Origin of the sequence: Microbacterium sp. NPDC007973 (genome assembly GCF_042958465.1) — a bacterium.
GTDB lineage: Bacteria > Actinomycetota > Actinomycetes > Actinomycetales > Microbacteriaceae > Microbacterium > Microbacterium galbum.
Map to the genome: position 1 here is coordinate 113,650 of NZ_JBIBJJ010000004.1, position 54,650 is coordinate 168,299.

Here is a 54,650-nt window from a genome sequence, read left to right on the forward strand (position 1 = left end):
AGCGCTCGAGGTAGCGCTTTCCGTCGAAGGTCTTGAGCGTGTAGCTCGTGTAGTACTTGAACGCGCCGAGGAAGGTCTCGAAGCGGAACTTCGCACCGTAGGCGCGGTCGTTCAGCTCCTGGATGAACTCCATCGAGTACTTCGCGAGCACGGTCGGCTCGTAGTACTCCTTCTCGACGAGGTAGTCGAGACGTTCCTTGAGGGAGTGGAAGAACACCGTGTTCTGGTTGACGTGCTGCAGGAAGTACTCCCGCGCCGCGCGCTTGTCGGCGTCGAACTGGATCTTGCCGTCGGCGTCGTACAGGTTCAGCATCGCGTTGAGGGCGTGGTAATCCAGTCCCTCGAATCGCGCTTCGGTCTTGAAGTCCACGTCGGTCAGCTCAACTTCCACCATCGTTCCAATCCCTCGGTGACCCGCTCGACATCGTCGGGGGTGCCGAAAACTTCCAGCCGGTATAGGTGCGGCACCGCGCATTTGCGCGCGATGATGTCTCCGGCGAGGCAGAAGGCGTCGCCGAAGTTCGTGTTCCCCGCGGAGATGACCCCGCGGATGTTTCGTCGGTTCCGCTCCTCGTTGAGGAACCGGATGACTTGCTTGGGGACCGCGCCCTTCTCGACGCCCCGACCGGCACCCCCGCCATAGGTGGGGGTGACCAGCACGAAGGGTTCGTCGATGTGGAGGGGCGGGTCGGTCGGCCGGAGCGGAATGCGCACGGCCCGCTTGCCGAGCTTCTCGATGAAACGTGCGGTGTTGCCGGACACGCTCGAGAAGTAGACGAGCAGCGGGGCCTCGGTCGCCGACACGACAGCGCTCATGACGGGGGTCTGAGAGCCTGTCGCCGGATCAGGCGAGGCGCGACGCGAGCTCGTCGATCTTGTCGGGGCGGAAGCCCGACCAGTGGTCCTCGTCGGTGATGACGACGGGTGCCTGCAGGTACCCGAGCGACTTGACCTGCTCGAGCGCCGACGGGTCTTCGGACAGGTCGAGCACGTTGTACTCGATGCCCTTCGAGTCGAGTGCGCGGTAGGTCGCGGTGCACTGGACGCAGGACGGCTTGGTGTAGACCGTGATCGCCATGTCGTTCTCTCTCTCCCCTGGAAAATCGTCGTCCGGGCGGGCAGGGCTCGCCGGGACCTCAATACTACATATGGGGACGGACATCGGAAGGCACCACAAGGGGTAGTAGTTACATCCGTGTGATTTTCCACCGTCTCTCCCCATGTACAACACAGGTTGTCCACGATTTCATCCACAGATGACCCTCCCTCCCGAGCGCTGTTAACAGGCGCGATTCCGCGGTTGTCGCCGAGTCCGACGCCGTCTGTCCACAGATCGGACGCTAGACGGGGGTTCCGACATCGCACAGGCCGTGGAATTCGCCCACCGGCGTGTCGCGGCGTGTCGCCGGACCGGCCCCACCGGCCGCCGATCGAGATCCCACGGTCCGTGCAAGAGCACGGCATCCGGTCCCCGAGGACGACGTGATCTCGACACGATCGCGTGCGTCCGTGGCGCGGGGCCGGCGCTCCCCCTGCGCACGACACCCGCCGTCGACACGGATGTCCGAACCGCGCTGTAGCGTTGTGCGGTGGCCGGCTACCGCGAACTGCTTCGAACCCCTGGCGTGGGGCGCATCATCGCCGCGCAGCTGACCGCGCGGTTCCCCAACGGCATGACGAGCCTCGCCGTCCTGCTGCACATCGAGCACGTCACGGGGTCGTACGGCGCCGCGGGCCTGGTGCTGGCCGCCACGAGCATCGGGCAGGCCGTCGCGGGCCCGGTCACGAGCCGGTGGATGGGGCGCTGGGGCATGCGCCGCGTCCTCACCGTCACGCTGCTCGTGTGCGCCGCCGCCATCGCCACTCTCGCGCTCATCGAGATGCCGCTGCCCCTGTACATGACGCTCGGCCTCGTCGCGGGCCTCTCGACACCGCCGATCCAGTCGGCCGTGCGCACCATCTACCCCAAGATGGTCAATTCGAAGCAGCTCACCCCGCTGTACTCGCTCGACGCCTCGCTGCAGGAGATCATCTGGGTGCTCGCACCGGTGCTCATCACCCTCGTCGCGACCCAGGTCGGCACCGTCCCCGGGCTGTTGCTCGTCGTCGTCATCCTGCTCGGCGGCGGCGCCTGGTTCATCCTCAGCCCCGAGGTCGGCCGCGTCCGCATCCCGCGCAGCCGTCGGGGTCTGGGGCGCGTCCTGGCCAAGCCGCCCGTGATCCTCGCCACCGCGACCGGGTTCCTCCTCATCGGCGCGTGCGCCGCGGTCGAGGCGGGCGTGGTCGCGACCTTCGACCACGGCGGCCTCGAGGCCGGGCTCATCCTCGCCGTCTTCGCCGTCGGCAGCCTCGCGGGCGGACTCTCGTTCGGCCACATCCCGATCGGCCCCTGGGCCATGGCGCGCCGCTTCGCGATCGTCGCCTTGGGCCTGTCACTCACGATCGTCTCGCTCAACGCATGGTGGCTGGGAGCGACCCTGCTGGTCGCCGGCGCCGGCATCGCCCCCGCCCTCGCGGTGATGTTCGCGATGACCTCCGCGAGCGTCCGCTTCAGCGAGACCGCGGAGGCGTACGGCTGGATCAGCACCGGGCAGCTCATCGGCGCCGCCGCCGGCTCCGCCGTCGCCGGGCTCCTCATCGACGGCATCGGCCCCACCGGGGCCTACGTCGCGGCGGCGGCTTTCGCGATCGCCGGTTTCGTCGTCGCCGCGGTCTGCGTGCGCGGCTTCCCCGACCTGCGCCACCGCGACGCCAGCCCCATCCCCGACACCGAGCCGGTCGAGACCATCACCTGACCGGATGCCGGGCGCCCCGGCATCCACGGCCCTGCCGGAACGCACGGGAGCCGCTCGGGCACAGGCCTGGGTGCGGTTCGGGGTGCATCCCGCACGTCGGGGCGCGATTCCCGCGCGCGGAACGCAGGATCACGCCCCGAACCCGCTACCCGCGGCCCCGGCGGGGCCACCGCGAGCGAACGGCAGAGGGACGATCAGTGCGTGCGGCGCAGCAGCTCCAGCACGGCGAGCGCGTAGGCGTCCTCGGGAGCGGGGTGGTCGAACACGAGGGTGGAGCCGCCGATCGAGATCTCGACCTCGTAGGTGTCGGACAGCCGCCGCAGCGAGCGGAATGTCGAGCGCAGCAGCTCGCGCAGCTGCAGCTCCGACGGCAGCCACAGCGCCTCCTCGGTCGCCACGGAGTCCAGCGCCCACTCGGTCGTGCCGTTGAAGGCCAGGATGCGCCCCGTGGGGTACTCGCGCGGCTCGACCGTCATCTCGCTCACGGTGAACACGTCGGCCTCGAACTCGGGCTCGTCGAGTTGGAAACGGTCGCCGGATCGCGGATGCCACACCAGACCCGCCTCGCGCAGAGCCAGGGCCATCTCGGTCGAGATCATGGCATCCATTCTGGGGGGCGATCGGCGCACGGCGGCCGAACGGGCGCGCGCGCACGGAGCCTCGAGGCCTACGGTGCCTCGACCCCCCCCTGTCACCCCCGGCCGCGATGTCGGCGGTCACGAGCAGAATGGATGCCATGACCTCGTTCGATCCGGCTCGGTATCTGCCCGACGATCTGCTGGCGCGGGTGCGCGAGCGGGCGGTCGTCCACGACCGCGAGAACACGTTCCCCCACGACGACCTCGACGAGCTGCGCGCGGCGGGGTATCTCGGCATCCTGGTCTCCGAGGAGCGGGGCGGCGGGGGCCTCGGCCTCGCCGAGGCGGCGGTGCTGCAACAGCGGCTCGCCGGGGCGGCGCCCGCCACGGCGCTCGCGGTGAACATGCATCTCGTGTGGACCGGGGTGGCCAAGGTGCTGCGCGACCGCGGGATCGATGATCTGTCCTTCGTCGAGGAGGGCGCCGCGGCGGGCGAGGTCTTCGCGTTCGGCATCAGCGAGGCCGGCAACGACCTCGTGCTGTTCGGCAGCGACACGACAGCCGAGCCCGACGGCGAGGGCGGTTACCGGTTCACCGGCACGAAGATCTTCACTTCCCTCTCCCCCGCGTGGGACCACCTCGGCGTCCACGGGCTCGACAGCACGTCGCCCGACGGCCCGAAGGTGGTGTTCGCCTTCCTCGATCGCGATGACTCCGTCGTCAGCCGCGACGACTGGGACACCCTCGGCATGCGCGGTACCCAGAGCCGCACCACCGAGTTGCGCGGCGCGCACGCGCCCGCGCACCGGGTGGTGCGGCGGCTCGACCCGGGCCCGCAGCCCGATCCGCTGGTGTTCGGGATCTTCTCCGTGTTCGAGATCCTCCTCGCCTCGGTCTACACGGGCATCGCCCGCCGCGCCCTGGAACTCGCGGTCGAGGCGGCGACCTCGCGCCGCTCGAAGAAGACGGGCACCACCTACGCCAACGACCCCGATATCCGCTGGCGCGTGGCCGACATGGCCCTCGCGTACGAGGCGCTCCCCCCGCAGCTCGCCGCCCTCGCCCACGACGTCGACACCCTCGCCGACCACGGCGGGCACTGGTTCTCGCTGCTCGCAGGGGTCAAGCATCGGGCCGTGACGATGGCGAAGTCCGTCGTCGACGACGCGATCCTCGTCGGCGGCGGCTCCGCCTACTCGTCCCGCAACGAGCTCAGCCGGCTCTACCGCGACGTGCTCGCCGGGATGTTCCACCCCTCCGACCCGGAGTCCGCGCACTCGACCGCAGCGGCCGCGTGGCTCGGACCGGTGACCGCCTGATGGCCCGCACACCCACGGCCGCCCTCAGCCCGGCGGACCGGGAGCGTCGGCGCGCGCTGCGCGTGATGAAGGGAGTGGCCCTCGGGGCGCTGCTGGCGATGGCCCTCGTCTTCGCCGTCTCGTTCTCGCTGCAGCGCGAGGTCGAGTGGTTGCAGTACGTGCGCGCGGCGGCGGAGGGCGGCATGGTCGGCGCCCTCGCCGACTGGTTCGCCGTCACCGCTCTCTTCCGGCATCCGCTGGGCCTGCCCATCCCCCACACCGCGATCATCCCGCGCCGGAAGGACGAGATCGGTCGGCAGCTCGGCGAGTTCGTCGAGACGAACTTCCTCGAGGGCGACGTCGTGCGCACGAAGCTCGAGTCGACCCCGCTGTCGGCGCGGGCCGGAGCATGGCTGGCCGATCCTGCCCACGCCGACCGCGTCGCCGCGGAGGGGGCCACGCTCGCCACCAGCGTGCTCACGGCCCTCGACGACGACGACGTGCAGGGCCTGATCGAAGACCTCGCGCGCGAGCACCTGCTCTCGCCCGACTGGGGCCCCTCGATCGGTGGGTGGTTGCAGCGCGTGGTCGGCTCCGGCGCGCACCACGGCGCCGTCGACCTGGCCCTCGACAACATCGCGGTGTGGCTCGCCAACAACCGCGACACGTTCCAGGGGCTCGTGTCGCGGCGTCTGCCCTCGTGGGTCCCGAGCATGGCCGCGCGCCTCGTCGACGACACCGTCTACCGCGAGGCCGTGCAGTTCATCGACGCCGTGCGCGCCGACCCCCGCCACCAGGCGCGCGGCGCGATCGACGGCTACCTCGCGCGCCTCGCCGACAATCTGCAGCACGACCCCGCCACCATGGTGCGCCTCGAGGAGGCCAAGGCCGCCGTGTTCGACAGCCCCCGGGTGCGCCAGCTCGCCGCCGACGCGTGGAACACCGCCAAGGCCGGACTGCTGCGCTCCCTCGCCGACCCCGAGAGCGCCCTGCGCCGACGGGCCTCCGCCGCGTTGGCCGAGGTGGGCGAGCGACTGCAGCACGACGAGACCCTGCAACGGCGGGTCGACGGCTGGGTCACCGATGCGGCGGTCTTCGTCGTGGGTCGGTACCGGCACGACATCGCCTCGATCATCACCGACACCGTCGAGCGATGGGACGCCGAGGAGACCACCGAGAAGATCGAGCTCATGGTGGGCCGCGACCTGCAGTACATCCGCCTGAACGGCACGATCGTGGGGGCCCTGGCCGGGGTCGTCATCTTCACCGTGGCCCACTTCATCTGGGGCTCGTGATGATCCGCGGCCGTGTCGGGACATTGGTGTCGCGTCGCACCGCCCGCCGACGCGCCGCGCTGTATAGCCTGAGCCTCGTGAGCGACGGTTCGGGGCCGGCGGAGTGCCTCTTCACCTACGGGACGCTGCAGCTGCCCGACGTGCAGCTCGACACGTTCGGCCGTCTGCTCGAGGGAGAGGACGACGCGCTGCCGGGCTACCGTCTCGAATGGACCGACGTGGGTGACGAACGAGTCGCCCAGCTGTCGGGGCTCGACAAGCATCCGATCCTGCGCCGCACCGACGATCCGCGCGACCGCGTCTTCGGACGCGTCCTCCGCCTCACGCCCGACGAACTCGACGCGGCCGACGAGTACGAGGTCTCGCTCTACCGTCGCGCCTCGGTCTCGCTGGCGAGCGGCCTGCGCGCCTGGGTCTACGTGGCCGCATGAGCGCGCTGTCGGTCGATCCCCTGTGGCCCCGGGCCGGTGACTGGCCGTCACCGACGGAGGGGATGGATGCCGTCCTCCTCGGCGTGCCTGCCTGGCGCACGTCTCTGTCGCCCACCGGCGCCGGCGAGACCCCGGCGGCGATCCGCGCCGCCCTGCGCCGCTATTCTCCGACGCTGATCGGCCCGCCCGCGATCGATCTGACCGCGCGCCTGCGCATCGCCGACGCGGGCGACGTCGACGAGCCCGACGGCCGCGACGGCGAAGCTCGGGTGCGCTCAGCCGTCGCCGCGCTGGCGTCGTCGCGACTCGTCATCGCCCTCGGCGGAGACAACTCCGCGACGTACGCGGTGGCGCAGGGCCGCGGTTCACAGGGCCTCATCACCCTCGACGCGCACTTCGACCTGCGCGACGGCGAATCCAACGGCTCGCCCGTGCGCCGTCTCATCGCTGACGGTCTCGACCCGCGCCGCATCGTGCAGATCGGGATCGCCGACTTCGCCAACTCGGCCGCGTACGCGCGCCGCGCCGCCGACGCCGGTATCACCGTCATCACCCTCGACGAGGTGCGCCGCCGCGGCATCGACGAGGTCGTGTCGCACGCCCTGCGCGTGGCCGGCGCGGCAGAGGCGCGCTCCACGGCCGCGGACGCGGACGCCGCGGCCGCCGCCGGCGGCGTCCACCTCGACATCGACGTCGACGTGTGCGACCGCGCCGTGGCGCCCGGATGCCCCGCGAGCGTGCCCGGCGGGCTGGCCGCGTGGGAGTTGCGCGCTCTCGTGCGCGGGCTCGCCCGAGACCCCGGCGTGACCAGCGCCGACATCGTCGAGGTGGATGCCACGGCAGACACCGACGACGCCCGCACGGTGCGACTCGCCGCCCTGTGCGTTCTGGAGCTCCTGGCAGGAATGGCGGAAAGACGATGATCCAACTCGTGCTCGCGCGTCACGCGAAATCCGACTGGGCCGATGAAGGCCTCGACGATCACGACCGGCCCCTCAACGACCGCGGCCGGCGCGACGTCCCGACGGTCGCGCGCGCAGTGCTGCGGGCGGGAGTGCGTCCCGAGATCCTGCTGTCGAGCACGGCCCTGCGGGCGCGCGAGACGGCCGCGGTGTTCGCGCGCACCTTCGACGCCGAGGTGACCGAGCAGGCCGGGCTCTACCTCGCCGAGCCGGATGGACTGCTGGCGGCGGCGCGCGACGCGGGTGGCGACGAGGTCATGGTCGTCGCGCACGACCCCGGCATGAGCGCCCTCGTCTCCCGTCTCGCCGATCGCGACGTGCGCATGGTCACGTGCGCGGTCGCCGTCTTCACGTGGCACGACGGAACCTGGGACGACGTGGATGCCGTCGCCCCCGACGAGTTCGAACTCTTCACGCCATAGGCCGCGGGTCCACGCCGTCCTTCCAGACACGGCGCACGAGCGGCACACCCGGCCGATAGGCGAGATGCACGCGGCTCGGCGCGTCGAGCAGCACGAGGTCGGCCCGCATCCCGGGCGCGATCGCACCGACGTCGGCGCGACGAAGCGCCCGCGCTCCCCCGGCTGTCGCCGCCCAGACCGCTTCGGCCGGCGTCATCCCCATCTCCCGCACCGCGAGGGCGATCATCAGGGGCATCGAGCTGGTGAAGCTCGACCCGGGGTTGCAATCGCTCGCGAGCGCCACGGTGACGCCGGCGTCGAGCAACCGCCGGGCGTCGGGATACGGCTGCCGCGTCGAGAACTCCACCCCGGGCAGCAAGGTCGCCACCGTGTCCGAGGCGGCGAGCGCCTCCACGTCGGCGTCGCTCAGGTAGGTGCAGTGGTCGACGGCGGCCGCACCGCACTCGACGGCGAGCCTCACCCCGTCGCCGTGACCGAGCTGGTTGCCATGCACCCGGATGCCGAGACCCGCCGCTCGACCCGCCTCGAGCACCCGCCGCGCCTGGCCTGCCGTGAACGCGCCGTCCTCGCAGAACACGTCGATCCATCGCGCGACGGGTGAGACCGCAGCGAGCATCGGACCGGCGACGAGATCGACGTAGGCGTCGGCCCGGCCGGCGAACTCCGCGGGCACCACGTGTGCGCCGAGGAAGGTGACCTCCTCGGTCACCTCGGCGGCGAGGCGGGCGAGGCGCGTCTCGGTCTCGACGTCGAGGCCGTAGCCGGTCTTGACCTCGATCGTGGTCGTCCCTTGTCCACGGCACTCGTCGACGAGGCTCCGCAGGCGCACGCGCAGATCGTCGTCGGACGCGGCACGGGTCGCGGCGACGGTGGTGCGGATGCCTCCCGCGGCATACGTCTCGCCCGCCATGCGGGCCGCGAACTCCTCCGCGCGATCTCCCGCGAAGACGAGGTGCGTGTGACTGTCGACGAAGCCCGGTATCACCGCACGGCCCCCTGCATCGATGACGGGGAGACCATCGGAGCCCGGGAACGCCGAGCCGTCGGCCCCACCCGGCCCGACCCACGCGACGCGCCCGTCGCGGACGAGCACCCCCGCATCGCGGATCGTGCCGCAGGGATCACCGCCGACGGCGACGTTGGTCGTCAGCTCGCCGATGCCGGTGAGCCAGAACGACCCTCCGGCGTCGACGGCCCCGGTCGACTCCGTCGCCGCCGACGCACCATCGACCGGTTCGACCGTGCCCCGCGCGGACGCGTTCACCACATCGGCACCGTCAGGCCGCGTTCGGCGGCGACCTCGCGAGCGCGGTCGTACCCGGCATCCACGTGGCGCATGACGCCGGTGCCGGGGTCGTTGACGAGCACGCGCGCGAGCTTCTCGGCGGCCAGCGGCGTGCCGTCGGCGACGCACACCTGTCCGGCGTGGATGCTGCGGCCGATACCGACGCCTCCGCCGTGGTGGATCGACACCCACGCCGCTCCGCTGGCGGTGTTGAGCAGCGCGTTCAGCAGCGGCCAGTCGGCGATCGCGTCGGATCCGTCGGCCATCGCCTCGGTCTCGCGATAGGGCGAGGCGACCGAGCCCGCGTCGAGGTGATCACGGCCGATCACGATCGGCCCCGACAGCTCGCCCGACGCGACCATCTCGTTGAACTTCAGCCCCGCCAGATGCCGCTCCTGGTAGCCGAGCCAGCAGATGCGCGCGGGCAGCCCCTCGACCTGCACCTGCTCTCCGGCCTTCTCGAGCCAGCGGTGCAGGGCGGTGTCGTGCGGGAACAGTTCCGCGACAGCGCGGTCGGTCTTGGCGATGTCGTCGGGGTCGCCCGACAGCGCCACCCAGCGGAACGGCCCCTTGCCCTCGGCGAACAGCGGGCGGATGTAGGCGGGCACGAAGCCCGGGAAGGCGAAAGCGCGGTCGTAGCCGCCGAGCTCCGCCTCGCGACGGATCGAGTTCCCGTAATCGAACACCGCGGCTCCGGCATCCTGGAAGCCGACCATCGCCTTCACGTGCGCGGCCATGCTTTCGCGCGCCCGGCGGGTGAAGTCCTCGGGGTCGCGGGCCGCTTCGGCCTGCCACTGGTCGACCGAGACGCCGGTGGGGAGGTACGACAGGGGGTCGTGCGCGCTCGTCTGGTCGGTGACGATGTCGATCCGGATGCCACGGGCCAGCAGCTCCGGGAAGACCTCCGCCGCGTTGCCCGCGACGCCGACCGACCGGGCCTCGCCCGCCTCGCGAGCGGCGCTCACGCGCGCGATCGCCGTGTCGAGATCGTCGGCGACCTCGTCGAGATAGCCGTGGGCGACGCGGCGGTCGAGGCGCGCGCGTTCGACGTCGACGATGAGCACGGCACCGCCGTTCATGGTGACCGCGAGGGGCTGCGCGCCGCCCATCCCCCCGCACCCGGCAGTGAGCGTGAGGGTGCCCGCGAGCGACTCCCGGCCGAGCGAGCGGGCGACGGCCGCGAAGGTCTCGTACGTGCCCTGCAGAATGCCCTGCGTGCCGATGTAGATCCACGACCCGGCCGTCATCTGGCCGTACATCGTCAGTCCGAGCTCCTCGAGCCGGCGGAACTCCGGCCACGTGGCCCAGTCGCCGACGAGGTTCGAGTTGGCGATGAGCACGCGCGGCGCCCACTCGTGCGTGCGGAAGACGCCCACGGGCTTGCCCGACTGCACGAGCAGCGTCTCGTCGGGCTCGAGCTCGTCGAGCGTGCGCACGATCGCGTCGAACGCGGCCCACGAACGCGCGGCGCGTCCCGTCCCGCCGTACACGACGAGGTCGTCGGGGCGCTCGGCCACCTCGGGGTCGAGGTTGTTCATGAGCATGCGCTTGGCGGCCTCGGCGCCCCAGCTCTTCGCGGTGCGGGTCGCGCCGCGGGCGGCCCGGATCCCGGATGCCCTGCGGCCGGCGTCCGCATCGGACGGGGTCGCGAGAGCGTCGGTCGTGGTGGTGTCGGTCATACGTGATCTCCTTCGATCAGGGCGAGGGCGGTCCGGGCGACTGCTCCGGAGGCGACGAGCTCGGTGACGGCCTCGATCTCGGGCGAGACGAAGCGGTCGGGTCCCGGTCCCTGCACGCGCGAGCGCACGAGGTCGCGCACGGCTCCCGTGGCCGCCGCGGGCCGCAGAGGCGCGCGCAGGTCGAGGGCGCGGCATCCCGTGAGCACCTCGATGGCGAGCACTCGCGCGAGGCCGTCGACGGCGCGACGGAGCTTTCGGGCCCCGGCCCATCCCATCGAGACGTGGTCCTCCTGCATCGCGCTCGAGGGGATCGAGTCGACCGACGCGGGCGCCGCGAGCCGCTTGAGCTCCGACACGATGCCCGCCGCCGCGTACTGCGCGATCATCAGGCCCGAGTCGACGCCGACCTCGTCGGCCAGGAACGGCGGCAGACCATTGCTGCGCGCCACGTCGAGGGCCCGGTCCGTGCGTCGCTCCGACATGGATGCCACGTCGGCCACCGCGATCGCGAGGAAGTCGAGCACGTACGCCACCGGAGCGCCGTGGAAGTTGCCGTTCGACTCGACGCGTCCGTCGACGGTCACGACGGGATTGTCGACGGCGGATGCCAGCTCGCACTCGGCGATCTGCGCGGCGTGGGTCAGGGTGTCGCGGGCGGCGCCGTGCACCTGCGGCGCGCAGCGCAGCGAATAGGCGTCCTGCACGCGCGTGCACTCGGGGCCGCGGTGGCTCGCGACCAACGGTGAGCCGGCCAGCAGCGCACGGAGGTTCGCGGCGGAGGCGGCCTGGCCCCGCTGCGGCCGCAACGCCATGAGGTCGGCCGCGAAGACGGCATCCGTCCCCAGCTGGGACTCGACCGAGATCGCCGCGGCGACGTCGGCCGTGGTCAGCAGCGTCTCGAGGTCGTGCACGGCGAGCAGCAGCATGCCGAGCATGCCGTCGGTGCCGTTGATGAGCGCCAGCCCTTCCTTCTCGCGCAGCACGAGCGGCTCGATCCCGGCGGCGGCGAGGGCATCGGCGGCGGGGCGGACCTGCCCCGCGGCGTCCCGGACCTCCCCTTCGCCCATCACGGCGAGGGCGACGTGCGAGAGCGGAGCGAGATCGCCCGAGCAGCCCAGCGAGCCGTACTCGCGCACGACGGGGGTGATGCCCGCGTTCAGCAGCGCCGCGTAGGTCTCGACGACGACGGGGCGCACGCCCGTGCGTCCGGTCGCGAGGGTCTGCAGGCGCAGCAGCATGAGGGCGCGGACGACCTCGCCCTCGACCTCCGCGCCGGTGCCCGCCGCGTGCGAGCGGACGAGGCTCGCCTGCAGCTGCGCGCGGCGGTCGTCGGCGATGAAGGTGGTCGCGAGCGCTCCGAACCCGGTCGAGATGCCGTAGTGCGGCTGAGGGTCGTCGGCGAGTCCTTCGATGAGGGCGCGCGTGTCGGCCACGCGCCGCAGAGCGTCTTCGTCCACGACCACCCCGGCGCCGTGGCGGGCGACGTCAACGACGTCGTGGGGGCGGAGGGTGGTCGATCCGACGGTGACGGATCCGACGGTGAGGCTCGTGTGCATACGCCGATTCCATCGCGTCCGCTGTCGCGGAACGACGGGGTTCTGGCATCCTGTGTCTGTCATGCCAGACAATGCCCGCCCGCAGGTGCCCGCCGCCGATCAGACGCTGCGGATCCTCTCGCTGCTCGCGCGGCAGCCCGGCCCGATGGCCGCCCAGACGATCGCGACGACTCTCGGCCTCCCCCGTTCCAGCGTCTACCACCTGCTCGCGACCCTCGAGCAGCACGGCTACGTCGTGCACCTGCCCGGAGAGCGTCGCTGGGGGCTGGGCACCGCCGCGTTCGAGCTGGGCGGCGGCTACGCCCGCCAGCAGCCGCTCGCGCGCCTCGGGCGTCCCCTGCTCGCCGCCCTGTCGGACCGCGTCGGCGAGAGCGCGCACCTCGCCGTGCTCGCCGGTCGCGACGTGCTCTACATCGTCGAGGAGCGCGCTCCGCGGCGCCCGGCGCTCGTGACCGACGTGGGCGTGCGGCTTCCCGCCCACCTCACGGCCACGGGTCGGGCGATGCTCGCCGCCCTCCCCCGCGAGCAGGTGCGGGCCCTGTTCCCGGATGCCACCGCCCTCACGCAGCGGCACGGCGTGGGCCCCGCGACCCCGCGCTCCCTGCGCGAGCTCCTGCGCGAGGTGCGCGCGGCCGGTCACGCGAGCGAGAACGGCGAGGTCACCCCCGGATTCCGCTCCGTCGCCGCCCCGGTGCTCGACCACGCCGGCTGGCCGGCCGCCGCGGTCGCGATCACGTGGCCGGCCGAGGGTCCGCTTCGTGACGCCGACGCGCTGGCCGAGGCCGCGATCGCCTGCGCCGCCGAGCTCGCCCGCCGCATCGGCCGCCCCGCCTGACGTGGCCGCACACTCCGCCGAGTGTCCACAACACCCCGCGGGCGCCCGCGCCGGTACGGCGTTTCTCGGACACTCGAGCGGGCTTCAGGCGTTCCGCGCGCCGACGCCCCCGGCAGCCCCACGCCCCGCACGGCGCGTCGATCGTCCACAACACCCGGACGGATCGCGGAGACGTCCGGGTGTTCCGGACACTCGACAGCGGACTGCGGCCGCGACACGGAAAACGCCCCGCGCGTCAGCGCACGATGAGCCGCGGCTCCACGAGCACGTGCGCGGCTCCCGCCGTCGCGGGGCGGGGCGCCACCACCGTGCCGTTCTCGCCCATCAGCAGGTCGAGGGCTCCGGATGCCACCCGCTCGGGCAGCTGTTCGACGCTCGAGAGCCCCAGAGCCTCGGCCGCGGGGGTGTTGTCGAAGCCGATGACGCGGATGTCGGGGCGGCCGGTGAGGGCGGTCGCGAGGTGCGCGCCGATGGCGAGAGAGTCGCTCGCGCACACGATGGCGGTGACGTCGTCATCGACGCGCAGGCCCGCCTCGACCGCGTCACGGGCGAGGGCGACGCTGTCTTCGACGACCCAGCGCGGTCCGCGCGCTGCTCCGACGCTCTCGCTCCATCCGCGCTCTCGCTCGTCGCCCGTCCCCGACCCCTCGGGCCACCCGAGGAACGCGACGCGTCCGGTCGCACGCTCGAGCGCGTGCACGGTCGCCGCCCGCGTCCCCGCCGCGCCGTCGACATCGACCCACAGGTGGGCGGGCGCCTCGACGTCGTCCTCGCCCCACGGCCGACCGAACGACACGAACGGCAGACCCCGGGCGTTCAGCCACCCGGTGCGAGGGTCGCCGTGGAAGGTGCCGGTGATGACGACGGCATCCACCTCTCCCCCCTCCAGCAGATCGGCGAGCCGGTCGATCTCCTCCTCCGCGGTGCGCGCGGCGTACAGCAGCACGCGCATGTCGCGCTCGCCGGCGCTCTCGGTGAGGGCGTGGACGAATCGGTCGAGCACGACCCCGGCGATGCCGCCGGCGTAGGGATCGAGATGGATGCCGATGGTCGAGCTGCGCCGCGTCCGCAGGCGCCGCGCGGCGGCGTGGGGGCGGTAGCCGAGCTCGGCGATGGCGGCCTCGACGCGCAGTCGCGTGGCCTCGCGGACGATGTCGGGAGTGTTCACGACGTTCGATACGGTCTGCCGCGAGACGCCCGCGATGCGCGCGACGTCATCGATGGTGGGCGCCTTGGTCATGTGTTCCTCCCCCCGCGGTGTCAGCCGTCGTTCACGTCGGGCGGCCGGGTCGGATGCCGTGCCGGCCCCCGTGGATGTGGCGGACGCCCGTCAGCCTAGGCCGCGTGTCGACGGCTTGACATCGCGCCCCGCCGTTCCTTACCGTAGTCGAACCGTCATTTGAACGTTCAAAAGACGGCCCTCCGCGCACTCGGAGGGGTCGCATGCCTCATCGAAGGAGAGAGACACATGACACGGCACCCTGTCCGCCTCTGGCTCACCGCCGGCGCCCTGCTCGCCACCGGAGCCCTCACGCTCACCGCGTGCGGGTCGGGCTTCACCGACACCCCCGGCGAAGGTCAGGCCTCGGGCGGCGGCAAACTCACGCTGCTCATCGGCTCCTCGGGCGACGCCGAGACCACGGCCGTCACCGACGCCGTCGCCGCGTGGAGCGAGCAGTCCGGCGTCGAGGCCGAGGTCCAGACCGCCAACGACCTCCCCCAGCAGCTCTCCCAGGGCTTCGCGGCCGGCTCGCCGCCGGACCTGTTCTACCTCGCTCCCGAGGCCCTCGCCGGCTACGCCGCGAACGGCTCGATCCAGGCGTACGGCGACGACCTGTCGAACAAGAGCGACTTCTACCCCTCGCTCGTGGACAACTTCACCGTCGACGGTCAGTTCTTCTGCGCGCCCAAGGACTTCTCCACGCTCGCGCTGATCATCAACACCGACCTGTGGGCGGCAGCGGGACTCACGGATGCCGACATCCCCACGACGTGGGACCAGTTGGCATCCGTCGCCCAGAAGCTCACCACCGACGGTCGCGTGGGTCTGGCCTTCGGCGCCGAGTACCAGCGCGTGGGCGCTTTCATGGCCCAGGCCGGCGGCGGTCTGGTCACCGACGGAAAGGCAACCGCCGACAGCGCCGCCAACGTCGAGGCGTTGACGTACGTCAAGACGCACCTCAACGACGGCACCTTCGCCTTCGCGTCCGACGTGGGCGCGGGCTGGGGCGGCGAGGCGTTCGGCACCCAGAAGGCCGCGATGGTCATCGAGGGCAACTGGATCTCGGGCGCGATGTCCGCCGACTACCCCACCGTGAAGTACCAGGTCGCCGAGCTTCCCGCGGGCCCCGGCGGAAAGGGAACGCTGCAGTTCACCAACTGCTGGGGCATGGCCGCCGACAGCGCGAACCAGGAGCAGGCCCGTTCTCTCGTGGAGTACCTGACCGGCACCGACCAGCAGCTGGCCTTCTCGAAGGCGTTCGGCCCGATGCCCTCGATCCAGTCGGCCGCCGATGCATGGTCGACCGCCAACCCCGACAAGACCGCGTTCCTCGCCGGTGCCGACTACGCGCAGTTCCCGCCGAACATGGCCGGGGCGGCCGACGTCATCACCGACTTCAACGCCCAGCTGGAGTCGCTGAAGACCGGTGACCCGCAGGCGCTGCTGTCGACGGCGCAGTCCAACCTCGAGGCCATCGTCAAGTAATCATGAGCGCTCTCACCGCAGCGCCTCGTCGGGCCGGAACCCCCTCCGCGGGGATCCGGCGCGGCGAGGCCGCCGCCGGCTGGCTGTTCACCGCCCCGGTGCTGATCATCCTCGGCGTGTTCCTCCTCGTCCCCGTGCTCATGGCGCTGTGGGTGAGCTTCTCCGACTGGACCGGGCGCGGCAGTCCGTTCTCCTCGAACGTCGGCTTCGTCGGCCTCGACAACTACGCCGCCGTCACCACCGGCGGCGGGCTCGCCGAGCGCGACTTCGGCACGGCCCTGCGCAACAACGCCTGGTACGTGCTGCTGGTCGTCCCGCTGCAGACCGCCCTCTCGCTCTTCCTCGCGGTGCTCGTCAACCGCGCCGTGCTGCGCGGTCGCGGCCTCTTCCGCACCGCGTTCTACTTCCCCTCGGTGACCAGCTCGGTCGCGATCACCGTGCTGTGGCTGTTCCTCTTCTCGGCATCCGGGGCGGTCAACGAGGTGCTCTCGTGGCTCGGCATCAACGGGCCGAACTGGTTCAGCGACCCCTCGGGCGTCGTGCACAACCTTCTCGGCGCGCTGGGCGTGACGAGCGGCCCGGCCTTCCTCACCGGCAACACGATGCTCGGCGTGTCGTGGTGGGACTGGCTCGCCGGTCCGTCGGTGGCGATGTCGGCGTTCATCCTCATGGCCGTCTTCACGACCTCGGGCACCTTCATGCTCCTGTTCATCGCGGGGCTGCAGAACATCGGCGCCGACGTGCAGGAAGCCGCGATGATGGACGGCGCGAACGGCTGGCAGCGCTTCTGGCGGGTGACCCTCCCGCAGCTCAAGCCCGTGCTGTTCACCGTGCTGACCCTCGGCCTCATCGGCACCTGGCAGGTGTTCGACCAGATCTACACCGGCACCCAGGGCGGCCCCGGCAAGACGACCCTGACCCCGGCCTACCTCAGCTACTCGTCCGCGTTCCTCTCGCAGCAGTGGGGACAGGGTGCGGCGATCGCCTTCGTGCTGTTCGTCATCATCGTGGCCCTCACGATCCTTCAGCGCTTCGTGCTGCGCGACCGCCCGGTCTCGCGCCGGCGCCTCCGTCAGTACGAACTGCCCCGCGAGGGCGCGAAGGGAGCGAAGCGATGACCGCCACGGCATCCCCGCAGACGACGGTGCTCGCCGAGCAGCGCGTCGACGGCCCCACGCGCCCCGCGAAGCACCGCATGTCGGCGAAGACCCTGCGCTGGCAGATCGGCCTGTACGTGCTGCTGCTCCTGCTCGCCCTCGTGTACATCTATCCGTTCCTGGTGCAAGTGGCGACCTCGTTCAAGACGGATGCCGCCGCCGCGGCCGACCCGATCTCGCTCGTCCCGCAGCCCTTCACGTGGGCCGCGTACGAGCGCCTGTTCCTGAACTCCGACTTCCCCGTGTGGTTCGGCAACTCCGTCGTCGTGACGGTGTTCGTCACCGCGGGCCGGGTGTTCTTCAACTCCCTCGCCGGTTACGCCCTCGCGCGCCTGCAGTTCCGCGGTCGCGGCATCGTGTTCGCCGGCCTCGTCGCGGTCATGGCCGTTCCGGCGGTGGTGCTGCTGATCCCCAAGTTCCTCGTGATCAATCAGCTGGGCATGTACGACTCGTACGCGGGCATGATCCTGCCCCTCCTCGTGGATGCCGCGGGCGTGTTCATCATGAAGAACTTCTTCGAGTCGATCCCGCCGTCCGTCGAGGAGCAGGCCCGCATCGACGGAGCGGGGACCTTCCGCGTCTTCTGGTCGGTCGTGCTGCCGATGGCGCGCCCCGCGCTCATCACGATCGTGATCCTGTCGTTCCAGGGGTCGTGGAACGAGCTCAGCCACTTCGTCATCTCCACCCAGTCGCCCGAGCTGACCACGCTGACCAAGGGCGTGGCATCCCTCGCCAGCGGGCAGCTCAGCCAGGGCAGCCAATTCCCCCTCAAACTCGCGGCCGCGGCCCTGATGACGATCCCGGTCGCCGTGGTGTTCTTCATCTTCCAGCGCCGCATCATGAACGCCAGCGAAGGAGCCGTCAAAGAATGACCACCGCCCCCACCACCTCGCCGAACGGGACGACCACCGAGACCATGCCCCTGCAACCGCTCCTCAACGACGCCCTCATCGTGCTGCGCGCCCCCACCCAGGTGTGGTCGGACGCGACGGGCGCCATCGGCACGGCCGCCGTTCACGGGGTCTACCACGGCGATGTGCGTCACGTAAGCGCGCTCACGGCCTCGTGCGACGACTCGCCGATCGAGTGGATCTCGACCGCCCCCGACGGCGCCTCGCGCGTGGTCTTCGGCGGGCTCCTCCGCGGAGTCGACGACACCACCCCCGACCCGAAGGTGCGGCTGGTGCGCGACCGCCGGGTCGACGACGGTCTCGTCAGCGAGTCGTGGATCATCCGCTCGCGCGTCGACCGGCCCCTCCGCACCACCCTGCGTCTGCGCCTGACGCCGGAGTTCGCCCAGTTGCACGAGGTGAAGTCGGGCCACGCACATCCCCGAGCCGCCGAGACGGTGCCCGAGCGAGAGGGCGTGCGCGTCGACGCCGGGGCCCAGGGACTCTCCCTCCACGCCCCCGGGGCCGGGATCTCCATCGGCGACGCGGGCGTCGAGGCCGCGTGGGACGTCGACGTTCCCGCCTTCGGCGAGGTTCAGCTGGGCTTCACCCTGAGCCTTCGCGACGACACGCTCGTCGTCGACTCGCCCGCCGTCCCGGCCCGCTGGGACGCCGCCGCCGTGTCATCCGCCGCCGCCGACCCGCGCCTCGCCCGATGGCTGCGGACGGCGCTCGACGATCTCGACGCACTGCGCCTCGTGCTCCCCGACCACCCCGACGACGCGTTTTTCGCGGCCGGTGCGCCCTGGTTCTTCACGCTCTTCGGACGCGACTCGATCTGGGCCGCCCGCCTGGCCCTCCCCCTCGACCGCGAGATCGCGGCATCCACTCTCCGCGTGCTCGCGCGCCTGCAGGGGACCGACGACGACGCCCGGACGGCGCAGGAGCCGGGCAAGATCCTGCACGAGCTGCGGGCATCGTCGCTGGAGATCCCGGGCGAGGGCATCGTGCTGCCGCCGAAGTACTACGGCAGCGTCGATTCCACCCCCCTGTGGATCTGCCTGCTCGCCGATGCGTGGCGCGCGGGCATGCCCGAGGCCGAGGTGCGGGAACTCCTGCCGGCGCTGCGCGCGGCGCTCGGCTGGATCCGCGACAGCGGCGACAGCGACGGCGACGGCTTCCTCGACTACATCGACCGCCTCGGCACCGGCCTGTCGAACCAGGGCTGGAAGGACTCCGGCGACTCGATCCAGTGGCGCGACGGGAGCCTCGCCGAGGGTCCGATCGCCCTGTGCGAGGTGCAGGCGTACGCCTACGAGGCCGCCCTCGCCGGCGCCGAGCTGCTCGAGGCCTTCGGAGCGGACACGGATGCCGACGACATCGCCTTCTGGCACACCTGGGCGCTCGACCTCAAGGCGCGCTTCGCCGACACGTACTGGGTGCAGACGCCGGAGGGCCGGTACCCCGCCGTCGCCCTCGACAACGCCAAGCGGCCGGTCGACACCCTCACCAGCAACATCGGCCACCTGATCGGCACCGGCATCCTCTCCCCCGACGAGGAACAGCACGTCGCGTCGCTCCTGCTGGGCGAGAGCATGTCGAGCGGGTACGGCATCCGTACGATGTCGACCGGCGCCGACGGGTACTGGCCCCTGTCGTACCACGGCGGCAGCGTCTGGGTGCACGACACCGCGATCGCCGCCCACGGCATGCTGCGGGCGGGCCTGACCGCCGAGGCCCGGGCCGTCGTCGACGGACTCCTGGATGCCGCCGAGGGATTCGCCTACCGCGTGCCCGAGCTGCACAGCGGCGACCCGCGCACCGACTCCTCCGTGCCCACGCCGTACCCCGCGGCGTGCCGCCCGCAGGCGTGGTCGGCCGCGGCCGCCGTCGTCTGCCTCACCGCCCTCACGCCGTCCCCCCTGGCGTGAGTCCGCCGGGCGGCGCGGACCCCCCGCCGCGCCGCCCGGCCCTTCCCTCACCGGTCGGGGCGCTCGAGGTAGCCCCGGGGCGCCGGAAATGACCCCGGGGCCACCCCGCGCCGCGTCGCGCCACCCTGACGCCGCTGATCTCCGGCGTGACCTCAGGCGACCCGCGCCACCGTGCCGTCCGTCAGCCGCACGAGCTCGTCGAAGGTCAGCGGGAACACCGTGTGCGGCGTCCCGCCCGCGGCCCAGATCTGCGGGAACGCGGCGAGGTCCTCGTCGACCACGGTCGTCAGCGCAGCGGGGTGCCCGGTCGGCGCGACGCCCCCGATCGGCTGACCGGTCGCGGCGAGGACCTGTTCCGGCGTCGCCCGCCGGATCGCGCCGCGCCCGAGCCTCTCGGCCAGCGCCGTCGTGTCGACGCGGTGCGCGCCGCTGGTCATCACGAGCAGCGGCTCGTCGTCGCTCCAGAACACGAGGCTGTTCGCGATCGCGCCCACCGCGATGCCGAGGGCTGCGGCCGCCAGGGCGGCCGTCGACGCGGCATCCGGCAGGACGACGATCTTCCCGGGGATGCCGGCCGCCTCCAGCGACGCGGCGACGAGGCGGCTCCGGGCGGGCAGGGCGTCGGTCATGCCCGTCAGCCTAGGCCCGTCATCGCGCCGCTCCGCCGCCCGAGGCCGGGCCGAGATCGCACGTTCGGCGCGAAACGACACCTCCCCGACCGTTCGGACGGTGCGATCTCGCACCGAACGGGTGATCTCGGCGGTCACCCGCGCGCGGCGGCGTCGCGCTCGGCGTCGGCGCGCGCCAGAATGGAGGGTGGATGCCGCAACGCCGCGGCGTTCGAAACGTGCCGCCCACAAGGCGACCGACGACAAGGAACGCGATGACCAACGCCCTGCCCCTGCCCGATTTCGCCCACGAGCGCGTGGAGGTGATGACGGGGCGCCGCAGCGGCCTGTTCATCGCCGTCGCGCTGCACTCCTCGGTCCTCGGCTCCGCCCTCGGCGGAGCGCGACTGTGGACCTACCCCTCCTGGACCGACGCCCTGGGCGACGCCCTCCGCCTGTCGGCGGCGATGACACTGAAGAACGCGGCCGCCGGACTCGACGCCGGCGGCGGAAAGAGCGTCATCGGCCTCACCGAGGGCACGGTCCTCGACGCCGAGCGCCGCCGTGCCGCCTTCCTCGACCTGGGCGACGCCGTCGAGAGCCTGGGCGGCCTCTACCGCACGGCGGAGGACGTGGGCTCCACCACCGACGACATGCTCGTGGTGAGCGAGCGCACGGCGCACGTCGTGGGCCTGCCCGACACCGTGGGCGGGTCGGGCGAGCCGGCCGGGCCCACGAGCCTCGGCGTCTACGCCTCCCTCGTCGCGACGCTGGAGCGCGCGGTCGGCACGAGTGACGTGTCCGGTCGCCGCATCACGATCGCCGGTCTCGGCCAGGTCGGCAGCCGACTCGCCGAGCGCCTCGCGACCGAGGGCGCGACGCTGACCGTCACCGACGTCAACCCCGCCAAGCGCGCGCTGGCCGCCGAGTTGGGCGCCGCGTGGGTCGAGCCGAGCGAGGCGCACCTCGTGCCGGCCGATGTCTTCGTTCCCGCCGGGATCGGCGGTGTACTCACCGACGCGGTGATCGACGCCCTCGACGCGCGCGCGGTCTGCGGCCCCGCCAACAACCCGCTCGCCGAGCGTTCGGGCGCCGAGCGGCTCGCACGGCGCGGCATCCTGTACGCCCCCGACTTCGTGGTGAACGCGGGCGGCGTGATCTACCTCGACCTCGTGGCCAAGCAGCGCGGGACGCTGGAGCAGATCATGGGGCGCGTGGCCGACATCGGCGACACCGTGCGCCGCGTGTTCGACGAGGCGCAGTCGCGCGGGGTCACCCCGCTCGCCGCCGCCGAGGGCCTCGCCGCCGAGCGTCTCGCGGTCGGAGCGGGCGACGGCGCCTTCGTCTGACACGCCCGGGACGAAGAAAGCCGGATGCCGTTTCCCACGGCATCCGGCTTTCCTTCGACTACTCAGTGTGCAGCGTCGTACGCCGCGAGGACGACCTCCGAAATACGTCCGCGTGTATTGATGGAATAGCCGTTCTTCTCGGCCCACGTGCGGACGTCGACCAGGTCGCGGGTGGGCGCGGGGCGGCGCCGCGATTCCTTTCGGGCGGACGGCGAAGAAAAGCCGACGGCGCGACCGGCGGAGATGAAAGGCGAAAGAGCCTCGCGAAGCTTGTCGGCATTCTCCCTCGAGAGATCAATCTCGTACGAACGCCCTTCGAGAGAGAAGTGGACGGTGGTTCCGTCGTCGATGACCGAACCGTCGAGATCGTCGATCACCTGCGTGATGTGCTTTTTCGCCATGCGCCGATCGTAAGACGGCAATTCGCGCCTCCCCGGGGCGCGATATTGCGAATTCACCCGCTTCTTCGTCAGCTTTCACCGGTTTCCGGAACGGCCGGCCGACTCTCGACCGCGACGATCCGATGATCCTCGTCGTGCGTGAGTTCCGTGCGCCGGAATTGTTCGTCGTCCGGCAACCGGAGCGCGAAACGCGCATATGCCGTCATGCGCAGGCGGCCCTCGCCCACGCGCACGTCGAGAACGTGGCCGCCGACGGTGCGATCGTCGGCGAGGAAATGCAGGTGGAGCCCGGCGACCGTGATGCCCTGATAGATCCGGGGCATCCAGAACCCGACGAGAGAACCCGCGCAGTCGGACGCCACCGTTTCGATCTGCTCCGCGGCGACCTCCGCGAGCGGGCGAAACGGCGGCTCCTGCCGTCGCGTGACGCGCGTGCGCACCCGCGCCATCACGCCGTCGAGGCGCACGGCGTGGAAGAGGTTGCGGCTGGCCAGCCGGGCCCCGACGTGGCTCTCGAGGTCGGCGAAGTCGGCGTCGCGCACCACGGTGGCGACCCCCTCGCCCATCGCGCACACGTCGACGAAGGGCAGCGTCTCTCTCGGCTCCATCCGGCGCGGCGGGGCGTCCGGCGTGCACTCGAACGGCGTGCCGTCGAGGATGACGACTTCGCCACCGAGACCTTCGCAGCAGCCGATCCCGGTGTCTCCGAGCTCCACCGCATCGGAAACCGGAATACCCGCGGAATACACGCCCGCCATCAGCGCGTCGAGCACGGCGAATTGCGTCACCGCGCTCGACGCGATGGCGGCCGGCGACGGGCCGACCGATGAAATCGGAGCGACCTCAGGAATTCGCGTCGGCGTACGCGTCGAGAATGGTCGAGGGAACACGGCCGCGGTCGCTCACCGTGTGTCCGTTCGCCCGCGCCCATTCGCGGACGGCACCGAGGTCGACGTCGCTGGAGCGGCGGGGGGCGCGTGATCGACGCGTCGTGGCGGCACCGCGCGAGACCGAGCGAGCGGCATCCACGAAAGGCGCGATCGCCGAATAGAACTTGTCCGCATTCCGGTCGGAGAGGTCGATCTCATAAGCGCGGCCTTCGACCGAGAAAGTGATCTGCTTTCCTTGTCCGTCTTCGAGGACCGTTCCGTCGAGATCGTCGACGAGGTGCGTGATGTGCTTCATAGCCATAATACGAAAAACCTTACACCGGCATTCGATGAATTACCCGCACGACTATCCGTGTGATAGCACCGGGACGGCGGGCCGCGTCACCGATAGGCGCGGGGGCGGCGAGGGACTATTCTCCGGGGGTGGTGTTCGCTCCGGGGACACCACCTGAGACAGAGATCCGTCGAGACAGGGAAGCGTCGCGTGAGCCTTTTCCGTACCAAGTCGGTGGAGCAGTCCATCGCCGACACCGATGAACCGGAGTTCCGGCTCAAGAAGTCCCTGAGCGCGGTCGACCTGACCGTCTTCGGCGTGGGCGTCGTGATCGGCGCCGGAATCTTCACCCTCACCGGGCGCGCCGCGCACGACGTGGCGGGTCCCGCCGTGGTGATCAGTTTCGTGATCGCCGCGATCGCGTGCGGCCTCGCTGCCATGTGCTACGCCGAGTTCGCCTCGACCGTCCCCGTGTCGGGATCGGCGTACACCTTCTCCTACGCGTCGCTCGGCGAGCTGTTCGCCTGGATCATCGGGTGGGATCTGATCCTGGAGATGTTCCTCGGCGCGAGCGTGGTCGCCCAGGGCTGGAGCGCGTACCTCGGGACGTTCCTCGAACAGATCGGCATCGTGCTCCCGCCGGCCATCTCGTACGGCGGTGTCGTCGATCTCCCCGCCATCCTGCTCGTGCTGGTGCTCGGCGGCCTGATGACCCTGGGCATCAAGGAGTCGCTCCGCGTCAACCTCGTCCTCGTGGCGGTGAAGCTGTTCATCGTGCTATTCGTCATCATCGCCGGCATCCTGTTCATCAACCCGGCGAACTACAGCCCCTTCGTGCCCGACTCCGTGCCGACCGAATCCACGTCGGGACTGACGCAGCCGCTGCTGCAGTTCCTCTCGGGTCTGGAGCCCGCGACCTTCGGTGTCGGCGGCATCCTCGCGGGAGCCGCCCTGGTGTTCTTCGCCTACATCGGCTTCGACGTCGTGGCGACCACCGCCGAGGAGACCAAGCGCCCCCAGCGCGACCTGCCGATCGGCATCATCGCGTCGCTCGTGATCTGCACGATCCTGTACTGCGCGGTCGCCGTCGTGGTCACGGGAATGGTCCCCTACTCCGACCTCAATCCCTCCGCGGCCCTCGCGAACGCGTTCGCCTTCCACGGCCAGACGTGGATGGCCACCGTCATCGCGGCCGGTGCCGTCGCGGGCCTCACCACGGTCGTGCTGACCCTGATGATCGGCGCCACGCGCATCATCTTCGCGATGTCGCGCGACCGCCTGCTCCCCGGAGCGCTCGCGAAGGTGCACCCGCGCTTCCGCACGCCGTGGGTCATCTCGATCATCGTCACGATCATCGTCGCGGTCGTCGCCGGTCTCACCCCCATCGGCGTCCTCGAAGAAATGGTGAACATCGGCACGCTCTCCGCCTTCGTGCTGGTCTCGATCGGCGTCATCGTGCTGCGGCGCAAGCGCCCCGACCTGAAGCGCGGGTTCCGCGTGCCCTTCAGCCCGGTGCTGCCGATCCTGTCGGCGCTCATCTGCACCTATCTGATGCTCAACCTCTCGGTCGAGACCTGGCTGCGCTTCCTCATCTGGCTCGCCCTCGGGTTCGCGATCTACTTCGCCTACTCGCGCAGCCACGCGCGCCTCGCCACCGGCGCCCCGCTCGATCCCACGAAGCCGCACGTCGTGGCGCCGCCGAAGGACTGAGCCTCGCCCACCGGATGCCGCGGCCCCACCGTCTCGAACGGTCGGGGTCGCGGCATCCGACGTCTGCCGTCATCCGAGGGGATGACATCGCCGATCGACGTCATCCCATCGGATGATCTCCGGCTCCCACGACGCCGGGCGATACGTGGGCGATACACGCAGCCCCCTAGGGTGGAGACGTTCGATGACGACGATTTCCGTTCCGGGGGGTTTCATGGGGATCGCACGCACGTGGGTCTTTCCGATTCTGCGTATCCTTCTCGTCGCCCTGGTGGCGGCGGCACTCATCAAGCTCGCGTTCTTCCCTGATCGCCCCGCCGACGCGTCCCCCGCGATCCCGACGGGAACCATCGTCGAACCGACGACCGTCGCGGCGCTGGGCACGATCACGAACGACGTGGTCGTCTCGGCCACCGTGTCGGCGGATCCCGCCCTGCCGATGAAGGCCACGGCCGCCGGCACGGTGAACAAGATCTTCATCGCCCAGGGCGCGAACGTGAACCAGGGCGACGTCGTCTTCGACGTCAAGGTCCCCATCGAGCGCGATCCCGCCGACAGCGTGGATGCCGAGGGCAAGCCCAAGCCGGCGATCTTCCGCTACGAGGACGTCACGGCGCCGGCGACCGGCATCCTGAGCTCGCTCTCGGTCATCTCGGGGCAGGACATCACGATCGGGATGACGGCGGGCACCGTGGCCCCGCCGACCTTCTCGGTCAGCGGCTCGCTCGAGCCCGCGCAGCAGTACCGTTTGCTGGACCGCCCGACCGAGGCCACGGTGACGATCACCGGCGGGCCCGCCGCCTTCGCGTGCGGGAACCTCCGCATCACCACTCCCCTGGCCGGGAGCACCGGCGGGAGCACGAGCGACGACACGTCCACCACGGGCGGAGCGAGCACCGGTGGTGCGGGCGGATCATCGACGACGGCCACGTGCACCGTGCCGGGCGAGGTGACCGTCTTCTCGGGGCTCGCCGCCGAGATGACGATCGCCGGAGGTCGCGCCGAGAACGTGCTCGTCGTGCCGACCACCGCGGTGCGCGGGGCGGCTCAGAGCGGCACGGTGTGGGTGATGAGCGCGGACGGTGCCACCGAGGAGCGCCCGGTGGCGCTGGGCCTCACCGACGGCACGCAGGTGCAGATCACGCAGGGGCTGGCCGAGGGCGACGAGATCCTGGAGTTCGCCCCCGGCGCGATGGCCCCGGCGAACGACGGGTGCACGACCTATCCCGACGGGTCGATGTACTGCGAAGCGGCCCTCGGCGGATGAGCCTGCTCGCGCTGCGGGCGGTCACCCGCACGGTGATCCCGCAGGATCAGCCCGCGCTGACGATCCTGAACGGCGTCGACCTGCAGATCGAACCGGGCGACCACGTGTCGATCGTCGGGCGGTCGGGCTCGGGCAAGTCGACGCTGCTGAACATGCTGGGGCTTCTCGACCTGCCCACCAGCGGCGAGATCCTCTTCGACGACCGCCCGGTGCGGTCGTACTCGTCGGCGCAGCGCGATCGTCTGCGCGGAGCGGCGATCGGCTTCGTCTTCCAGCAGTTCAACCTGCTGCCCGGACGCACCGCCCTCGAGAACGTCACGATGCCGCTCCTGTACGCGCCGGGGAGGACGTTCTGGCGACGCAAGAGGATCGCCGCCGACATGCTCGCCCTCGTCGGTCTCGAGCATCGACTGAACAGCATGCCCGATCGCCTGTCGGGCGGTGAGCAGCAGCGGGTGGCGATCGCGCGCTCGCTCGTCCGCGGGCCGCGCCTGATCCTCGCCGACGAGCCCACGGGCGCCCTGGACCTCGACACCGGGCAGAGCGTGATGGAGCTGATCGACGAGGTCGCCGTGCAGACGGGCGCCGCACAGGTCATCATCACCCACGACCCGACCATCGCCCGGCGCGCGCGTCGGCACTTCCGGCTCGACCGGGGCGTGCTGACCCCGGTCGACGATCCGTCGCTGGAGCCGCTGACGAGACGCGACCGGCGCGAGATGGCTCCGGCGCCGGAGGAGGCGGCGTCGACCGGCACGGACGAGCTCGCCGTCCTCGGGCTCGGCACCGCGACGGCGACCGCCACCCTCACCGACCCCGCCGACAGCGGACCCACCGACGACGCGCGCCTCGACGCGCCGGAGGGCGAGGACTGATGCGCGGCGTCAGCGCCGTGGTCGGTGCGCTGCTCGAGGCCTGGCAGGAAGTGCGGGTGCATCGCACGCGCGTCCTGCTCTCGCTCGTGGGCGTGGCCGTCGCCGTGTGTTCGCTCACGACCGTCGTCGCCCTCGGCGCGATCGTGCAGCAGGCGAACCAGGAACTCAGCGAGCGGCAGTCCGGGCGCCCGGCGAGCCTGTCCGTCTCGGCCTACCGCACCGACGGCGGCACCCTCGCCCCCGAGGCGATGGATGCCGCGTGGAGCGACGTCGTCGAGCGCTACGACATCTCCTACGCCACCCGCGTCGTGCAGACCACGCAGTCGGTGCCGTTCCGCGACGGCATCGTGCAGGTGCCGACGCAGGCCGTCGACCAGCCGTTCGGCGAGATGCACCGGGTGCGCATGGCCGAGGGCGCGTGGTTCACCGAGCGGGACGTGCAGCAGCTGGCTCCTCGCCTCATCGTGAACGAGATCTTCTACGACCGCATGGGCCGCCCGCCCCTCGAGACCCACCCCATGGTGGCGCTCGGGGGACAGGGCCTGCCGAACGCGGCATCCGGCATCCCCTCCGGCGGCGTGCGCGCCGTCGTCGTCGGCGTGACGCCCTCTGCCACGTGGGAGATCGAACCGTCGATGTACATGCTCGGCTCTCAGCTGCAGGCGATGCAGGCCGCGGCCGCCGGCGAGCGCGGAGACGCCGCCGCCGCGCCGAGCGATCCGTACGGCGGCGGGGGTCCCGTCATCCCGTCGTACGAGATGTGGGTGCCGCCCGAGATCGCCGACCAGCTCACCGAGGTGGTGAAGCGCGATCTGCGCGCGGCCCTGGGCACCGGTGTCGAAGTGACCGCCGATCGACGCGATTGGGCGACGTACGGCGACGATCCGTTCCTCGTCACGAAGATGGTCGTCATCGGCATCGCCGTGCTCGTGCTGCTGCTCGGCGCCCTCGGACTGGTGAACATCGCGCTCGTCACGGTGAAGCAGCGTGTTCGCGAGATCGGCATCCGCCGCAGTTTCGGTGCGACCGCGAGCCGGGTGTTCTTCGCGGTCATGCTCGAGAGCGTCGTGGCGACGGTGGTCGCAGGGGCCGCGGGAGTGACCGTCTCGATCCTCGTGGTGCAGTCGCCGGCCGTGCGGAGCTCATCGGACAGGGGATGGTCACCGACTTCCCCCCGTTCCCGGTGGACGCCGCGGTTACCGGCCTCGTCGCCGCCACGGTCGTGGGCGCGATCGCCGGGCTGCTCCCGGCCCTCGTCGCGGTGCGCGTGAAGGTCATCGACGCCATCCGATATTGACCCCCATTCCCCGCGGAGCCTGGAAACGGTCCGCACCACGCAGATAGGTTCGAGATCGTGACCGACCCCTCCCGCGAGACCTCGCAGACCGTGCCCCCGCACCCCGTCACGCCGCCGACCGTCCTCCCGGATGCCGTCGTGCCTCCGGTCGCGACCGATCAGCAGCCCGCGATGCAGCTGAGCGGACTCGCCAAGCGCTTCGGCGAGAAGACGGCCGTCGCAGGTCTCGACCTGACCGTGCCGACCGGGTCGTTCTACGGCCTGGTCGGGCCCAACGGAGCGGGGAAGACCACGACGCTGTCGATGGCCACGGGCCTGCTGCGACCGGATGCCGGGACCGCGCGCATCCACGGCGTCGACGTCTGGGCGCACCCCGTCGAGGCCAAGAAGCTGATCGGCAACCTCGCCGACGGCGTGCGCTTGTTCGACCGGCTCACCGGGGAGCAGCTGGTCACCTACACCGGCATGATGTTCGGCCTCCCCCGCGACGAGGTCGCCTCGCGGACGGCCGACCTGCTGCGCATCATGGATCTCGGCGAGGCCGCCGGCACCCCCGTCGTCGACTACTCCGCGGGCATGACCAAGAAGGTCGCCCTCGCGTGCGCCCTGGTGCACGCCCCGCGGCTGCTCGTGCTCGATGAGCCCTTCGAGTCGGTCGATCCGGTGTCGGCGGCGAACATCGAGGACATCCTCCGCGGCTACACCGCCTCGGGCGGGACGGTCATCGTGTCGAGCCACTCGATGGACCTGGTGCAACGCATGTGCGACCACGTCGCCGTCATCGCGCAGGGCCGGCTGCTGGCATCCGGGACCGTCGACGAGGTGCGCGGCACCCAGACCCTGCAGGACCGCTTCGTCGACCTCGTGGGCGGTCGCCACCACTCGGAGGGGCCGCAGTGGTTGCGACAGTCCTGAAGATCCGGTTCCGCGTGCTGGGCAACACCCTCATGCGGAGCCCGATGCAGTTGGTCGGCTTCATCCTCGGCGTGCTCGGCGCGCTGTGGATGCTGCTGCTGGTGGGGGCGGGGCTGTTCTTCGTGGGCACCCTCGACTTCGACATCGCGCGGGCCGCCGTGACGGCCGCGGGTGCCCTGCTCACCCTCGGCTGGGTCATCGGACCGGTGTTCGCCGCGGGGATCGACACCACCCTGGATCCCGCCAAGCTCGCACCGTTCCCGATGACGACGCGCCAGATGATGCTCGCCATCACCGCCGGCGGCCTCACCGGCGTGCCCGGCATCGCGACGACCCTCGGCGCGCTCGCGACGTTCCTCGTGTGGGGGCGCGACCCGGTGTCGGCGATCGCCGCGGTCGTGTGCGTGCCGCTCGGCGTCCTCATCTGCGTCGTCGCGTCTCGTGCCGTGTCGGCTCTGGCGGCGGGCGTGGGCGGCGGCCGACGCACGCGCGAGATCATCGGTCTCGTCGGTTTCGCGGTGCTGATCTTCGCGAGCCCGCTCTTCATCGTGCTCACCAACGGCGTCGTCGCGGTCAGCGGACAGGGCACGCAGCTGCAGAGCATCGTGACCGCGGTGTCGTGGACGCCGATCGGAGCGGTGTGGGCCGTGCCCGGCGACCTCGCCGCCGGCTCCTGGCTGCCCGCGCTGGGCAAGTTCGCGATCGCCCTGGCGACCCTTGCCCTGCTGTGGTGGTTGTGGCGGCGGAGCCTGTCGGCCTCGGTCGTCGCGCCGCCCGCCCGTTCCGCCGCGCGTCGCAGCGCCGGCTCGCTCGGATGGTTCGGCGTCATGCCCTCCACCCCCGCGGGCGCCACCTGGGCGCGAGCGCTCACCTCGTGGACCCGCGACTTCCGCTACCTGCGGCAGCTGTTGCTGCTCCCCTTCGCCCCCGTCCTCGTGCTCATCTACGCGGGGGGCGACATCACGGGTCCGTTCTTCGTGCTCTCGGGCGTGCTCGTCGGGTTCTTCGCCGGCACGATCGTCTACGCCGACGTCTCGTACGACGGCACCGCGTTCGCCACCGTCATGCAGACCGGCATCCGGGGGCGCGCCGATCGTCTCGGCCGCATGCTCGGGGCGGCGAGCGTCGGCATCCCCCTCACCCTGCTGGCGGATGCCGTGATCCTGGCGATCGCGAACCGCTGGGACCTCCTCCCGGCCGTCGTCGGCGCCTCGGTCGGCGTCGCGCTCGTGGGCTACGGCGTCAGCGCCGTCACGTCGGCGCTGCTCGTGATCCCCACGCCCGCGCCCGGTGATTCGCCGTTCAAGCGCGTGCCGGGGACGACCTTCACGATGACGCTGCTGTTCTTCCTCTGCTGGATCGTCGCGGCGGTCATCGCCCTGCCGGCCGTGATCCCGGCGGGAATCGCGGCCTTCGGCGGCTCGACGCTCGCGGGGTGGCTCGCCCTCGGGATCGGGCCGGTCTGGGGTGTCGCCGTGTTCGTCGTCGGTGTCGTCGTGGGGGGTCGCACCTTCGATGCGAGCGCGCCCCGCCTGCTCGCGCAGCTGCGTCAGTACCAGGGCGCGTGACGCACCTTCCCTCTCCCCCGCCGCGGGACTAACGTGAGGGCCGATCCGCTCTCGAAGATGAAGGATGCCCCCATGTCGACCTCTCTCGTCGTCTACATCTCGTTCGCCGGCGCCGCCCGCGAGGCGATGACCTTCTACCAGTCGGTCTTCGGCGGCGAGTTGACGGTCAACACGTTCTCCGACTTCGGCATCCCGGACGCCCCCGCCGACGGGGTGATGCACGCGGAGTTGCGCGCCGAGGGGTTCACGGTGATGGGTGCCGACGGCTTCGACGAGCCCGCCCAGGGGTGGGGCGCCAGTCGCACGCACGCCGCGTTCATGAGCGACGAGTTCGACCGCGTCCGCGGCTTCTACGACCGCTTCGTCGAGCGCGGCGCCGAGGTGAAGCAGCCGCTCCAGAAGCAGGTGTGGGGCGACTTCTACGGCGAGGTCGTCGACCCGTGGGGCGTGGCATGGATGTTCAACGTCGCCGCTCCGGGCGGATGGGCCGAGGGCGCCGCGGCCGACTGACCCGGACGAGCGCACCCGGGCCCGACGGCCCGGTGGTCAGCACGCGAACGCCTCGATACGGGCGACGAAACGGGCCGGATCGATGAGGTGCGGGTCGTGCGTCGGCGGCCGCCACACCTCGTGGACGATGTGCGGGATGGTCTGCTGCAACCACGCGGCGTAATCCGGCCCCGCGTCGAGTCCGGTGATGACGAGATAGGGAACGTCGGCGGGCACCGCCGTGAGCCGGTGCACGAGCGCCGCCAGCTCTTCGGGCAAATGAGAACGGCGCCCCTCTGAGGAGGGACGCCGTTCGGGAAGTGGTGGACCTGAGGGGATTCGAACCCCTGACCTCCTCGATGCGAACGAGGCGCGCTACCAACTGCGCCACAGGCCCGGAAACCTCGACAACACTATCACGTCACGCGCCCGTCACCTGACGCGAGACGCAGCCCGGGCGCGCCGCGCGCCGTCGCCGCGGAAGGATATGCCGGCACGCGTATAAGGCCGCAACGAACGGCCCGGCGCCGAAACGCCGGTCTCACTCCCCCGACGCGCGGCGCGTCAGGAGGCGCTGGACGTGGCTCTCGATCTCGCTGTCGTCGACGTAGCCCATCGCCGCGTACGGCGAGGCGACAGGGGCAGCAGCGGCCGGGCGGGCCGTCTCGATGGGCGTGGGAGCCTGCTCGGCGGCGATGTGCCGGGCGGCCTCTTCACGGGCCGCGGCCCGCAGGGCCTCGCGGGCGAGCTGCTCGTCGACGGTCGCGGCGGCGCGAGAGCCGACCGACGCGACGAGGGGGCGGGGCAGCTCACGCGGCGTCCACGTCGGGCGCGGCTCGGGCACGAGGGCGACGTCCTGCACCTCGCCCATGACCCGGCGCGCCGACACCTCGGCCGGACGCGCCGCGGTGCGGGTGGCGACGACCGAGATCCGACGCAGGATGACGAGGGATGCCACGACCACGGCCGCTCCGGCGACGAGGACGATCGGGGACGCTCCCCCGACGATCTGCACGGCACCGAAGCCGGAGGCGATGAGCCCGGCCAGGAGTGCGACCGAGACGGTGAGGCGGAAGCGACGACGCACACGCGAGCGACGAGCCGCCGGGACGGCGACTGCGGCAGCCTGTTCGGCACGCGCGCGCTCCACGGCGGAGGCGCGTTCCGCACGCGTCTTCTCGAGAGCCGCGGCGCGCTCGGCGCGAGCGACCTCGACGGCGGCGGCCCGTTCGGCACGGGCCAGCTCGATCGCGGCCGCGCGCTGCTCCTTCACGACATCGCGGTCGCGCGCACTCTCGAGCTTCGCCACCTCGAGGCGCGCCTTGGCGGCGGCGAGCTCGGCCTGGGCCTTCTGCGCCTGCACCTGACGGGCGAGCTTCTGCTGCTGGTGCGCGGTGCGGGTGGTCAGCTCGAGGTGCACTTCCCGCGGCGTCTCGGCCGTCTCGGCGAGCACGCGAAGGGCCTGGTTGAGGCGCACGGCGTTGCGTTCGGCGGAGGTGAACCGATGCCGGCTCTGCCACGACGGCAGGAGATAGACCAACCACAGCGCGACCGCCACGAAGACGATCACCCCGCCGCTCAGCACCTGGCCACCCATGGGACAAAGGTAGGTCACCGAGAGATCACACCTCGGCATCCTCCCGCGTGTCGTCACGCCCGATCGACGGGTTTCTGTGCGCGAGACTGCATGTGGCTGACGAGGTGGCGACATTCTGCAACCGAGATGTCAGCAAGATGCAGTCTCGGCGCTTCGCGGCGAGCCCGGCGCGGCGCGGCGCGGCGCGGCGCGGCGGGCGCAGCGTTCCGACGCGCGGCCCGCGCCGCAACACGCTCAGAGGCGGTCGGCCGGCGGGATGCGCGCCGCATCGGGCGGCACCTGCCCCCGCGCCCAGCGGTCGAGCACGCCGTGCGGCACCTCTTCGCGCACGAGCGCGAAGGCGTAGTGGTCTCGCCAGTCGCCGTCGATGTGGATGTAGCGACGGCGGAGTCCCTCGTAGCGGAAGCCGAGCTTCTCGACCACGCGCAGACTCGCGTGGTTCTCGGGACGGATGCAGATCTCGATCCGGTGCAGGTTGAGCTCGGTGAAGCACACGTCGGTGGCCATCGCGACGCTGACCGTCGTGATGTTGCGACCGGCGAACTCCTCGGCCACCCAGTAGCCGATCGTGGCCGAGGCCAGCGAACCGCGCGAGACGCCCCACACGTTGAGCTGCCCCGCGACCTCGTCGTCCCACGCCATGACGAAGGGGACGCCGAGGCCGTCGCGGTACTGCTGGAGGAGGCGACGGATGCCGAGCCGCATGTCGAACGACACGGGGCCGTCGGGGCTCGTCGCCTCCCACGGACGCAGCCACGAGCGGTTGTCGATCAGCTGCTGCTGCAGCACGCGCGCGTCGCGGTTGCGGATGAGACGGATCGACACCTCGCCGTGCCGTCTCGGGATCGATAGATCCATAGTGCTCCGCCGGGTCAGAGACCCTGCGCGAACTCCTTGAACCACGGACGCAGCGCGGGACCCAGGTCGTCGCGGTCGGCCGCGAGCTGCACGATGGCCTTGATGTAGTCGACGCGGTCGCCGGTGTCGTAACGGCGTCCGCGGAACACGACGCCGTACACGCCGCCCCCGTCGCCGCCGCCGGTCGCGAGCTCCTCGAGCGCGTCGGTCAGCTGGATCTCGCCGCCCTTGCCGGGCTCCGTGCGCTCGAGGATGTCGAACACGTCGGGGCCGAGCACGTAGCGGCCGATGATCGCGAGGTTCGAGGGCGCGTCCTCCGCCTTCGGCTTCTCGACGAGCTGCGTGACCTTGACGACACCGTCGTCTTCGGTCGGCTCGACCGCGGCGACACCGTAGAGGTGGATCTGCGAGGGGTCGACCTCCATGAGGGCGATGACCGTCGCGCCGCGCTTGTCGTACTCGGACATCATCTTCTCGAGCAGCGGGTCGCGCTCGTCGATGAGGTCGTCGCCCAGGAGGACCGCGAAGGGGTGGTCGCCCACGTGGCTGCGCGCGCGGAGCACCGCGTGACCCAGACCCTTGGGCTCGCCCTGACGCACCATGTGCACGTCGGCCAGGTCGGAGGAGTGCTCCACCTTGGCGAGCTTGTCGTGGTCGCCCTTCTCGCGGAGCTTCGTCTCGAGCTCCGGCATCGAGTCGAAGTGGTTGGCGATGTTGTTCTTGTTGCGTCCGATGATGATCAGGACGTCCTGGATGCCGGCACCGGTCGCCTCTTCGACGACGTACTGGATGGCCGGCTTGTCGACCACCGGCAGCATCTCCTTGGGCATGGCCTTGGTGGCGGGGAGGAAGCGAGTACCGAGTCCTGCGGCCGGAATCACGGCTTTGAAGGGCTTATGAGGCATGGGCATACCCTAGCGGGAGCGCGAGTCGTCGTCGTCAACACGCGCGCACGTAGACTTACCCGCATGCCGGATCGCATCGAGCAGGCCAAGCGCGCACTGCGCGCCGATCTGCGCGAACGTCGTCAGACCGTGTCGTCCCACGCCCGCGATGTCGCGGAGGCCGGCGTCAAGGAGCAGCTCGACGCTCTCGTCGATCGACTGGGCGCCCGCAGCATCTCCTGCTTCCTCTCGACGCCGACCGAGCCGGGTACGCACGCCTTCGTGTCCGCGGCGGTGGAGCGCGGCATCCGCGTGCTCCTCCCCATCACTCGCGAAGACGGGCTGCTCGACTGGAGTGTGGCCACGGCCGACACCGAGATCGCGGAGGGACTGTTCGGCCTGCCCGAGCCCGTCGGCGACGTGCTCGGCCCGATCGCCGTCAACGACGTCGACCTGCTCGTCATCCCCGCCGCCGCCGTCGACCGGCACGGGATGCGCCTGGGCTGGGGACGCGGCTACTTCGACAAGACGCTGGGCTCGATGGAGAAGTGCCCGCCCGTGTATGCGGTGATCTTCGACTCCGAGTTCGTCGACGACGTGCCCCGCGACGTCCACGATCAGCCCGTCACGGGCGTGGTCACGCCGACGCGCACCATCGCGCTCGACTCTCACCACGCCTGAACACCCGAAGGAAGACCGATGCCCACCTACTCCTACGCCTGCAAGCAGTGCGGCCACCGCTTCGACGCCGTGCAGTCCTTCTCCGACGCGGCCCTCACCGAGTGCCCGGAGTGCGGCGGCGAGGTGCGCAAGCAGTACGGCTCGATCGGCGTCACCTTCAACGGGTCGGGGTTCTACCGCACCGATTCCCGTGGGTCGAGCGCGTCGTCCCCCGGTGGCGCGTCGTCGGGTTCTTCGACATCATCGAAGTCGGAAACGAAGACGTCCGCTCCCTCTTCGGCCTCCTGAGTCCGGGGCGGCGCGGCAGAAGGGGAGCCAGCGCATGATCAAAGGATTCAAGGAGTTCATCCTCCGCGGCAACGTCATCGACCTCGCGGTCGCCGTCGTCATCGGAGCGGCCTTCACGGCCATCGTCAACGCCCTCGTGCAGGGTCTGATCAATCCGTTGATCGGGTTCCTGTTCCAGGTCGGCGACCTGAGCGACCTGAACGTCACCGTTCCGACTCTGCTCGGCGGCACGTCCACGTTCGAGTTCGGCGCGATCCTCGTGGCGATCATCAACTTCGTCGCGGTCGCCGCGATCGTCTACTTCGTGTTCGTGTACCCCATGAATCGCTGGAAGGCCCGCGCCGCGGCTCGCGCCGGAGTGAACGAGGCGGCATCCGAAGAGCCGAAGCTGCCGACCGAGCAGGAGCTGCTCGTGCAGATCCGCGATCTGCTGGAGCGCCAGAACAAGATCTGAGCGGCCTCGAGCCGACGAGGCGGCGTCCGCGCCGGGACCACGGGTTCCGGCACGGGCGCCGTCGCCGTTCGTGGTCAGTAGTGCGGGGGGACCTCGCGCATCATGCGCTCGTCGTTGGGCCCGGATGCCATGGGTCGGGGGCCCGTGCCGCGCGCGGGGTCGTCGGCGGGCGCCGGCTCGGCCGTCGTCCCCGGCGCAGCGAGGAGCCGTGCGCGGCGGGCGCCACGGACGCGGACGACGGGCTGACGATCGGCCGGCGTGTCGGTAGGAGCCCCTGAGCCCATCGAAGGGACTGGGCTCACTGGCGGGGCACCGGCGGCTTCGACGGGCTCAGCCTCCGGAGAGGTCCCTGAGCCCGTCGACGGGACCGCACCCGACTCCGACTCGGAGGGTTCGACAGGCTCAGCCGGTGGCATCCGGATTCTCGGTCATCAGGGGATCAGCCGGGCAGGTCGAGGGGCTCGGTCGTCGAGTCGGGGGCGGGGGCGTCGTCGGGGGCGATGCCGAGCAGCTCCGCGATGCGCGCGGCGACGCCGGCGGGATCGCTGTACAGGTCGAACGCGTGCACCCGCACATAGTGCCAGCCGAGGCGCCGGAGGATCTGCGGCCGCAGACGCAGCGTCTCGCGCAGGGACTCCCCGATGGTCTCGGGGTCGCTCTCGGCGACGACCGCCTTGCCCTTGTAGCGGGCGACGAGCGGGAGCAGACCGCGGTAGTCGACGTCGACCTCGACCCCCAGGCGGCGCAGCTCCCGCGCCAGCGCGCGGGTGAGCGGATCGGCGAGGTCTTCGAGGCGGCTCTCGCGGCCGCGGGCGGCGACGTTGCCGAGGATGCCCATGAGGGTTGCGGCACCGTGCTCGAGGCGGCCGTCGTCGAACGCCGAGGGGCGGATCGACGACACGATCACCATCGAGCGGCGCGCGCGGGTCATCCCGACCGTGAGCAGGCGCTCCCCGTCGGGCGTCGACAGGTCGCCGAAGTCGCTGAGCACGCGCCCGTGACGCGTGAGACCGAAGCCGAGCGAGAACACCACGCGGTCGCGGCTCTCGGCCACCGACTCCTCGAGGGTGAGCACGGCGAAGGGCTCGGCGGCATCCCGTGAGACGAACTCGGCGACGTCGGAGCGGCCGGCCAGCGCCGCCACGACCGAGGCGCGCACGCGCTCGGCGTGCTTGCGGCTCGCGGTGACGACCATGAGCGATTCCGAGGCGCGATTCACGGCGTGCTCGACCACCAGGGTGACGACGCGGGCGACCTCGGCGTCGGGGCTCTCGACGGCACCGCTGACGGGGTCGGGGGCGCCGACACCGCCCTCGACGTAGTCGACGCTCAAGCTGCCGCGGCCGAGGTACGAGCCCGCCCAGGGCAGCGACACGATCTCTCCGCCGTAGAAGGCGTCGTTGACCAGCTGCGACAGATCTTCTCCGCCGGCGCGGTAGCTGCGGGTGAGCGTCTCGACGGGGAGCAGCTCGGCGATGCGTTCGAAGACCGAGGTCTCGTCGAACGGCACCTCGTCGGCGTCCGCGTCGGCCCCGGCGGACTCGGGCGCGGCGGCGATCGCCGCACTCACGCGGAAGGGCGTCGGCTTCTGCACGACCGGGTCGCCGAACAGCACGACCTGCCGCGCGCGGCGAAGCGCCGGGGTCGCCTCGGCGAGGCACAGGGCGGCGGCATCCGCGATGATCACGACATCGAACGCGAGATCGTGCGGCACGTCGGGCACCTCGTAGGGCGACGCGAGCCACACCGGCGCGAGCGTGCGCAGCAGCGTGGGAGCGGCATCCGAGATCTCCTGCGCCGTGTGCAGTCCGTCCTTCAGCGAACGCTTGAGGGCGGCGGCCTCGTCGGAGTGGTCGACGATGCCGATGCGCCACTGCGTCGCGAGCTGGGCGGCGAGCAGGGGCCCCGCGGCGGCCGCGTGCGCCTCGTCGACGAGCCGGAAGTCGCGCTCGAGGCGGTCGACGACGCTCGTGTTGGCTCCCAGCAGGGCCTTGTCGGTGCGCAGCAGGTGCTCGAGGGCGGACTGCCACCACGCGAACTCGAGTTCGGCGCCCACGCGCTCCTCGGGCACGTGCCGCACCGACAGTTCGACCAGCAGCTGCTCCAGCCCCAGGCGCGCGAGCTCGGAACGCAGTTGCGCGCGCTCGACGAGGTTGTCGAAGAAGGTCGATTCGGCGGCGAGTCCGGCGAGAGTGCGGACGAGACGCTGCACGGGCAGGGTCGCCAGGCGGTCGGAGCCTTGGCGGCCGAGGATCTGGTCGAGCTCGCCGAGCAGCGCGTCGGTGCGCTGCCACGAGACGTGCACGTCGGCCAGGCCGAGCGGCACCTCGGGGGTGACGCCGGCCTCGACGACGCGCTGCCACTCGGTGCGCTGCTGCTGGATGCGCACGAGCGCCTCGTACATGTCGGGCACGTGCACGCCCGGGCGCACGTACTCCTTCGAGAGGCGCTTGAGCCGACGGCGGTTCGGACCGCTCATCGCCGAGGCGTCGCGGCGCGGGGAATGCGCGTCGATCAGCTCACCGAGGGGGCGTTCGAACACGCTCGGGCTGAAGCGGTCGAGCGACTCGCGGATGCCCTGCAGGAGCTTGAGGTACGCGCCGAGCTCGGAGACCGTCTGGAACGGCCGCATGCGGGTCTGCGCGATGAGCTCGTAGCCGCGCTCGAGCAGGCGCGGAACCTCGTGGGCGTGCAGTTTGCCCGCGAGATCGTGGGCGGCGCGCGCGTCTTCGGTGCGGGTGAAGCTGACGCCGTACCACGGCGAGTCGTCGGGACCGAAGCGGAACTCGCCCAGGCGTGCCGCCATCGCCAGGGCGCGGGCCGCGGCGTCGCGGCGACCGGCGAGGCGTTCGAGCGTGGCGAGATCGAACCGCGCCTCGGTCGAGGGGGCGGGGGACGTGGATGCCAGAGACGTCAGCGCGCGAAGGACGTCGAGCGCGGAGACGCCCAGTGCCAGGTGCGGCTCGGTCACGGCCGAGCGGTAGTCGCGCAGCACGGTGCGCAGACGCACGAGAGCGTCGTCGATCTCGGCGACCTTGGGCTGCTCGGCCTTCTCGTTTCGGCCGATCGCGCGGATGAGGTCGCGGCGCACGTGGTGCGGCGAGACGGCGAGCCCGGTCAGTCCGACGCCGGCGAGACGGTGACGGATGCCGTCGAGCGTCGAGCGACGGGCGCTGACCACGAGCACGCGCTTGTTGTCGTGGACGAGCTGACCGATCGCATTGATGACGGTCTGCGTCCCTCCGGTGCCGGGCAGCGTGTGCACGGCGAGGGAGTGACCGGCGGCGATCCGGGCGAGCACCCGCTCCTGCTCGGCGTCGGCGTCGAGCAGCAGGGTGTCGGCGGCGGGCGCACGCTCGTCGGGGCCGACGATCACGGGGTCGGCACGGCGCACGCTGACGCGGGCACGGTCGTCGGGATGCCCTGCGAGGGCGTTCAGCAGCGGGTCGTCGAGGTCATGCGTGTCGCGAGCCATGCCCGAGCCCACGTCGGCGAACGACGAGATGACCAGACGCGGGTGCACGACGAAGGTCGGCACGTGCGAGGTCAAGCGGCGGATGTGGTCGATGACGGGCTGCGGCTTGAACACGCCCTGGTCGTACGCGAGACCCGCGAGGGCGGCGCTGTCGATCTGGATGCCGAGATGCGTGCGGAACGCGCGCGAGAGCTCGGGGTTCATCACGAAGGCGCCGTGCAGCTTGAGTTCGAAGTCGCCGTGGTGCCGGCGGATCGCGAGGGGACGCAGCAGCACGGGGGCCGACCACTCCACTCCCCCGATCTTCCACGCGGAGAGGCCGACGGCCAGATGCACGGGCTCGAGTCCGCGGGCGGTGCGCAGCTCGACGTTCTTGGAGGTGATGCGGTCGGCGGCCATGCGCGCCGTGCGCAGGGCGACCTCGTCACGGAAGAGGTTGGAGAGCATCGTCGCGCGCCCCGTGATGAACTGCGGGAGAGAGCCCGGGTGCGCCTTGGTGATGTCGATGCCCGCGTCGAGCGCGTCGTCGAACCGCAGCAGTGTCGACCGCCCGCCCAAGGCTGCCGCCTCGGCACGGATGCGATCGCGCTCGGGGTCGGCGACGTGGCGGACCACGATGCCGGGCTCCGACAATCGCAGCTCGCCCGGATCGACGGACGACATCGAATCGTCTCCGTCGGCACCGATCACGGTACCGTCCTCAGCTCGCCACACACCTGTCAGACTAAGCCGGTCGATCGGGTAACCCCCGTAGCGGCGGCGAGTTTCGCGACAATTGGCGACACGCCGCACCACCGGCGCTTCCTCCCCAGGCGGCGGATCAGCGGCATCCTCCCCACTCCCGGGCGGCGGCCCTGCGGGGCTCTCCGACGGTGAAGAGGATGAGGGCATGAGCACAGTCACGAGCACCGAATACCACGGCCCCCTCGGGCCGATCCTGCTGACGTTCATCGACGACGCCCTCGTGCGTCTCGACGTCGCGCACGACGGGATCGACCTCGCCCGCGCCGAGATCTCGCACCGCCTGGGCGTCGTGCCGGAGCCCGACCCGTCGGTCGGCGACGGCCTCGTCGCGCAGCTCGACGAGTATTTCGCCGGCGAACGGCGCGCGTTCGAGGTCGCCCTCGACTGGCGCCTCGTGCGCGGGTTCACGCGGACGGCGCTCGAGGCGACGCTCGGCATCCCCTACGGGGAGGTGGCGTCGTACGGGGAGGTGGCGCTGATGGCCGACGCTCCGCGCGCCGCGCGGGCGGTCGGCACGGCGTGCGCGTCGAGTCCGTTCTCGATCGTCGTCCCCGTGCATCGCGTCGTGCGCGCCGACGGGTCGATCGGCGAGTACGGCGGACACCCCGAGGTCAAGGAGCAGCTGCTCGATCTCGAGAGCAGGGTCGTGCTCGGCGAGAGGCTGCGGGCCGCGGGATAGGCGGGGACGCACCTCTGTGCGGCGCCGGTGCCGTGCGCGACGACGCCCGGCCCCGCCGGAGCGGGACCGGGCGCGGCCGGATCAGTGGTTCGACGCCTTCTCGGCGCCGTACCCGGTGAGGGATCGCACATCCATCTCGGCCGCCTTGCGGCGGTCCTCGGCGGTGCGCGAGGTGACCGAGCCCAGCCATCCCAGCAGGAAGCCGAGCGGGATCGACACGATGCCGGGGTTGTTCAGCGGCCAGACGGCCACCCCGGTGTTCACGAACACGCTCGTGGGCGTCCCCCAGAAGACCGGCGAGAGGAAGATGAGCACGAGCGCCGAGCCGAGCCCGCCGTACATGCTCCACACCGCGCCGCGGGTGGTGAACTTGCGCCAGAACAGCGAGAACAGGATCGTCGGCAGGTTGGCCGAGGCCGCGACCGCGAACGCGAGGGCGACGAGGAAGGCCACGTTCTGGCCCTGTACGCCGATCCCGCCGAGGATGGCCAGGATGCCGATGACGATGACCGTCCGCCGCGCGACCTTGACCTCGCCGTCGGGCGGCACGTCGCCCTTCTTCACCACGTTGGCGTAGATGTCGTGCGCGAACGACGCGGCCGCGGTGATCGTCAGCCCCGCCACGACCGCCAGAATCGTCGCGAACGCCACCGCCGAGATGAAGCCCAGCAGCAGGGGCCCGCCGAGGGCGAAGGCGAGCAGGGGTGCTGCGGCGTTGACCCCGCCGGGGGCCGCGAGGATCGTGTCCGCCCCGACGAGGGCGCCGGCACCGTACCCGAGCACGAGCGTGAGGATGTAGAACAGTCCGATCAGCCAGATGGCCCAGACCACCGAGCGCCGCGCCTCCTTCGCCGTGGGCACCGTGTAGAAGCGCATCAGCACGTGCGGGAGTCCCGCGGTGCCGAGGACGAGTGCGAGGGCGAGGGAGATGAAGTCCCACGGGTTCTTGCCGTACTGCAGTCCCGGGGCGAGGACCGCGTCGCCCTTGGGCGAGGCCGCCACCGCGCTCTCGAGAAGGGTGTTCAGGCTGAAGCCGTTGATCGCGAGCACCCAGACCGTCATCACGACGGCACCGCCGATGAGCAGGAAGGCCTTGACGATCTGCACCCAGGTCGTTCCCTTCATGCCGCCGATCAGCACGTAGACGATCATCAGGATGCCGACCACCGCGACCACGATCGATTGGCCGACCCGCTCGGTGATGCCGAGCAGCAGCGAGACCAGTCCGCCGGCACCCGCCATCTGCGCGAGGAGGTAGAAGAAGCACACCGCGAGCGTCGTGATCGCGGCGGCCATGCGCACGGGGCGCTCCTTGAGGCGGAACGAGAGCACGTCGGCCATCGTGAACTTGCCCGTGTTGCGCATGAGCTCCGCGACGAGCAGCAGGGCCACGAGCCACGCCACGAGGAAGCCGATCGAGTACAGGAACCCGTCGTAGCCGTTGATCGCGATGGCGCCGACGATGCCGAGGAACGACGCCGCCGAGAGGTAGTCGCCGGCGATCGCGAACCCGTTCTGCGGTCCCGTGAACGATCGCCCGGCGGCGTAGTAATCGGCCGCCGTCTTGCTGTTGCGACTGGCCCGGATGACGATGAACAGCGTCACGGCCACGAACGCGCCGAAGATCGAGATGTTCAGCACCGGGTTGTTCTCGACCGTCTGGACGGCCGCGTCGAGGGCGGCGAGCACGTCGTTCATGCGCGTCCCCCCTCAGCCTGCTCGAGCTCGTGACGCAACTGTTCGGCTCCGGGGTCGAGTCGCCGGTTGGCGTACGCGACGTAGCCCATGGTGATCGCGAACGTGGTCACGAACTGCCCGAGTCCCAGCAGCAGGCCGACGGTGATCGCTCCCGACACCGGCTGGGCCATGAACTCCGGGGCGAACGACGACAGCAGCACGTAGGCGAAGTACCAGACGAGGAATACCACCGCGAGCGGGAAGACGAAGCGGCGTTGGCGCCTCTTCAACTCCTGGAACGGGGCGGACTCCTCGACCGCGATGTAATCGACGCCGCCCGTGTGGGCGCCGTCGATGCGACGGTCCGTCATGTGGCCTCCTTGCCTCATGAGTACGGCGCAACGCTGCGCCGTTCGGGGGAAAAGTCCGGGTCGGCTGGCGCTTCCCCGGTGGTAGGGTCGACGCTACGAAACGCGGCGACGAAGCCGTCACCCCCGGAAGTAGGTAGTGCGTGGCTGCACCGTCCACACTTCGAGACGACACGCGACTGGTGTCGCACGCCGTGAGCGAGCTCGCCCGGCGCACGCACTTCCCCGTGGCCTTCGGCGGGCTCGAGCACGACGGGGCGGTGCACGTGTCGACCATCGTCGGCGCCCGCACGCGGAGCATCGAGGGCCTGGTGGTCCATGCGACCCGCGGTCTCGGCGGCCGAGCCCTCGTCGAGCGGCGCCCCCGCATGACCCTCGACTACCGCACGTCGCGGTCGATCACGCACGACTACGACCGCGCCATCCTCGGCGAGGGCATCGCCACGCTGTTCGCCGTGCCCGTGCTGGTCGGAGGTGCGGCCCGCGGCGTGCTGTACTGCGGCTCCTGGGCGCAGTCCCAGGTCGGCGAGGTCGAGGCTCGACCGGCGTTCGATGTGGCGGGCGAGCTCGGCACCGAGCTGCGCGTGCGGGCCGAGGTCGAACGCCGGATGGCGGCTGCGCCGACGCCGGAGGGCGGCCTCAGCGCGGGCGCGCGCGAGGAGATCCGCGAGAGCTACGCGCAGCTGCGGAGCCTGGCCGCGACCGTCGGAGACGACGCCGTGCGCCGACGACTCGAGGACATCGAGGCGCGACTCGCCGCGCTCACCGGCGACAGTCCCGCCACGGGCGCCGACACGGACGTCCACCTGTCGCGACGCGAGATCGACGTGCTCGCCTGCGCCGCGGTGGGCTCGACGAACGGGGAGATCGCGGCATCCCTCGGTCTGCGCGAGACCACCGTGAAGTCGTACCTGGCCTCGGCGATGTCGAAGCTCGACGCTTCCACCCGGCACGCGGCCGTGACACGCGCACGACGGGCCGGGCTCCTCCCCTGACGTCTGGACGGCCGGTGGGAAACCCCTGGCAATGGCCGCGAGGAGTTGAGAGCGGGCTCGATTCTCGGCATCGTGGCTGACTCCTGTCGTCGATCAGAGAAGGAGAGTCACCCATGCTGACACTCACCGAAGAGGCCACGACCGCCGTCAAGACCATCACCGCGCAGTTCCCCGACGCCCCGCAGGGCGGCGTGCGCATCGCCGGAGCGGGTTCGCCCGAGTCGCAGTTCGCGCTCTCGGTCGTCGACGCGCCCGAGCCCGCCGACACCGTCGTCGAGAACTCCGGAGCGCGGGTCTTCCTCGACACCGACGCCGCCGCGGTGCTCGACGACCGCGTCCTCGACGCGCAGATCGACCCGCAGCAGGGATCCGTGCAGTTCGCCGTGACCACCGCTGCGTGACGCATGTGACACGCTGACGCGTTTCGACGATGCCCCGGCCGGTGTGCCGGGGCATCGTCGTGTGCGGCCGGGGCTACCGTCCGATGCTGCTCTCGCGCGGCCGCGATCCCCGAGCAGCCTCGCCGTCAGCCGCGGAAGACCACGATCTCGTCTCGTCCCTGGTCGTAGACGAACTGCAAGGACGTGTCCGCGGGCAGATCCGTCGGCTCCCGCTCGGGGGTGTCCTCGGCGAGCAGGATCGTGAAGGTCGCCGGGAAGGGGCCCGCCGCACAGGAGGGCAAGAGGAACTGCCCCTCGTACGAGAAGGCATCGTCACCGGTGTCGAGCAGGTCGGGTTGATACACCGTCATGCACCGGGCCGCGCCTTCGCCCGCGCGGAACGAGGGATAGGAGATGACGCGGAAACCCTCGAACGCCGTATAGGCCTTCACGTTGCCGGTGATCCCGCGGTACAGCGAGCTGGGAATGTCGAACGAAGGGTCCTCCGTAAGCCGGGCGACCTGCGTGGCACCCACCTGGAGGGGATCGGTCTGCACGCGCTGCACCAGCACCAGAGCGGTCAGCAGTGTCGCCACGACGAGCCCGGCCCCGGCGAGCATCACCACCGTGGAACGCCGCAGACGCGGCATCCGGCGGCGGGCCGGGCGGGCCGACTCGCCGTCTTCTCCCCCCGCCTCCGCGCCGACGGATGCCGCCTCGGGCTCCGTCCGTTCGCCGTCCGGCGCCGCACGGTCGTCCGCCGCGCCGCCGTCGCGGGCCGCCGCGCGCTGCTCGAGCTCGATCAGGCGCTCCAGCGCCGAAGGGTCGGCGGAGATGTCGGCGCCGGGGGCGTAGGCCCGGCGGCGGAGGGTCGCGAGTTCGTCGTCGTCGTCGATGCGCGGCATGGTCTGATTCAAGCAGGGCGACGACGAGGGGGCGCGACGACGACGCGCGGCGCGCGGAGCCGACTGCGCGCTGTCCGGGGCCCGGATGAGGGCGCCGACGTGCAGTTCGCGCGCCGCGTCAGCGCCCTGTGAACGACGGTGCGCGCTTGGCCTGGAACGCCGCGAACCCCTCGCGATAGTCGTCGGTGGCCGCGAGGGCCGCCTGGGCGCGGTTCTCGAGCGCCATGGCGTCCCACAGCCCCAGCCGCTCGTCGCGGATCGCCGAGACGATGCGCTTGCTCGCCCGGAAGGCGGCGGTGGGCCCGGCCGCCGCGCGGACGGCGGCGAGGCTCGTGGCATCCTGCACCTCGGCGGCGGGGAGCACGCGCGAGAAGAGGCCCGCCCGCACCGCTTCCTCGCCCGACAGCAGGCGACCGGTGTAGATGAGATCGAGGGTCGCGTGGATGCCGAGCCGCTCGGCGAACAGCGCATGGCCGCCGGAGTCGAGGGTCGCCCCCAGGGCCGCGAAGGGCGAACCGATCCGGGCGGTGTCGGCGACGTAGACGACGTCGGTGGCGATGAGCAGGCCGAGGCCGACGCCCAGGCACGCGCCGTGGGCGACCGCGAAGGTGGGTGCGGGGAAGGCCGCCATACGACGCAGCAGCGGCGCCAGCGTCTCGTCCAGGTAACCACCGACGTCATCGGTCGACGGGTCGACGCCGGAGATGTCGCGACCGGCGCAGAAGGACGGTCCCTCACCCCGCAGCAGAACGGCGCGGGCGCCGTCCGCCTCGGCGCGGTCGTAGGCCGCGGCCAGGGCGTGCAGATCGTCGAGACCGACGGCATTGCGGCGTGCGGGGGCGTTCAGGACGATCTCGGCGACACCGTCGGCGCCGGTGTACTCGATCATGCGACTCCCCCGCGGGCGCGCCCGGGTGACGGATCGCCTACGGAGATGCGGTGCGGGGTCATGGCATCCTTCGTCATCCGTCGTAGTCGACGCGAACGGCGTCGGAGGTCGGGTGGGACTGGCAGGTCAGCACGTAGCCGCGGGCGATCTCGTCGGGCTCGAGGGCGTAGTTCTCGGTCATCGACACCGCCCCCTCGATCACGCGGGCGCGGCAGGTTCCGCAGACACCGCCGGCGCACGCGAACGGCACGTCGGGCCGCACGCGCAGGGCCGCGGCCAGGATCGTCTCGTTCGCGGCGATCGGGCTCTCCACCGACGCCGACTGGCCGTCGAGGGTGAAGTCGATGCGGCGTACCGGCTCGTCGGCGCGCACGCGCACGGGGCGCGCTCCCCCGGTCTGCGCCGGCGCGTCGCCGTCTCCGGCGGTGAACAGCTCGAAACGCACGCGCTCGCGCGGCACACCGACCTCGGCGAGCGCCTCGCGGCACAGCTCGACGAGGGCGAACGGCCCGCACAGGAACCATTCGTCGACGGATGCCGGATCGATCAGGCGCGACAGGATGAGGCGCAGTCGCTCGTCGTCGATGCGTCCCGAGAACACCGGGGCCGCCCGCTGCTCGCGTGAGAGCACGTGGTGCAGCGTGACGCGGGCGGGGTACCGGTCCTTCAGGTCGGCGAGCTCGTCGACGAACATCACGTCGGTCGAGGACCGGTTGGCGTAGACGATCGTCATCCGACTCTCGGTCGAGCGTTCGAGCACATCGGCGGCGAGCGCCATGATGGGGGTGATCCCGGAGCCGGCGGCGATGGCCACGACATGTCCGGTCGCCGTCGAGGCTCGCGAGACGAAGGTGCCCTGCGGGCTCATCACGTCGATCTCGTCGCCCGGGCGCAGGTCCTCGTGCGCCCAGGTCGAGAACCGGCCGTCGGGGTCGCGCTTGATGCCGACGCTGATCGTCCCGCGCGCCGGCGGTCGGCAGAGCGAGTACGACCGCCGCAGGTCTTCGCCGTCGACGCGCGCTCGAAGGGCGACGTACTGGCCCGCGGCGTAGTCGAAGGCGTCAGCGAGTTCGTCGGGGACGGCGAAGGTCACCTCGATCGCCGTCGGGGTGAGGGGGCGGACGTCCGCGACCCGCAGGGTGTGGAACCGGGCGCGGGCGCGACCCCCGGTCTCGCGCACGGCACCGAGGGTCGAGGCTTCGGCGGGGCCGGAGGGTGCGGCATCCGTCGCCGTCATCAGAGGGCCTTGAAGTGGTCGAAGGGTTCGAGGCACGCCCGGCACTCCCAGTGCGACTTGCACGAGGTCGACCCGAAGCGCGAGACCTCGCGGGTGTCGAGGGAGCCGCACCGGGGGCACGCGACGCTGAGCTTCACGCGGATGGGGCCCGCGGGAGCCCGGCCGGTCGGCGGGGCGATGCCGTACTCGGTGAGCTTGCGTCGTCCCGCGTCGCTCATCCAGTCGGTGGTCCACGCGGGGGTCAGCGTCGTCGAGACGACGACGTCGTCGAAGCCGGCGGAGGTGAGGGCGAGCACGATGTCGTCGCGGATCGCGTCGACCGCCGGGCACCCCGAGTAGGTCGGGGTGATCGTGACGGTCACGGTCTCCCCGTCCAGGCGGACGTCGCGCAGCACTCCGAGATCGTCGATCGTGAGCACGGGCACCTCGGGGTCGACGACGGCCGCGACGATCTCGCGAGCACGGTCCCGCGTTGCGGTCACCATGTCGCCCCCGGATGCCGGCGGGCCAGCACCTGCATCTCGGCCAGCAGCGGCCCGAAGGCGGGGTGATGCCGCCCCCGGCGTCCCCCCGCGGAGGACGCGGCGATCGCGGGGACCGGGACGTCCTCCTCCGCGAGCACCTCCCCGAGCACCTCGTCGACGCGGCCGCGCAGGATGGAGGGGCGCACGGCGATGCCCTCGAGACGGTCGTGCAGCGGCAGGTCGCGGAACACCTCGTCGAGGTACGGCCAGGTGTCATCGAGGGCGACGAGGAAGCGGCGACGCGACTCGTTGGTACCGCCGGCGAGACGGAGCGTCCACTGCACGGCGTGATCGCGGTGGTAGTCGACCTCCTTCTCGGCCTTGGCGGCGACGGCGGACAGCACGGGATCGGTGGATGCCGACAGGTCGCGGTACAGCTCGAGGAGGTACGCGGATGCTAAGAGCTGACGGGCGATCGTGTGCGCGAAGTCGCCGTTCGGGAGCTCGAAGAGCCACGCGCTGCGGAAATCGCGCTCGTCTCGCCAGTAGGCGAGATCGTCTTCGCTGCGCCCGTCGTGGCTGCCTGCGTAGCGCAGGAGCGAGCGGGCGTGGCCGAGGAGGTCGAGGGCGATGTTGCCGAGGGCGACGTCCTCCTCCAGCTCGGGGGCACGGGCGACCCAGCCGCAGAGGTTCTGCGCGAGGATGAGCGCGTCGTCGCCCAGGTGCATCGCGTACGCGGCGACGTCGGGATCGCTCGCCCGGTCCTCTCCCCCGGCGAGTTCGGCGGCGAGCTCGCGCGCGTCGAGGGAGACGTCGCCGTGGGGGCCGGTGGCTTCGACGGGCTCAGCCACCGGCGCCGTGGCTCCGGCCCGCGGCGCTGCGACCCCGGCCGCCGGTGCCGGGGCTCCGGCCGCCGGCGCTGCGACTCCGGTCACCGAGGCTGCGACCCCAGGTCCCTGAGCCTGTCGAAGGGACCGGTCCCCCTGATCGGTCGAGATGCTCACAGGTGCGGCACCCCCTCGGAGGCGGTGTAGTACACCGCGTGCCGGTAGTTCTTGCCCGCCGGGGACTCGAAGAACGCGCCCTTGGCCCCCGGGTCGCTCGTGGTCACGGCATCCGAGGGCACGACCCACACCGAGACGCCCTCGCCGCGCCGGGTGTACAGGTCGCGCGCGTTTCGGACGGCGAGTTCGGCGTCGGGTGCGTGAAGCGAGCCGACGTGCACGTGACTGAGGCCGCGGCCTGCGCGCACGAAGACCTCCCACAGGGGCCAGGTCTCCGCGGGGCTCCCGCCGGGAGTGGCCATCAGGCGGCCGCCGACGTCTCTGCGCGGGCGGCGCTCTTCTTCGCGGCGTAGGCCGCGGCGGCCTCGCGCACCCAGGCGCCCTCCTCGTGGGCGTCACGGCGGTGCTGGCGGCGCATCGTGTTGAGCGGACCGCGTCCGGCGAGCACCTCGTGGAACTCGGTCCAATCGATCTTGCCCATGCGGTACTCGCCGGTCGCCTCGTCGAACCGCAGCTCGGGGTCGGGCAGCGTCACGCCCAGCACGGCCGCCTGCGGCACGAGCATCGACACGAAGCGCTGACGCAGGTCGTCGTTGCTGAAGCGCTTGATGTTCCACGCCATCGACTGCGCCGAGTTGGGCGAGTCGTCATCGGGGGGTCCGAACATCATCAGGCTCGGCCAGTACCAGCGGTTCACGGCATCCTGAGCCATCTCCCGCTGCTCCTCGGTCCCCTGCATGAGGGTGAGCAGGATCTCGAAACCCTGGCGCTGGTGGAACGACTCCTCTTTGCAGATGCGCACCATCGCGCGACCGTAGGGCCCGTACGAGGCGCGGCACAACGGCACCTGGTTGCAGATCGCGGCGCCGTCGACGAGCCAGCCGATCGCGCCCATGTCGGCCCAGGTGGGGGTCGGGTAGTTGAAGATCGACGAGTACCGCGCCTTGCCGTCGACGAGCTGCTGCGTCATCTCGTCGCGCGTGATGCCGAGGGTCTGCGCCGCGGAGTAGAGGTACAGGCCGTGACCCGCCTCGTCCTGCACCTTCGCAAGCAGGATCGACTTGCGCTTCAGGCTGGGTGCACGCGTGATCCACGCCCCCTCCGGCTGCATGCCGATGATCTCGGAGTGCGCGTGCTGCGAGATCTGGCGGATCAACGTGCGGCGGTAGGCGTCCGGCATCCAATCGCGCGGCTCGATGCGGCCGTCGGCCTCGATGAGGGCGTCGAACACCGCCTCGCCATCGGAGGCGTGGGCGTCCGCGGGGGGTGCGGTCATCGTCATCGTCGACTCCTTTTACAGACCGATCGTTCAGTAAAACTGTAGCCGAGGGCGCGTACCACCGCAACGGTCGTGCCCCGGCGGCGAAGGAGCGATGTGGTGGATGCCATGGCAGACACCGCGATCTTCGACGTCGACGGCACCCTCGTCGACACCAACTACCAGCACGCCCTCGCCTGGTACCGGTCGTTCCGCCGCTTCGACATCGTGCTGCCGATCTGGCGCATCCACCGCGCGATCGGCATGGGCGGCGATCAACTCGTGCCCTCCCTCACCGACGACAGCGTCGAACGCGCGCACGGCGACGACCTGCGCGCGGCGTGGGCCGAGGAGTTCGAACCACTCATCGACGAGGTGCGCCCCTTCGACGGAGCGCACGATCTGCTCCTCGAGGTCAAGAAGCGGGGGTTCCAGGTCGTGCTCGCCAGCTCCGGCAAGAGCGACCACGTCGAGCACTTCCTCGACCTCGTCGAGGCGCGCGACATCGCCGACGCATGGACGACCTCCGACGACGTGACCGCCAGCAAACCCGCCCCCGAGCTCGTGCAGACGGCCCTCGCCCGCGTGTCCGGCACGGGCGGGATCATGATCGGAGACTCCCCCTGGGATGCCGTGGCCGCCGGCGACGCCGGCGTCGACACGGTCGCGGTGCGCACCGGCGGGTTCTCCGTCGACGAGCTCCACGACGCGGGCGCCGTCCGGGTCTTCGACAGCCTGCGCGATCTCGTCGACGGCCTCGACGGCACCCCGCTCGCGCGCGCGGACACCTGAGCGGCCGGCGCGAGCGGCACGGGGGCGGCGCGCGCGGCGCGAGCGCGGCACCGACGCGGCACGCGCGGCACCGGCCCGGGGTCAGCGGCGAGGACGCATCCGTATGCCGAGACCGCACGTGAATCGCACCGAACGGGTGCGGTCTCGGCGAACCGATGCGTCCTGGGCGCCCGTCCGGGTCGCGCCGGACCGGGGCGACCCGGGCGGATCAGCGCAGGTCGTAGACCCGTTTGTACTTGCCCTCGCTGCGGGGAAGGACGCCCGGCTCCTCGACCCGCACGTCGACCGTCGTGCCGATGAGCACCTTGATGCGCTGCTGCAGCACGACGCCGGCGGCTTCGCAGACCTCGCGTTCCAGGGCCGGATGCCTCTCGATGCGGACGGTCATGGCATCCATTCGCCCCTCGCGCCGCAGCTCGAGCACGAAGTGGGGCGTGAGGGTCTCGATGCCCATCACGATCTCCTCGATCTGCGTCGGGAAGAGGTTCACGCCGCGCAGGATGATCATGTCGTCGTTGCGGCCGGTGATCTTCTCGATGCGGCGCATCGACGGGAACGCCGTGCCGGGGTGCAGCCGGGTGAGGTCGCGGGTGCGGTAGCGGATGACCGGGAACGCCTCCTTCGTGAGGGAGGTGAAGACGAGCTCGCCGAGCTCGCCGTCGGCGACGGGCTCGCCGGTCTCGCCGTCGATCGTCTCGGGGAGGAAGTGGTCCTCCCAGACGTGCGGGCCGTCTTTGGTGAGGGCGCTCTCGGATGCCACGCCCGGGCCCATCACCTCGCTGAGGCCGTAGATGTCGACGGCGACGATGTCGAGACGGCGCTCGATCTCGCGCCGCATCTCGTTGGTCCAGGGCTCCGCACCGAGCACGGCGACCTTGAGCGAGGTGGATCGCGGGTCGACACCCGCGGCCTCCAACGCGTCGGCGATCGTCAAGAGGTAGCTGGGCGTGCAGAGGATGGCATCCGGTTCGAAGTCCTGGATGAGCTGAGCCTGGCGCGCGGTCTGCCCACCCGACATCGGGATGACGGTCGCCCCGAGCCGCTCGATACCCGCGTGCGCGCCGAGTCCCCCGGTGAACAGGCCGTAGCCGTAGGCGTTGTGCACGCGATCGCCCGCGCGGATGCCGGCCGCGCTGAGCGAGCGCGCGACGAGGTCGGCCCAGCGGTCGAGGTCGCCGGCGGTGTATCCGACCACCGTGGGACGCCCGGTCGTGCCCGAGGACGCGTGGATGCGACGCACGTCGGCCATCGGCACCGCGAACATCCCGAAGGGATAGGTCTCGCGCAGGTCGGCCTTGGTCGTGAACGGCAGCAGGCGGATGTCGTCGAGCGAGCGGATGTCATCGGGGTGCACGCCGGCCTCGTCGAAGGTGCGGCGGTACAGCGCGACGTTGTCGTACGCGTGGCGCACGGTCCACTGCAGGCGCTCGAGTTGCAGGGCGCGGAGCCTCTCGAGCGGGATGCCGGTGGGATCGACGGATGCCAGGAAGTCCGGGCGCGATGCGGTGGTCAGGGTCATCGGGACACCTCCGTGGTCGTGAGCGCGGCGTTGCGCTGGGGGGCGGGTGAAGCGGCTCCGGTCGAGGCCCCCGGAGCCGGGGTCTGAGCGGGCCGAGAGTCGGCGGGTCGGGGGTCGGCGGCTCGCGCGTCGGCGGGCCGCGGGTCAGCGGGCCGCGCAACCTCAGCGATCTGCGCATCCTCAGCCCTAGCCCCGGCGTGGCGGGCTGAGGTCGCGCGAATCGCGGATTGTGCGTCCACGGATGCTGGCGGCCGCCGGTCCGTCGTGATGCTGCGGCCGCGCACCTCGGCCACGAGGTCGCCCGTCTCATCCGTCACGCGGATGTCGTACAGGCCGGTCCGGCCGCTGCGGGCGCGGCGCGCGGCCGTCGCCGTCAGCGTCTGCCCGGCGGTCGTGGACTTCAAGAACGTGATGTCGGCGCCGCCGGCGACCGTCACACGCTCGTCCTCGTTGCACGCGATCGCGAAGGCCGTGTCGGCGAGGGTGAAGACGAGCCCGCCGTGGGTGATCGCGAAGCCGTTCAGCATGTCGTCGCGCACGGTCATCGACACCCGCGACTCCCCCGGCGCGTCGTGTTCGACGACCATGCCGAGCATCGCGGATGCCTGATCGCGCTGCATCATCGGCCGCAGGCTCATGCGAGCGCCCCCGTCGGCTGCGGGGCGGTCGCGCCGGCGGACTCCGCGGCCGACAGCGGACCGGGCGCCCACGTCTTGGCCACGAGCGTGAGCACGTCGTACTGCGCGACGATCTCGTCGTCCTGGTTGCGGATCACGGCATCCCACCGCACCTCGCCGTACTCGTCGGTCTCGCGCGGGGTGATCTGCTTCGCCGCGAGCGACACGCGGATGCGGTCGCCGGGTGAGACGGGGGTGACGAAGCGGAGGTTCTCGAGGCCCGAGTTCGCCAGCACGGGACCCGGCGCGGGGTCGACGAAGAGCCCTGCCGCCCACGACACGAGCAGGTACCCGTGCGCGACGCGTCCCGGGAAGAACGGGTTCGCCGCGGCCGACTCCTCGTCCATGTGCGCGTAGAACGTGTCGCCGGTGAATCTCGCGAACACCTCGATGTCATCGAGGGTGACCTCTCGCTCGGCCGACTCCACGGCATCCCCGATCCGGAGATCCGAGAGGGGTTTGCGGAACGGGTGCGTCCCCGTGGAGTCGGTCTCGGCTCCCGGATGCCACACCCCGGTGAGCGCGGTCAGCATGCGCGGCGAGCCCTGGATCGCGGTGCGCTGCATGGAGTGGAGCACGGATCGGATGCCGCCGAGCTCCTCGCCGCCACCCGCACGACCGGGCCCGCCGTGCACGAGGTGCGGCACGGGGGCGCCGTGGCCGGTCGAGGTGCGCGCATCGTCGCGGTCGAGGAAGAGCACGCGGCCGTTCATCGCGCCCATGCGGGTGAGCAGTTCGGTCGCGACGTCGGGGTCGTGGGTGGCGACGCTCGTGACGAGCGAGCCGCCGCCCCGACCCACGATGGTCGCGGCCTCGGCGACGTCGGCGTATTCGACGATGCTCGCGACCGGCCCGAAGGCCTCGATGTCGTTGACGGCCGGGGTCGCGGCATCCGCGAAGGCCAGGAGCATGGGCTGGAGGAACGCCCCCTCCGCGGGTGTGCCCTCGGGCGCCTCGGCCGAGCCGACGACGAACCGCCCTCCCGCCGCCTGGAGCGCCGCCACCTGCCGCAGCACCTCGTCGCGCTGCTCGCGCGAGACGACCGGGCCCATCGTGACGCCCTCGGCGCGCGGGTCGCCGATGACGACGCGCTCGGCGATCTTCTCGCGCAGCGCCTCGGCCACGGCATCCGTCATTCCCGCCGGCACGATCGCTCGGCGGATCGCGGTGCACTTCTGCCCCGCCTTGGTGGTCAGCTCGACGAGCAGCTGCTTCACGTAGGCGTCGAACTCGGGGGTGCCGGGTACCGCGTCGGGGCCGAGGATCGAGGCGTTGATCGAGTCGGTCTCGCTCGTGAACCGCACCCCGGGCTTCGCCTGGGCGCGCAGACGCTCGGCGGTGGCGGCGCTGCCGGTGAAGCC

Annotated in this window: 55 protein-coding genes and 1 tRNA gene (2 of these 56 only partly in view); 26 read left to right on the forward strand and 30 right to left on the reverse strand. The window is 71.4% G+C overall.

The genetic code is table 11. The features are described 5' to 3' along the window. The 3 genes in view from nrdE to nrdH are tightly spaced (at most 28 nt apart) and all read right to left on the reverse strand, a layout consistent with a single transcriptional unit that may run on beyond the window. Positions 1 to 394, reverse strand: the start of a protein-coding gene (gene nrdE / locus ACFZA2_RS13245) for a class 1b ribonucleoside-diphosphate reductase subunit alpha (protein WP_391405618.1). Its footprint begins 1,763 nt before the window's first position; 394 of the gene's 2,157 nt are visible here — the first part of the coding sequence; it begins with the start codon at positions 392 to 394; its stop codon lies off the left edge, out of view. Further along, a complete protein-coding gene (gene nrdI, locus ACFZA2_RS13250) occupies positions 376 to 816 on the reverse strand; it encodes a class Ib ribonucleoside-diphosphate reductase assembly flavoprotein NrdI (RefSeq protein WP_315994698.1) in 441 nt (146 codons plus the stop codon). The genes nrdE and nrdI overlap by 19 nt, the downstream gene beginning before the upstream one ends. Positions 817 to 844: 28 nt before the next feature. Further along, entirely contained in the window at positions 845 to 1,078 is a 234-nt protein-coding gene (nrdH, locus tag ACFZA2_RS13255; RefSeq protein WP_055838040.1) for a glutaredoxin-like protein NrdH, read from the reverse strand. A gap of 511 nt (positions 1,079 to 1,589) precedes the next feature. On the opposite strand from nrdH, the gene ACFZA2_RS13260 reads away from it, so the two are divergent. Continuing rightward, entirely contained in the window at positions 1,590 to 2,795 is a 1,206-nt protein-coding gene (locus ACFZA2_RS13260) for an MFS transporter (protein ID WP_391405623.1), read from the forward strand. 194 nt (positions 2,796 to 2,989) lie between these two features. On the opposite strand, the gene ACFZA2_RS13265 is transcribed toward ACFZA2_RS13260, so the two are convergent. After that, positions 2,990 to 3,394, reverse strand: coding sequence for a pilus assembly protein CpaE (locus ACFZA2_RS13265; RefSeq protein ID WP_315994700.1), 405 nt, complete (start codon positions 3,392 to 3,394; stop codon positions 2,990 to 2,992). Between the two features lie 137 nt (positions 3,395 to 3,531). Between ACFZA2_RS13265 and ACFZA2_RS13270 the strand changes: the two genes are divergently transcribed. The 5 genes from ACFZA2_RS13270 (at position 3,532) to ACFZA2_RS13290 (ending at position 7,781) form a co-directional block, all read left to right on the forward strand. Continuing rightward, the gene (locus tag ACFZA2_RS13270; protein WP_391405626.1) at positions 3,532 to 4,692 is read left to right on the forward strand and encodes an acyl-CoA dehydrogenase family protein; all 1,161 of its coding nucleotides are present in this window, start codon (positions 3,532 to 3,534) and stop codon (positions 4,690 to 4,692) included. Then, positions 4,692 to 5,966 carry a DUF445 domain-containing protein gene (locus ACFZA2_RS13275; RefSeq protein ID WP_391405629.1) on the forward strand — a complete coding sequence of 425 codons (1,275 nt, stop codon included), beginning with the start codon at positions 4,692 to 4,694 and terminating at the stop codon, positions 5,964 to 5,966. Before ACFZA2_RS13270 ends, ACFZA2_RS13275 begins: the two co-directional genes overlap by 1 nt. A 77-nt stretch (positions 5,967 to 6,043) precedes the next feature. Continuing rightward, entirely contained in the window at positions 6,044 to 6,397 is a 354-nt protein-coding gene (locus ACFZA2_RS13280) for a gamma-glutamylcyclotransferase family protein (protein WP_363578576.1), read from the forward strand. Beyond that, positions 6,394 to 7,320 carry an arginase family protein gene (locus ACFZA2_RS13285; RefSeq protein ID WP_391405633.1) on the forward strand — a complete coding sequence of 309 codons (927 nt, stop codon included), beginning with the start codon at positions 6,394 to 6,396 and terminating at the stop codon, positions 7,318 to 7,320. The genes ACFZA2_RS13280 and ACFZA2_RS13285 overlap by 4 nt, the downstream gene beginning before the upstream one ends. Further along, positions 7,317 to 7,781 carry a SixA phosphatase family protein gene (locus ACFZA2_RS13290; protein WP_391405636.1) on the forward strand — a complete coding sequence of 155 codons (465 nt, stop codon included), beginning with the start codon at positions 7,317 to 7,319 and terminating at the stop codon, positions 7,779 to 7,781. The genes ACFZA2_RS13285 and ACFZA2_RS13290 overlap by 4 nt, the downstream gene beginning before the upstream one ends. Here the strand turns inward: ACFZA2_RS13290 and hutI are convergent. The 3 genes from hutI to hutH form a co-directional block, all read right to left on the reverse strand. Further along, positions 7,771 to 8,940, reverse strand: a complete 1,170-nt coding sequence (gene hutI, locus ACFZA2_RS13295) for an imidazolonepropionase (RefSeq protein WP_391406915.1) — start codon at positions 8,938 to 8,940, stop codon at positions 7,771 to 7,773. The genes ACFZA2_RS13290 and hutI overlap by 11 nt on opposite strands. 101 nt (positions 8,941 to 9,041) lie before the next feature. Next, positions 9,042 to 10,745, reverse strand: a complete 1,704-nt coding sequence (locus ACFZA2_RS13300; protein WP_391405639.1) for a urocanate hydratase — start codon at positions 10,743 to 10,745, stop codon at positions 9,042 to 9,044. Beyond that, complete coding sequence (gene hutH, locus ACFZA2_RS13305; RefSeq protein WP_391405642.1) at positions 10,742 to 12,301, reverse strand: histidine ammonia-lyase; 1,560 nt, start codon at positions 12,299 to 12,301, stop codon at positions 10,742 to 10,744. Before hutH ends, ACFZA2_RS13300 begins: the two co-directional genes overlap by 4 nt. A 61-nt stretch (positions 12,302 to 12,362) precedes the next feature. On the opposite strand from hutH, the gene ACFZA2_RS13310 reads away from it, so the two are divergent. Next, positions 12,363 to 13,136: an IclR family transcriptional regulator gene (locus ACFZA2_RS13310; RefSeq protein WP_391405645.1), complete on the forward strand. Its 774-nt coding sequence runs from the start codon at positions 12,363 to 12,365 to the stop codon at positions 13,134 to 13,136. Between the two features lie 235 nt (positions 13,137 to 13,371). Here the strand turns inward: ACFZA2_RS13310 and ACFZA2_RS13315 are convergent, their stop codons facing one another. Continuing rightward, positions 13,372 to 14,376 carry a LacI family DNA-binding transcriptional regulator gene (locus ACFZA2_RS13315; protein WP_391405648.1) on the reverse strand — a complete coding sequence of 335 codons (1,005 nt, stop codon included), beginning with the start codon at positions 14,374 to 14,376 and terminating at the stop codon, positions 13,372 to 13,374. A gap of 228 nt (positions 14,377 to 14,604) precedes the next feature. On the opposite strand from ACFZA2_RS13315, the gene ACFZA2_RS13320 reads away from it, so the two are divergent. The 4 genes from ACFZA2_RS13320 (at position 14,605) to ACFZA2_RS13335 (ending at position 19,821) form a co-directional block, all read left to right on the forward strand. Then, positions 14,605 to 15,843 (forward strand): extracellular solute-binding protein, encoded by a 1,239-nt coding sequence (locus tag ACFZA2_RS13320; protein ID WP_391405651.1) that lies wholly within the window; start codon positions 14,605 to 14,607, stop codon positions 15,841 to 15,843. Between the two features lie 2 nt (positions 15,844 to 15,845). Continuing rightward, the gene (locus tag ACFZA2_RS13325; RefSeq protein WP_391405654.1) at positions 15,846 to 16,961 is read left to right on the forward strand and encodes a carbohydrate ABC transporter permease; all 1,116 of its coding nucleotides are present in this window, start codon (positions 15,846 to 15,848) and stop codon (positions 16,959 to 16,961) included. A 77-nt stretch (positions 16,962 to 17,038) separates the two neighbouring features. Further along, positions 17,039 to 17,872, forward strand: coding sequence for a carbohydrate ABC transporter permease (locus tag ACFZA2_RS13330; RefSeq protein ID WP_391406917.1), 834 nt, complete (start codon positions 17,039 to 17,041; stop codon positions 17,870 to 17,872). Continuing rightward, complete coding sequence (locus ACFZA2_RS13335; RefSeq protein WP_391405657.1) at positions 17,869 to 19,821, forward strand: glycogen debranching N-terminal domain-containing protein; 1,953 nt, start codon at positions 17,869 to 17,871, stop codon at positions 19,819 to 19,821. Before ACFZA2_RS13330 ends, ACFZA2_RS13335 begins: the two co-directional genes overlap by 4 nt. A 152-nt stretch (positions 19,822 to 19,973) precedes the next feature. Here ACFZA2_RS13335 and ACFZA2_RS13340 read toward each other — a convergent pair whose 3' ends face one another. After that, positions 19,974 to 20,450, reverse strand: coding sequence for a YbaK/EbsC family protein (locus ACFZA2_RS13340; protein WP_391405660.1), 477 nt, complete (start codon positions 20,448 to 20,450; stop codon positions 19,974 to 19,976). Between the two features lie 254 nt (positions 20,451 to 20,704). Here ACFZA2_RS13340 and ACFZA2_RS13345 point away from each other — a divergent pair, with 254 nt between their 5' ends. Next, positions 20,705 to 21,778 (forward strand): Glu/Leu/Phe/Val dehydrogenase dimerization domain-containing protein, encoded by a 1,074-nt coding sequence (locus ACFZA2_RS13345; RefSeq protein WP_391405663.1) that lies wholly within the window; start codon positions 20,705 to 20,707, stop codon positions 21,776 to 21,778. A gap of 62 nt (positions 21,779 to 21,840) precedes the next feature. Here the strand turns inward: ACFZA2_RS13345 and ACFZA2_RS13350 are convergent, their stop codons facing one another. From ACFZA2_RS13350 to ACFZA2_RS13360, 3 genes are all read right to left on the reverse strand, one after another. Beyond that, positions 21,841 to 22,179, reverse strand: a complete 339-nt coding sequence (locus tag ACFZA2_RS13350) for an Lsr2 family protein (protein WP_391405666.1) — start codon at positions 22,177 to 22,179, stop codon at positions 21,841 to 21,843. A 68-nt stretch (positions 22,180 to 22,247) separates the two neighbouring features. Then, on the reverse strand, positions 22,248 to 22,967 hold the full coding sequence (locus tag ACFZA2_RS13355) for an acetolactate decarboxylase (protein WP_391405669.1): 720 nt from the start codon (positions 22,965 to 22,967) through the stop codon (positions 22,248 to 22,250). Positions 22,968 to 23,022: 55 nt separating this feature from the next. After that, on the reverse strand, positions 23,023 to 23,364 hold the full coding sequence (locus tag ACFZA2_RS13360; protein WP_391405672.1) for an Lsr2 family protein: 342 nt from the start codon (positions 23,362 to 23,364) through the stop codon (positions 23,023 to 23,025). 189 nt (positions 23,365 to 23,553) lie between these two features. On the opposite strand from ACFZA2_RS13360, the gene ACFZA2_RS13365 reads away from it, so the two are divergent. The 7 genes from ACFZA2_RS13365 to ACFZA2_RS13395 all read left to right on the forward strand — a co-directional run bounded on the left by ACFZA2_RS13365 (position 23,554) and on the right by ACFZA2_RS13395 (position 31,485). Next, the gene (locus ACFZA2_RS13365) at positions 23,554 to 25,053 is read left to right on the forward strand and encodes an amino acid permease (RefSeq protein WP_391405675.1); all 1,500 of its coding nucleotides are present in this window, start codon (positions 23,554 to 23,556) and stop codon (positions 25,051 to 25,053) included. Positions 25,054 to 25,267: 214 nt separating this feature from the next. Next, positions 25,268 to 26,320, forward strand: coding sequence for a hypothetical protein (locus ACFZA2_RS13370; RefSeq protein ID WP_391405678.1), 1,053 nt, complete (start codon positions 25,268 to 25,270; stop codon positions 26,318 to 26,320). Next, a complete protein-coding gene (locus ACFZA2_RS13375) occupies positions 26,317 to 27,195 on the forward strand; it encodes an ABC transporter ATP-binding protein (RefSeq protein ID WP_391405681.1) in 879 nt (292 codons plus the stop codon). The genes ACFZA2_RS13370 and ACFZA2_RS13375 overlap by 4 nt, the downstream gene beginning before the upstream one ends. After that, a complete protein-coding gene (locus ACFZA2_RS13380) occupies positions 27,195 to 28,466 on the forward strand; it encodes an ABC transporter permease (protein ID WP_391405684.1) in 1,272 nt (423 codons plus the stop codon). The genes ACFZA2_RS13375 and ACFZA2_RS13380 overlap by 1 nt, the downstream gene beginning before the upstream one ends. Positions 28,467 to 28,663: 197 nt before the next feature. Further along, a complete protein-coding gene (locus ACFZA2_RS13385; protein ID WP_363578647.1) occupies positions 28,664 to 29,407 on the forward strand; it encodes an ABC transporter ATP-binding protein in 744 nt (247 codons plus the stop codon). Beyond that, positions 29,389 to 30,975 (forward strand): hypothetical protein, encoded by a 1,587-nt coding sequence (locus tag ACFZA2_RS13390; RefSeq protein WP_391405687.1) that lies wholly within the window; start codon positions 29,389 to 29,391, stop codon positions 30,973 to 30,975. The genes ACFZA2_RS13385 and ACFZA2_RS13390 overlap by 19 nt, the downstream gene beginning before the upstream one ends. 72 nt (positions 30,976 to 31,047) lie before the next feature. After that, complete coding sequence (locus ACFZA2_RS13395) at positions 31,048 to 31,485, forward strand: VOC family protein (protein ID WP_391405690.1); 438 nt, start codon at positions 31,048 to 31,050, stop codon at positions 31,483 to 31,485. 36 nt (positions 31,486 to 31,521) lie between these two features. Here the strand turns inward: ACFZA2_RS13395 and ACFZA2_RS13400 are convergent, their stop codons facing one another. From ACFZA2_RS13400 to galU, 5 genes are all read right to left on the reverse strand, one after another. Further along, complete coding sequence (locus ACFZA2_RS13400) at positions 31,522 to 31,743, reverse strand: hypothetical protein (RefSeq protein WP_391405693.1); 222 nt, start codon at positions 31,741 to 31,743, stop codon at positions 31,522 to 31,524. A 42-nt stretch (positions 31,744 to 31,785) separates the two neighbouring features. Beyond that, a tRNA-Ala gene (locus ACFZA2_RS13405) sits at positions 31,786 to 31,861 on the reverse strand. A 144-nt stretch (positions 31,862 to 32,005) separates the two neighbouring features. Then, positions 32,006 to 33,061, reverse strand: coding sequence for a large exoprotein (locus ACFZA2_RS13410; protein WP_391405696.1), 1,056 nt, complete (start codon positions 33,059 to 33,061; stop codon positions 32,006 to 32,008). 234 nt (positions 33,062 to 33,295) lie between these two features. Next, the gene (locus tag ACFZA2_RS13415; protein ID WP_391405698.1) at positions 33,296 to 33,919 is read right to left on the reverse strand and encodes a GNAT family N-acetyltransferase; all 624 of its coding nucleotides are present in this window, start codon (positions 33,917 to 33,919) and stop codon (positions 33,296 to 33,298) included. Between the two features lie 14 nt (positions 33,920 to 33,933). Next, positions 33,934 to 34,824 (reverse strand): UTP--glucose-1-phosphate uridylyltransferase GalU, encoded by an 891-nt coding sequence (galU, locus tag ACFZA2_RS13420; RefSeq protein ID WP_315994728.1) that lies wholly within the window; start codon positions 34,822 to 34,824, stop codon positions 33,934 to 33,936. 63 nt (positions 34,825 to 34,887) lie between these two features. On the opposite strand from galU, the gene ACFZA2_RS13425 reads away from it, so the two are divergent. Genes ACFZA2_RS13425 through mscL form a run of 3 tightly spaced genes read left to right on the forward strand, consistent with a single transcriptional unit; the run spans position 34,888 to position 36,226 of the window. After that, on the forward strand, positions 34,888 to 35,484 hold the full coding sequence (locus tag ACFZA2_RS13425; protein ID WP_315994729.1) for a 5-formyltetrahydrofolate cyclo-ligase: 597 nt from the start codon (positions 34,888 to 34,890) through the stop codon (positions 35,482 to 35,484). Between the two features lie 18 nt (positions 35,485 to 35,502). Further along, complete coding sequence (locus tag ACFZA2_RS13430) at positions 35,503 to 35,772, forward strand: FmdB family zinc ribbon protein (RefSeq protein ID WP_391405702.1); 270 nt, start codon at positions 35,503 to 35,505, stop codon at positions 35,770 to 35,772. Between the two features lie 34 nt (positions 35,773 to 35,806). Then, complete coding sequence (gene mscL / locus ACFZA2_RS13435) at positions 35,807 to 36,226, forward strand: large conductance mechanosensitive channel protein MscL (protein ID WP_391405705.1); 420 nt, start codon at positions 35,807 to 35,809, stop codon at positions 36,224 to 36,226. A gap of 439 nt (positions 36,227 to 36,665) precedes the next feature. Here the strand turns inward: mscL and ACFZA2_RS13440 are convergent, their stop codons facing one another. Beyond that, a complete protein-coding gene (locus ACFZA2_RS13440; protein ID WP_391405708.1) occupies positions 36,666 to 40,364 on the reverse strand; it encodes an AAA family ATPase in 3,699 nt (1,232 codons plus the stop codon). A gap of 226 nt (positions 40,365 to 40,590) precedes the next feature. Between ACFZA2_RS13440 and ACFZA2_RS13445 the strand changes: the two genes are divergently transcribed. Then, complete coding sequence (locus tag ACFZA2_RS13445; protein ID WP_391405710.1) at positions 40,591 to 41,124, forward strand: methylated-DNA--[protein]-cysteine S-methyltransferase; 534 nt, start codon at positions 40,591 to 40,593, stop codon at positions 41,122 to 41,124. Between the two features lie 81 nt (positions 41,125 to 41,205). Here ACFZA2_RS13445 and ACFZA2_RS13450 read toward each other — a convergent pair whose 3' ends face one another. Continuing rightward, a complete protein-coding gene (locus ACFZA2_RS13450; protein WP_391405713.1) occupies positions 41,206 to 42,822 on the reverse strand; it encodes a cation acetate symporter in 1,617 nt (538 codons plus the stop codon). Continuing rightward, positions 42,819 to 43,172, reverse strand: a complete 354-nt coding sequence (locus ACFZA2_RS13455) for a DUF485 domain-containing protein (RefSeq protein WP_391405716.1) — start codon at positions 43,170 to 43,172, stop codon at positions 42,819 to 42,821. Before ACFZA2_RS13455 ends, ACFZA2_RS13450 begins: the two co-directional genes overlap by 4 nt. A 140-nt stretch (positions 43,173 to 43,312) precedes the next feature. Here ACFZA2_RS13455 and ACFZA2_RS13460 point away from each other — a divergent pair, with 140 nt between their 5' ends. Continuing rightward, positions 43,313 to 44,164, forward strand: a complete 852-nt coding sequence (locus tag ACFZA2_RS13460) for a response regulator transcription factor (protein WP_391405719.1) — start codon at positions 43,313 to 43,315, stop codon at positions 44,162 to 44,164. Positions 44,165 to 44,277: 113 nt separating this feature from the next. Further along, positions 44,278 to 44,565, forward strand: a complete 288-nt coding sequence (locus ACFZA2_RS13465) for a Fe-S cluster assembly protein HesB (protein WP_315994737.1) — start codon at positions 44,278 to 44,280, stop codon at positions 44,563 to 44,565. Between the two features lie 125 nt (positions 44,566 to 44,690). Here ACFZA2_RS13465 and ACFZA2_RS13470 read toward each other — a convergent pair whose 3' ends face one another. From ACFZA2_RS13470 to paaA, 7 genes are all read right to left on the reverse strand, one after another. Next, positions 44,691 to 45,449: a hypothetical protein gene (locus ACFZA2_RS13470; protein ID WP_391405723.1), complete on the reverse strand. Its 759-nt coding sequence runs from the start codon at positions 45,447 to 45,449 to the stop codon at positions 44,691 to 44,693. 118 nt (positions 45,450 to 45,567) lie between these two features. After that, entirely contained in the window at positions 45,568 to 46,338 is a 771-nt protein-coding gene (locus ACFZA2_RS13475) for an enoyl-CoA hydratase/isomerase family protein (protein ID WP_391405726.1), read from the reverse strand. Between the two features lie 73 nt (positions 46,339 to 46,411). Further along, the gene (paaE, locus tag ACFZA2_RS13480) at positions 46,412 to 47,575 is read right to left on the reverse strand and encodes a 1,2-phenylacetyl-CoA epoxidase subunit PaaE (RefSeq protein ID WP_391405729.1); all 1,164 of its coding nucleotides are present in this window, start codon (positions 47,573 to 47,575) and stop codon (positions 46,412 to 46,414) included. Then, a complete protein-coding gene (gene paaD / locus ACFZA2_RS13485; RefSeq protein ID WP_391405732.1) occupies positions 47,575 to 48,060 on the reverse strand; it encodes a 1,2-phenylacetyl-CoA epoxidase subunit PaaD in 486 nt (161 codons plus the stop codon). The genes paaE and paaD overlap by 1 nt, the downstream gene beginning before the upstream one ends. Next, complete coding sequence (paaC, locus tag ACFZA2_RS13490) at positions 48,054 to 48,890, reverse strand: 1,2-phenylacetyl-CoA epoxidase subunit PaaC (RefSeq protein ID WP_391405735.1); 837 nt, start codon at positions 48,888 to 48,890, stop codon at positions 48,054 to 48,056. The genes paaD and paaC overlap by 7 nt, the downstream gene beginning before the upstream one ends. 149 nt (positions 48,891 to 49,039) lie before the next feature. Further along, positions 49,040 to 49,345 carry a 1,2-phenylacetyl-CoA epoxidase subunit PaaB gene (gene paaB / locus ACFZA2_RS13495; RefSeq protein ID WP_315994742.1) on the reverse strand — a complete coding sequence of 102 codons (306 nt, stop codon included), beginning with the start codon at positions 49,343 to 49,345 and terminating at the stop codon, positions 49,040 to 49,042. Further along, positions 49,345 to 50,325, reverse strand: coding sequence for a 1,2-phenylacetyl-CoA epoxidase subunit PaaA (gene paaA, locus ACFZA2_RS13500; protein ID WP_391405739.1), 981 nt, complete (start codon positions 50,323 to 50,325; stop codon positions 49,345 to 49,347). The genes paaB and paaA overlap by 1 nt, the downstream gene beginning before the upstream one ends. A 105-nt stretch (positions 50,326 to 50,430) precedes the next feature. Between paaA and ACFZA2_RS13505 the strand changes: the two genes are divergently transcribed. Beyond that, positions 50,431 to 51,093 (forward strand): HAD family hydrolase, encoded by a 663-nt coding sequence (locus tag ACFZA2_RS13505; RefSeq protein WP_391406920.1) that lies wholly within the window; start codon positions 50,431 to 50,433, stop codon positions 51,091 to 51,093. A gap of 208 nt (positions 51,094 to 51,301) precedes the next feature. Here the strand turns inward: ACFZA2_RS13505 and paaK are convergent, their stop codons facing one another. The 3 genes in view from paaK to paaZ are tightly spaced (at most 11 nt apart) and all read right to left on the reverse strand, a layout consistent with a single transcriptional unit that may run on beyond the window. Next, entirely contained in the window at positions 51,302 to 52,612 is a 1,311-nt protein-coding gene (gene paaK / locus ACFZA2_RS13510; RefSeq protein WP_391405742.1) for a phenylacetate--CoA ligase PaaK, read from the reverse strand. Then, on the reverse strand, positions 52,609 to 53,235 hold the full coding sequence (gene paaI / locus ACFZA2_RS13515; RefSeq protein WP_391405744.1) for a hydroxyphenylacetyl-CoA thioesterase PaaI: 627 nt from the start codon (positions 53,233 to 53,235) through the stop codon (positions 52,609 to 52,611). Before paaI ends, paaK begins: the two co-directional genes overlap by 4 nt. Positions 53,236 to 53,246: 11 nt before the next feature. Beyond that, positions 53,247 to 54,650: the 3' portion of a phenylacetic acid degradation bifunctional protein PaaZ gene (gene paaZ / locus ACFZA2_RS13520; protein ID WP_391405747.1), read on the reverse strand. Its footprint extends 690 nt past the window's final position; 1,404 of the gene's 2,094 nt are visible here — the last part of the coding sequence; the start codon falls outside the window, past its right edge; it ends in the stop codon at positions 53,247 to 53,249.

What these genes read in the sequence shown, in the direction of transcription:
- paaB (WP_315994742.1), bottom strand. Translation starts at nt 49,345, where the DNA reads ATGGCCACTCCCGGCGGGAGCCCCGCGGAGACCTGGCCCCTGTGGGAG.
- mscL (WP_391405705.1), top strand. Translation starts at nt 35,807, where the DNA reads ATGATCAAAGGATTCAAGGAGTTCATCCTCCGCGGCAACGTCATCGAC.
- ACFZA2_RS13285 (WP_391405633.1), top strand. Translation starts at nt 6,394, where the DNA reads ATGAGCGCGCTGTCGGTCGATCCCCTGTGGCCCCGGGCCGGTGACTGG.
- ACFZA2_RS13360 (WP_391405672.1), bottom strand. Translation starts at nt 23,364, where the DNA reads ATGAAGCACATCACGCACCTCGTCGACGATCTCGACGGAACGGTCCTC.
- paaD (WP_391405732.1), bottom strand. Translation starts at nt 48,060, where the DNA reads ATGGTGACCGCAACGCGGGACCGTGCTCGCGAGATCGTCGCGGCCGTC.
- ACFZA2_RS13330 (WP_391406917.1), top strand. Translation starts at nt 17,039, where the DNA reads ATGTCGGCGAAGACCCTGCGCTGGCAGATCGGCCTGTACGTGCTGCTG.
- ACFZA2_RS13300 (WP_391405639.1), bottom strand. Translation starts at nt 10,745, where the DNA reads ATGACCGACACCACCACGACCGACGCTCTCGCGACCCCGTCCGATGCG.
- ACFZA2_RS13265 (WP_315994700.1), bottom strand. Translation starts at nt 3,394, where the DNA reads ATGATCTCGACCGAGATGGCCCTGGCTCTGCGCGAGGCGGGTCTGGTG.
- ACFZA2_RS13385 (WP_363578647.1), top strand. Translation starts at nt 28,664, where the DNA reads ATGCAGCTGAGCGGACTCGCCAAGCGCTTCGGCGAGAAGACGGCCGTC.
- nrdH (WP_055838040.1), bottom strand. Translation starts at nt 1,078, where the DNA reads ATGGCGATCACGGTCTACACCAAGCCGTCCTGCGTCCAGTGCACCGCG.
- galU (WP_315994728.1), bottom strand. Translation starts at nt 34,824, where the DNA reads ATGCCTCATAAGCCCTTCAAAGCCGTGATTCCGGCCGCAGGACTCGGT.
- ACFZA2_RS13325 (WP_391405654.1), top strand. Translation starts at nt 15,846, where the DNA reads ATGAGCGCTCTCACCGCAGCGCCTCGTCGGGCCGGAACCCCCTCCGCG.
- ACFZA2_RS13370 (WP_391405678.1), top strand. Translation starts at nt 25,268, where the DNA reads ATGGGGATCGCACGCACGTGGGTCTTTCCGATTCTGCGTATCCTTCTC.
- hutH (WP_391405642.1), bottom strand. Translation starts at nt 12,301, where the DNA reads ATGCACACGAGCCTCACCGTCGGATCCGTCACCGTCGGATCGACCACC.
- ACFZA2_RS13335 (WP_391405657.1), top strand. Translation starts at nt 17,869, where the DNA reads ATGACCACCGCCCCCACCACCTCGCCGAACGGGACGACCACCGAGACC.
- ACFZA2_RS13425 (WP_315994729.1), top strand. Translation starts at nt 34,888, where the DNA reads ATGCCGGATCGCATCGAGCAGGCCAAGCGCGCACTGCGCGCCGATCTG.
- ACFZA2_RS13415 (WP_391405698.1), bottom strand. Translation starts at nt 33,919, where the DNA reads ATGGATCTATCGATCCCGAGACGGCACGGCGAGGTGTCGATCCGTCTC.
- ACFZA2_RS13440 (WP_391405708.1), bottom strand. Translation starts at nt 40,364, where the DNA reads ATGTCGTCCGTCGATCCGGGCGAGCTGCGATTGTCGGAGCCCGGCATC.
- ACFZA2_RS13445 (WP_391405710.1), top strand. Translation starts at nt 40,591, where the DNA reads ATGAGCACAGTCACGAGCACCGAATACCACGGCCCCCTCGGGCCGATC.
- ACFZA2_RS13410 (WP_391405696.1), bottom strand. Translation starts at nt 33,061, where the DNA reads ATGGGTGGCCAGGTGCTGAGCGGCGGGGTGATCGTCTTCGTGGCGGTC.
- ACFZA2_RS13345 (WP_391405663.1), top strand. Translation starts at nt 20,705, where the DNA reads ATGACCAACGCCCTGCCCCTGCCCGATTTCGCCCACGAGCGCGTGGAG.
- ACFZA2_RS13475 (WP_391405726.1), bottom strand. Translation starts at nt 46,338, where the DNA reads ATGATCGAGTACACCGGCGCCGACGGTGTCGCCGAGATCGTCCTGAAC.
- paaK (WP_391405742.1), bottom strand. Translation starts at nt 52,612, where the DNA reads ATGACCCTGACCACCGCATCGCGCCCGGACTTCCTGGCATCCGTCGAT.
- ACFZA2_RS13275 (WP_391405629.1), top strand. Translation starts at nt 4,692, where the DNA reads ATGGCCCGCACACCCACGGCCGCCCTCAGCCCGGCGGACCGGGAGCGT.
- ACFZA2_RS13375 (WP_391405681.1), top strand. Translation starts at nt 26,317, where the DNA reads ATGAGCCTGCTCGCGCTGCGGGCGGTCACCCGCACGGTGATCCCGCAG.
- ACFZA2_RS13505 (WP_391406920.1), top strand. Translation starts at nt 50,431, where the DNA reads ATGGCAGACACCGCGATCTTCGACGTCGACGGCACCCTCGTCGACACC.
- ACFZA2_RS13430 (WP_391405702.1), top strand. Translation starts at nt 35,503, where the DNA reads ATGCCCACCTACTCCTACGCCTGCAAGCAGTGCGGCCACCGCTTCGAC.
- paaE (WP_391405729.1), bottom strand. Translation starts at nt 47,575, where the DNA reads ATGACGGCGACGGATGCCGCACCCTCCGGCCCCGCCGAAGCCTCGACC.
- paaI (WP_391405744.1), bottom strand. Translation starts at nt 53,235, where the DNA reads ATGATGCAGCGCGATCAGGCATCCGCGATGCTCGGCATGGTCGTCGAA.
- ACFZA2_RS13465 (WP_315994737.1), top strand. Translation starts at nt 44,278, where the DNA reads ATGCTGACACTCACCGAAGAGGCCACGACCGCCGTCAAGACCATCACC.
- ACFZA2_RS13320 (WP_391405651.1), top strand. Translation starts at nt 14,605, where the DNA reads ATGACACGGCACCCTGTCCGCCTCTGGCTCACCGCCGGCGCCCTGCTC.
- nrdI (WP_315994698.1), bottom strand. Translation starts at nt 816, where the DNA reads ATGAGCGCTGTCGTGTCGGCGACCGAGGCCCCGCTGCTCGTCTACTTC.
- ACFZA2_RS13455 (WP_391405716.1), bottom strand. Translation starts at nt 43,172, where the DNA reads ATGACGGACCGTCGCATCGACGGCGCCCACACGGGCGGCGTCGATTAC.
- ACFZA2_RS13380 (WP_391405684.1), top strand. Translation starts at nt 27,195, where the DNA reads ATGCGCGGCGTCAGCGCCGTGGTCGGTGCGCTGCTCGAGGCCTGGCAG.
- ACFZA2_RS13290 (WP_391405636.1), top strand. Translation starts at nt 7,317, where the DNA reads ATGATCCAACTCGTGCTCGCGCGTCACGCGAAATCCGACTGGGCCGAT.
- ACFZA2_RS13395 (WP_391405690.1), top strand. Translation starts at nt 31,048, where the DNA reads ATGTCGACCTCTCTCGTCGTCTACATCTCGTTCGCCGGCGCCGCCCGC.
- ACFZA2_RS13340 (WP_391405660.1), bottom strand. Translation starts at nt 20,450, where the DNA reads ATGACCGACGCCCTGCCCGCCCGGAGCCGCCTCGTCGCCGCGTCGCTG.
- ACFZA2_RS13450 (WP_391405713.1), bottom strand. Translation starts at nt 42,822, where the DNA reads ATGAACGACGTGCTCGCCGCCCTCGACGCGGCCGTCCAGACGGTCGAG.
- ACFZA2_RS13350 (WP_391405666.1), bottom strand. Translation starts at nt 22,179, where the DNA reads ATGGCGAAAAAGCACATCACGCAGGTGATCGACGATCTCGACGGTTCG.
- ACFZA2_RS13310 (WP_391405645.1), top strand. Translation starts at nt 12,363, where the DNA reads ATGCCAGACAATGCCCGCCCGCAGGTGCCCGCCGCCGATCAGACGCTG.
- paaA (WP_391405739.1), bottom strand. Translation starts at nt 50,325, where the DNA reads ATGACGATGACCGCACCCCCCGCGGACGCCCACGCCTCCGATGGCGAG.
- ACFZA2_RS13270 (WP_391405626.1), top strand. Translation starts at nt 3,532, where the DNA reads ATGACCTCGTTCGATCCGGCTCGGTATCTGCCCGACGATCTGCTGGCG.
- ACFZA2_RS13315 (WP_391405648.1), bottom strand. Translation starts at nt 14,376, where the DNA reads ATGACCAAGGCGCCCACCATCGATGACGTCGCGCGCATCGCGGGCGTC.
- ACFZA2_RS13470 (WP_391405723.1), bottom strand. Translation starts at nt 45,449, where the DNA reads ATGCCGCGCATCGACGACGACGACGAACTCGCGACCCTCCGCCGCCGG.